Origin of the sequence: Methanomicrobium sp. W14 (assembly GCF_017875315.1) — an archaeon.
Lineage (GTDB): Archaea > Halobacteriota > Methanomicrobia > Methanomicrobiales > Methanomicrobiaceae > Methanomicrobium.
In genome coordinates this window covers 57,672-115,342 of sequence record NZ_JAGGMM010000003.1, presented here as the reverse complement: position 1 = coordinate 115,342, position 57,671 = coordinate 57,672, and the positions used below count along the sequence as shown (strand labels likewise).

Here is a 57,671-nt window from a genome sequence, read left to right as displayed (position 1 = left end):
CTAAGGAAGTGGGGTATTGTTCGATAAAGAGGCAGCCGAAAAATTCGACAGGATAGCAAAGACAGATTATGAAATGGTGTACCCTGTGATAGCCGGACAGATTGTGGAGAAAACAGGTCTGAATGAAGGGCTTTGCGTTGACCTCGGAAGCGGTCCGGGTTCTCTTGCAATAGCAGTGGCCAGAAAAACATTTTTCTCTGTTTTAAGTTTTGATTTGTCTTCTTCTATGTCGGCTGTTGCAATGAAAAACATCATTGAGGCAGGTCTTTCAGACAGGGTCTTTGCTGTTACGGGCAATGTCGAGGTGATTCCGTTTCCTGACGACTCTTTTGACCTTGCAGTAAGCCGCGGGTCGATGTTCTTCTGGAAAGACAAAACAGCGGCCTTTTCCGAGATAAACAGAATTCTTCGTCCCGGGGGATGGGCATATATCGGCGGCGGGTTCGGGACTCCTGAACTTGCAGCGGCGGTTAAGTCAAAACCCGGTGAGATTAAAAGACGCCGTGAATTTAAGGGGAAAACTGAAGGGAGAAAATTTCCTCCTGGTGATCATAATCCTGAGAGTTACCATAAAGCCCTTGCCTGCGCAGGGATAAGTGATTACAGCCTGAAAAAAGACAGTTCGGGTTTCTGGATAACTTTCAGGAAAAATCCTGAATAGGAGGTTTTAACTTTAATTCATGATTTTTTTATGCTTTTTTTAAATTTGTCTGCCTGACTGCGGCAAAATTTTGAAAAATTTCTTTTGCGGGGCAATAATAAAATGACAATATTTAATAAATCTTATTGGTTAACATTTTTTAAATGTTAATATCAGTGGATCTACAAAAAACTGCTTTTGTTATATATGAGGCGTATTAAATGGGTGTTTTTGAGGCAATCTTTGTTATAATTGTAGTCTGTGCCGTAGTTCTTCTTTCCTTTAAAATTACGCGGCAGTATGAACGTGCTGTACTGTTCAGGCTTGGAAAGCTTATAGGAGAAAGAGGACCCGGGATGTTTCCGTTATTGTTTGTAACTGACAGGATTGTGCGGGTTGATCTGCGTGTAAGACAGCTTGACGTTCCGAAACAGACTATCATAACGAAGGACAACATCAGCGTGGACGTCGATGCAATTATCTATTACCATGTAACTGATGCATGCCAGGCCGTTGTTGAAGTTGAGGACTATGAAGCCGCAACCGCCCTTATTGCACAGACCACTCTGAGGGATGTTTTAGGGCAGAATGAGCTTGATACAATTCTTTCAGAGAGGGATTCGTTAAACCAGGAGATTCAGGAGGAGATAAAAAAAGTTACCGAACCCTGGGGAGTCAGCGTTGATATAGTCACAATTCGTGATGTGTCTGTCCCCGAAAATATGCTGCGTGCAATTGCACGCCAGGCAGAAGCCGAAAGGGAAAAAAGAGCACGCATCATTCTTGCTGAAGGTGAGTTCCAGGCGTCTGAAAGGATGTGCGAGGCGGCGGAGTTTTATGAAAAGACTCCTGCTGCAATGAAGCTGAGGGAGTTTCAGACTCTCACCGAAATTGCAAAAGAAAGAAACCTGATTGTCGTCACGACAGGCACGGAAAAAAGTGACTGCACTGCGGCAACGGCCGCAGGTCTTGTGAAAGCATTTGAAAGGTGAAGGGAGCAGTTATATGAGAAGACCTGTTCCCAAAAAGGCGTATTCAATAAAAAGAACCCGGACAGGAAAGATTAGCGAAGTCGAAAAAAAGCATTCTCTTTCGGTATGGAAAAAATTCATATTTTTGCTGGCTCTGCTTATCATCACCGCAATAGCTTCTGGTCTTATAATAACGATAGGACCTATGCCTATAACAATGACGGATGTGTATGCCGTTGTAATAAACGGGATCATACCCGGCATGTTTCCTACAACACTTTTAGCTGATCATATAGTCTGGCAGATCCGGCTTCCCCGTGTTGCAGGAGCAATACTCGCCGGTTTCGGGCTTGGCGTATGCGGCTGTGTTATGCAGTCGGTTCTTAAAAATCCTCTTGCAAGTCCGTTTACCCTCGGGATATCCTCAGGTGCGCAGTTTGGGGTGTCTCTGGCAGCTATTTTCGGGGTTGTACTCTTTGGAGGTCCGTATTTCCTTGTGGGAAACGCCTTTTTGTTTGCAGTCCTCTGTTCCGGTTTTATAATAGCTCTCTCATCTCTTAAGGGAGCGACATCCGAAATGCTGATACTTGCAGGAATTGCTGTGAACTACATGTTTCAGGCTTTAAACCAGATTTTCAACTATATTGCAAATGATGACCAGCTTGATATAATGTCATCATGGGGGATGGGTGGCCTGTCTGATCTCAACTGGAACAGCATAGCTTTTCTTGCCGCCATAACGGTCATCTGCACTCCTTTGATTTACGTCAAGGCATGGGACCTCAACCTGATGACTGTGGGGGACGAGAGTGCGAAGAGTATGGGTGTTGATGCAAATTTCACACGTATTTACATAATGATAGCTTCAAGTCTTTTTGTGGCCGCAATTGTCTCTTTTATCGGGACTATTGGATTCATCGGTCTTGTTGCACCGCATATGGGCCGCATGATCCTTGGAAGCGATCACAGGTACCTTGTTCCGGCAGCAGGTGGTCTGGGTGCGGTCATACTCCTGGTTGCTGATGCCATATCCGTAAATCTGCTTGGCTCGGTCGTGATTCCGACTGGAATTACCATGTCTGTCATCGGTGTTCCGTTCTTTTTGTATCTGATTCTTCGCGGCAGGAGAAAGGAGTACTGGACTTGATAATAAAACTTGCCGTTAAAAATCTTTCCTTCAGCTACGGGAGCACCGAAATTCTGAAGGATTTTTCGATGAGTGTAGGATATGGAAAGGTTGTAAGCATTCTCGGGCCTAACGGTTCCGGGAAATCCACACTTATCAAATGCATCGACAAGATTCTTGAACCGAAATCAGGTAAGGTGCTTGTCGACAGGCAGGACACTTCCGGTATGAGAAGAATGGAGCTTGCAAAGTCGATATCCTATGTTCCCCAGAATTCGGTAAGGTCTTTTCCCAACAGTGTTTTTGATGTTGTCTTAATGGGAAGAAGGCCGTATCTTGGCTGGCACGAGGAGAAATCTGACGAGGACGAGGTGTGGGAGGTCTTAAACCTTCTCGGGATGCAGGAGCTTGCACTTTCAGGTTTTAATGAACTGTCCGGAGGTCAGCAGCAGAAGATCCTTATAGCACGTGCTCTTGTGCAGCAGACCGGACTTATTCTTCTGGATGAACCGACAAGCAGCCTTGACCTCTGGCACCAGATAGACGTGATGGAGGTGATAGGGATGCTCGTGAAAAAAAAGAAGATTACGGCGGTTATTGCAATTCATGACCTGAACATGGCGGCGAAGTACTCGGATGCCGTCATTATGATGAAGAAAGGGAGAATCGTTGCGGCAGGAGAGCCGGAGGATGTTATAAATTCTGAAAATCTGGAGAAAGTCTACGGGATTCGTGCTAATGTAAGACTTTACGAAGGGATTCCGTATATAATCCCTGTTTCAAGGATAATCGCAAAAAAGGCGTGAATACGATTAATGTATCTGTAAATTGATATTTTTAACGTTTCAAAATCGGCTGGTCAATAAAAATTACGATAATCTCATGGTGAAAAAATGGATAATAATGAAAATATAAAAAACTGGATGGAATGCTGCAGGCCTGCGGATGAAAAATCCGAAAGACTTAGTGAACTCGGCAGCGTCGAGCTGTGGAACAGACGTGCAGACGGGTTTGCAAAAAAACTGAAACCTGCAAACCGCAGGGAACGTATGCAGATAATATTTGAGATGCTGGACGAAGTCGGTTTTAACGCTGACGGTGCAAAAGTGCTTGACATCGGGTGTGGTCCGGGAGCTATCTCCATTCCCCTTGCAAAAGCAGGAGCGGATGTGACGGCAGTAGACATTTCACCAAAAATTCTCGGATATATTGCATCAAACGCAAAAGAAGAGGGAGTCTCCATGAAAACTGTTGAGTGTTCATGGTGGACGGCGGATATAGACGAACTTGGGTTTAGGAATAATTTCGATCTTGTTATCAACTCAATGACACCTGCCGTGAAGGACTTTGAAACTTTTGACCGTATGGTCGCCTGTTCCAGAAAATACTGTTTTTACGGTCACTTTATAAGGAGAGGAGCAGGCGGTATCCCTGACGAAATATACCGTGATATTCTGAAAACCGAACCTCCCAAACGTTCGGGTGAGGCGATGTCGCCTTTTATCAACAATTTCATGTACCTGTACCTGAAGGGTATAAGGCCTGTAGTAAGAATAAGCAGCCGGAGCAGAAAAAAAGATTTTGACAAATCCGGGGCTGCAGAAATGGTCATCAACGCTTTGGAAATGAAAAAAAGCTGTTCCTTTGTTATAAAAGAACAGATTCGTGATTATTTCAAAAATACGTCTGAGGAAAAATATTCAATGAGTTCCGGTGTAAGCACAGGTATGATGGTATGGAATATAAACCGTCTTTAGAAAACCGGTTCCTAAAAAGTCCGTTGAATTTTATAATTTATCCTGCGCTTTTCTTTTTTTATTACGATAAGTCGTATTTTTCAGGAATAGTTTCATTCATATTTTTTGCACACTTTATAGTCCGTTTTTGTTTAAAATAATAAAAATTTCTTCTTTATTGTTTATTTGTTCTAAGTGATTTTATCTGGCATTTTATCTGTGTCAAGTAAATCTGTTAATTTGATTAAGTTAATGAATACCTATTTACAAACCGATAATGTTAAATGTCAATTGGAGATACGTTTTTACTAAGCATGGTGGTTTGATCCCATGAAATTGATCCACTACTGCATTTTTGATTTAATTTTAGACCCGAGGAATCTGGTTGTTATGAAGGTTTTGAAAGAATTGAAGGTTAATGCCGGGGATGAAGGAGTGTCTCCGGTAGTCGGCGTCATGCTGATGCTTGTCGTAACAATTATTATTGCGGCGGTCGTCAGCGGTTTTGCCGGCGGTCTTGTTGATACTTCACAGAATGCCCCTACGGCAACTGTTGAGATCAGCATAAAGAACGGAGGAGACTCATCGAATTCCTACTTTTCATTAAAAGTGCTTGGAGTGAGTGAGCCCATAAATACAAAAGACCTGAAGCTTGTAACGTCATGGGTTGCAACCAGCAGGGGAACTGGTGAGACTATAAGCGGCGGAAAGAGTATAGTTGCCGGCACCGGAGGTAACGCAAGTATTGGTGAATCCGGTCTGAATATAGCATCATATTACGTTCCGACAGGCTACGGGGCGGGAGTAAAGGGCTGGGCGAACAGCACGTATCATCCCCCGGCGTCTCAGTGGGGCAATTACACGCTTATGGCCGGAACCACAATGCAGGACAGTCCGTCGGATGACTATTCTGATTATGGATATAACCATGTTTCCAACAGAAATGATGCCATGCAGGCAATACTGGGCAGTGACTGGTATAACCTGAAGGCCGGAGACACCGTAAATGTCCGCATTATCCATGTTGCATCAGGAAAAGCTATAGTCAGCCAGCAGGTGTCGGTGGAGGAATGATCATGGTACAGAAAAATTTCATTTCCGAATCAGGAGTATCTCCGGTAGTCGGAATAATGCTGATGCTTGTTGTGACTCTGGTTATTGCAGCAGTAGTTTCAGGGTTTGCAGGAGGTCTTGTAAGTTCAAATTCAAAAGCACCTTCGGCGAGTGTTTCAGGAACATACAGCATTTCGCAGGGAATGACTATCTCCCACAACGGCGGAGATGCTATTCCTCTTGTTACGACAAAGATCTACGTAAGCCCGACCAAATCGTTCGGCGGGGATGCAGACAAGTATTCCTGGGAGATAAACAAAAGCCACGTGTTTACTACAGGCGATAATGCAAAAGCCTGGGCTGAAAACGGGGAGTACAATGTCAGCAAAGCATTTATTGCAGGTGATTCTGTCAGGATTTCCGCTGAAGATCTTAAATATGTCCAGGAACGTCCCGACGGGACTGTAACCGATTATCTGGACTCCGATTACGGATTTGCCAACACCGACAACATTGGTCTTTCTTTTACTCTGGAATTCCAGGACTCGAGCGGTACGACTATTGCGGAATCCACGGTGACTATTTCCGGATAAGGTGATTTACATGATTTGGACAAATTCAAAAATAAATGAAGATTCGGCTGTTTCCCCTGTTGTCGGTGTTATGCTGATGCTTGTCGTGACAATCATTGTTGCAGCTGTTGTCAGCGGTTTTACAGGAAATATGGTCTCCGGCACTTCAAAGGCTCCCCAGCTTTCAATGGATGCCGAAGTTATAAACTCGGGCTACTGGCAGTCAAGCTATTTCAAGGCGGAGGTTACAGGTGTTGATGAAGCTATTGACACGGCTGACCTTAAATTAGTTACATCATGGTCAAAAAAACTTTTAAACGGTTCTGCACTTGAAGGTGGAGCAACAGTTGTACCTGGTGAAACCAATTTCAATGTTTATTACAAGGTATGTGGCTGGAGTACGACAGATACGTGGAAGAGTGTATGTCCTCAGGGATACGGTCCCGGTGTTGGTCAGAACTTTACGGAAGTTTCAAATTTCTGGCCTTATGAATTGCTTGATACCTCACCACATTATCCAACACCCTGGGAACATGTCCCCAATCCTCGTAGAGCAACAATGGAGGATGTATGGAACGGCAGTCTGGGCAATTATTCCTGGTTTGGAAACTATAAGATGCAGGCAGGTACTGAACTGTTCGCAAGGCCTTTCGGCGGAAGCTATGGAGGCCAGGCTACAGGAATGTCCGGGTACTCGGTCGGCTATGGAATGGAGGCTGATACGGATGCTGGCAACACCGGAGGTGGCAGGTATTATTATTCATACGGTGATGATTCTTCAGGTCATGCAACTTTTGATAAATACCCTGACAGTATAGACCAGATGCAGGCGATATTCGGCAATAACTGGAATGAACTGCGTGCAGGTGATACAATAAACATGAAGGTTGTCCATACCCCGAGCGGGAAGGTAATCTGGCAGAAGGACATTGTTGTGGAGGGATAAGATTATGGAAGATATATTCAAAACTGAATCCGCTGTATCTCCTGTTGTCGGAGTTATGCTGATGCTTGTCGTGACAATCGTTATTGCTGCCGTTGTCAGCGGCTTTGCAGGAAGTCTTGTCAGTTCTGATTCCTCCTCACCCCAGGCGACAATTCAGGGGTCATACAGTTATTCAAACAACGTTTTCCAGTTGTATCATGCCGGAGGCGACGAACTTTCGACGCAGAAGATAATTGTAAAGATACAGCAGAACGATGAGGACTTTGGGGGCTATGGAAGTCTTTACTCGCAAAAAGGAAGTCATGGAATGGGTATGGAAATCGTGAACAAGTCCTGCGTCTGTACTAACCTTACCGGTGGTCAGTGCTGGCTTGATTCATCAAACGGTGTATACAACATACCTGTATTCCGCCCGGGAGACACTATGTATTACATAGATTCGGGTATCCAGAAGGGCCTGAGCGGTTATAAGGGTGCGGATGGCAATACGGATGTTGTCGGAAAGTCGCTTATACTAGAAGTTACGACAACAGACGGTCAGATGATCTCAAAGAGTAAGGTAATAATTGAACCATAATCTCTTATTTAATCTAAAAAACCACCCTTTTTTATTATATCAAATTCCTGAGAATTTTACGGCATCATAGAAGTGACAATATGACTGAATCCAGAGACCCTTTCTGGGGCACAAAGGAAAGAGCCCGGGAATACGACAGTTTTGCAAAGAACGATTTTTCGGATGTTTATCCCCTGGTGGCAGAACAGATCTTAAAAAGAACGAACATCACTAAGGGAAGGTGTCTTGACATCGGGTGCGGTCCGGCATCGCTTTCAGTTGCGGTTGCAAAACGGTCTGCTTTCCATATAACCTCACTGGATGTTTCTCCTGAGATGTACGAGATTGCGATTTCAAATATCAGAAATGAAGGTCTTTCTGACAGAATTACCCCGGTGACCGGAGATGTACACAGGATTCCTTTTTGTGATTCGACATTTGATCTTGTAATAAGCCGCGGTTCATATCATTTCTGGGATGATTTCACGCTTGCAGTGAGAGAAATCTGCCGTGTGCTAAAACCCGGTGCAAAGGCATACATCGGAGGGGGATACGGGAGTCCGGAAATCCGCGACAGGGTCGTTGCTTCAAGAAAAAAAAGAGGCATTGTCGATGATCCTAAAAGACCTGCAAGAAAGCGGTTTAAAAAATTCAGGGAAGGGGAGATTGAAGAGTCGTTTTGTTCAGCAGGAGTAAAAAATTACATTATTATAAACGACGATTCCGGTTTCTGGATGATATTTTCAAAAAACAAATGATTTTTTGCCGGCAGTTTTTCAGGTTAAACCGTAATTCTGCCAGATTGTATCGTTACCATGTCCGGACAACCTAAAATTAAATTATTCAGAAGCATCCGGTGTTGTATTTTCTCTGGTGTTTTCTCAACGCCATCTCCATGTCAGGGGCGTTTAAAACGTCGTGCTCAAACCTTTCCGGGTCGCTTATTGCAACAGACATAGCTATATTTACGTTGTTTTCAAAGAGGACGTCCGGGATAAGCTGGGCGCTTGACCCGTATATGGCTCTGATTCTTGCGTTCTTTGCATACCCGAAGACCTCGTCGAACGTGCCGTTTACAAGAGTGGACCCGGTAATAAGAGCGACGTCGGCGTTTTCAAGGACCTCTCTGTTTTCGTCCGCCGGGTGAACGGTAATCCCAAGAGGGCCTTTAATTATGCTGTCCCCGATAATTGTAGTCTGAAACGTTTCGGCAGGTCTTTGATCTGTAACATGAAGCTCTTTGCAGCGCCCGGCATAGCTTTTTACAAGGCCTCCGTATCCGACTATTACAAGGTTATCAGTTGGCTTTACCATCTCCTTTACCTCAAATCCTGTTTTGTAGCCTTTTGAGTTTAGCATCTCATCGGTTACAAAAGGCTGGGACAGGGCGTTTAGGGATGCAAGTGCTATCGAATGCCTGCTTAAAAGGTCGTCTTTCATCGTATCTTCTGCGACTTCAAAAAGCGACTTTCCTATATACGATTCCAGGAGACTTATGTCCTGTGCGGTTTCATCGTTTCCGTAAAGGGGGTTGTTGTCCTGAAAACTCATTGCAACACCGCAGCATTTTCTGGTTCCTATAACAGCGTTCCAGCCCGGATTTATGCCGAAATACTTTGCAACAGGGACTGGCACATTAATCCTTTCGTATTCTTCCTTAAGTTTTTTCAGGCCTTTTTTCAGTATTGCCTGCGAACCCGACTGACTCATTTTTATCTGGCACCTCTTTTATATTTTATACTGGATTATTCTGGTTAGTTTGATTATTGCCTGTTTTATACAAAACAATTGAACAATTTAAATTTGTTAAGTGGGATATATAACTAAATCCATTTTTGTTCATTTCCTGCCCAAAAAAAGCCGGAACGGCAGTAAAGGATTTTAAAGTAAAACAAGAAGGCCGTATGATGATTGATATATCAGATATAGACTGGAATTTTGCGTGGAATAATCCCGGACCCGGTCACAGTGGAAATATTACAAAGTGCACCGACCGCTGGACAGATATAAAAAGATGCAGGAGGTTTAACGAGTCCGCAAAAGAGGACAATTACAGAAAGTCTCAGGCACGGATAAATGCAATGGACGTTACGCGTGACTCAGTTATTCTTGACGTCGGTGCCGGACCGGGGACGCTTGCAGTGCCTCTCTCAAAAATTGCACGCAGGGTGACTGCTGTTGAACCGACTCCGGGGATGCTTGAATGCCTCAGGGAAAACATACGTGAGTCAGGTATAGACAATATAGACATAGTTGAAAAAAGGTGGGAGGACATAGACCCGAAAACCGACCTTATGCCGGAATATGACATTGTCGTCGCCTCTTATTCACTTGGATTTCCTGACCTTATGGAGGCACTCTTAAAGATGAACGAGGTCTCGCGAAAATACGTCTATATATTCTGGTTTGCCGATATGCAGTCCCCGTGGAGGAAAAATTATGCTGAAATTTGGGAGCCTCTGTTCGGGGTTCCTGCAAGAAAGAATAATCCCCCGAATATCGTATTCAACCTTTTGAACCAGGCTGGAATTTATGCAAATATTGAAGTTTCAAAAGAGGAGCAGATAACGAAATTTCGCTCACTGGATGATGCCGTAGGAGACCAGGGTGCAGGGCTTAAACTGAAAGACGACACCCAGTACGAAATTCTCAGAAATTATCTCCGGAAAAAGCTCTGCCGTGAAGACGGCGGTTATGCATTAAAAACCGTTTCCTACCAGAGCAAAATATGGTGGGATAAGGAAATTCAGGTTTAATGGCTTTTACAGGAACGCGTTGCTTATGGGGAATCAGATTTATACTGGTTGTCCGGAAAGATCTGGTTATGATGAAACTGTCGTTATAATCCTCATAATGAGTGGTTTTGAATCTGTACAATTGTGATATTATGGAATACGACTCATCAAAGGTTAAAATAACCCTTGCCGAAGAGGACCTGATTGAGGGCTTTATCAGGACGACAGGAGGTCAGGTCTGGTTTAAAATCACCGGAACAGATAAAGAAAAGACTTCTCTTCTTCTGCTTCACGGAGGTCCGGGTGCGTGCAGCGACTATTTTGAACCGCTGTCAAAACTCTCCAGGGAAAGACCGGTTATTTTTTATGATCAGCTTGGATGCGGAAATTCAGAAAAGCCTGGTGATATGTCACTTTATTCAGTTGAAAATTATGTCCGGGAGGTTGGTGAGGTAAGAGGTGCACTGGAGCTTTCTGAGGTGCACATTCTCGGCCAGTCCTGGGGAGGCGGTCTTGCAGCGGTTTATGCGGCTTCAGGAAAAGCGAACGGTATAAAAAGCCTTGTTCTTTCGTCTCCGCTTCTTGATACGAACCGGTGGATAGACGATCAGAAATCCTATCTTTCAGAACTTCCAGGGGACGTCAGGGAAAATATCCGCATTGCAGAAGAGACCAAAGATTATGATTCGAAAGGATACCGGGATGCAATGGATTTGTACTACTCTCTGCACTTATGCAGGCTTAATCCCTGGCCGGATATTCTTGTGAAGTCATTTGAAAAAACTTCGGCAGAAGTTTACATGTACATGTGGGGTCCGAGTGAGTTTACATGCACGGGAACCCTGAAGTCGTTTAACCTGAGCGAAGAATTAAAAAGGATTGAAATGCCTGTTCTTTTTATATGCGGCGAATATGACGAGGCAAAGCCTTCATCAATGGAGTATTTCAGAAAATTCGTAAAAAATTCAGAAATTGTCGTTATTAAAAATGCGTCGCATATGGCTCATCTGGAGAAAAAAGATGAATACCTGGGGGCATTAAGAAGGTTTACGGGGACTCTCTGATTTTTAAGGAACTGATAACCTGAATTATTATTAAAAATCAAATGTCTGCCTTATTTTTATAATTGCCCCCTGAAATCTATTAAAATGGAAACATTTATTCCATTTGATAGCGGACAGAATGATTAACTACTCGTATTTAACAGAATACGGCGTAAGGGGATTGAATTTTTTTATGGGGTATACAGGCGTTTATCCTGGCTTTCGGGCTGAATATTCCCGGGAGGAAGGGTATTGAAACTTTTGATGACAAGCGGCCGTACAATAAGGCAGGGAGAACAGCTGTATTACAAGGATCAGCCCTCATATGCGGCCCAGACTTCCCTGTGCTATATCAACCCGGTAGACCTGGCATTTATCGGTGTTGAAGAGGGGGACCTTGTGCGTATAAAAAGTGTCGAGGGGGAGACCGTTTTTAAGACTGTCTCGACGACAGATGTAAGGCGTGGAATGGTTTTTATTCCGTGCGGTCCTCATGCCAATTTTATTATTCACTCAAAGACGCACGGGACAGGTGCCCCTGACTACAAATGGCTTGACGTTGATGTAGTCCCGGCTGAAAACGGGGACAGAATTCTTTCGGCATGGGAAATTCTTGAGGCTGAAGGGGGTCTCAGATATAACAACACTGACCCCGGCTGCCCCACGAAGTCAGAGAATGGCGACTGCGTAATAAATGATGTCGTCTGCCCTTTATGCGGGTGCCTGTGCGATGATATCACGCTGACGATAAAAAACAACGAGATAACAGGCGTCGACAACGGATGTGCACTTTCAAGCGGGAAATTCCTTGCAAAGCACAGGCTGAAGCAGCCGATTATGAGGACCGGTTCAGGCTGGAAGAACATCACTTATGACGAGGCCATCCGTTACACTGCCGATATGCTTCTTGATGCCCAAAGGCCGCTTCTTTTCGGCTGGTCGGGGACCTACGGGGAAGCACAGTGCATGGGAATCTCAATTGCGGAGATGATAAGCGGAGTAATAGACAACTGCTCTTCCATATGCCACGGCCCTTCAATTATGGCTATACAGGAGGCCGGACACCCCGGATGCACACTCGGGCAGATAAAGAACAGGGCGGATCTTATCGTTTACTGGGGGTCAAACCCGATTGAGTCGCATCCCCGTCATATGAGCAGGTATTCCATGTATGCCGACGGGTATTTCCTGCACGACGCCTTCCGCGACAGAAAGATGATTGTCGTTGATATCAGGAAGACCGATGTAGCAAAGAACGCCGACGAATTCATCCAGATAAAGCCCGGTGGTGATTATGCCGTGTTTTCGGCACTTCGTGCTATAGTCCGGGGAAGAGCCGACGTAATCCCGGATATGGTGTCCGGCGTTACAAAAGAGAAGCTTGTACGTGTCGCCGATATGTGCATGAATGCAAAGTTCGGTGTGTTTTTTACCGGCATCGGTCTCACCGAGTCGCCGGGCAAGTACAAAAACGTCAAAAACGGAGTAGAACTTGTTGACGAGTTGTGCAGGCATACGAAATTCACACTGACTCCTATGAGGGGACACTGGAACGTCTACGGGACGAACCAGACTTTCACGTATATGGGGGGATACCCTTATGCAATCGATTTTTCAAGGGGAACGGCGTTTTACAACCCCGGGGAGACTTCGGCTGTAGACCTTCTTGTAAGAGGTGAAGTTGATGCATGCGTCATCATAGGAAGCGATCCGGGAGCACACCTGCCGAGAAAGTGCAACGAGAGGCTCTCGAAAATCCCGTGCGTTGTAATAGACCCTTTCCCAAGCATGTCGACTGCTACGGCTAACGTGCAGATACCTGTTGCGATGTGCGGCGTTGACTGCGGGGGGACTGCGTACAGGCTTGATGCAATACCCCTGTGGGTTAAAAAGGTCATGGATTCCCCGCAGCAAAACGACCTTGAGGTTTTGACTAAGATACGGGATATTATCGCGGAGGCGAAAGGGAAATGAGCGGAATAATACTGAAAAACGCCTTTGTCATCGACCCCCTGAACAACGTTCACGGGGAGGTTATGGATATCCCTGTCCTGGACGGAAAAATCGTTGAATCTGCCGGTCCCAATCCCGGTGTCATAGACCTCAAAGGCAGGCTTACGCTTCCGGGAGGCATCGATTCGCATACTCATATCTGCGGGACGAAGGTGAACTTCGGGAGGTACATGAGCCCGGAAGATATGAGGGCAGGAAGGGAGAAGGCCTGCCCGAATATGCATGCGGTCTCCGGGTACAGCGTTCCGACGGTATATGCGAACACCTATCGCTACAGTGCTATGGGGTATACCACCCTTCTTGAAGGTGCAATGGCCCCGATGGGTGCACGCCACACCCATGAAGAGTTCCGACGGATGACTCTTCAGGACACGATGGCAAACACTCTTTTCGACGGCAACTGGTCTGTGATGGAGGCGGTTCATGATAAGGACTTAAAAAAGGCTGCGGCAGTTGTCGCGTGGACAATCTCAGCCGCAAAAGGGTTCGGGCTGAAACTTACGAACCCGGGGGGGACCGAAGCCTGGGGCTTTGGCGGAAACGTATCCTGCATTCATGAAAAGGTCCCGCATTTCGACGTGACTCCGGCAGAGATTATCGACTACATGATACGTGCCAACGAACTTTTGAAAATGCCCCATTCGGTTCACCTCCACTGCAACAACCTAGGAAAACCTGGCAACTACAAGTGCACGCTTGAGACGATGAACAGGACTCCTGACCTCAACAAAAACCGCCAGACCCTCTATCTTACACATGTGCAGTTCCACTCCTACGGGGGTTCTTCATGGAAAGATTTCTGCTCAAAATCCGACGATATCGCATGGATGGTAAACCGTAAACCGCAGCTTGCAATAGACATGGGGCAGGTGATGTTCGGAAAAACCACGACGATGACTGCGGACGGGCCGATGGAGTTCAATCTCTACAGGCTGTATCACAACAAATGGAGCAATCATGACGTCGAGCTTGAGACAGGTTCTGGTGTAATCCCTGTATATTACAGCCGCAAAAACCTTGTGAATTCGATTATGTGGGCTATAGGACTTGAACTTGCACTCCAGGTCAAAAACCCGTTGCAGTGCATGCTTACAACCGACAACCCCAACGGTGCACCATTTGTAAAGTATCCCAAGATTATGGCACTTCTGATGAGCAAAAAGTACAGGGACTCTGAGTTCGCACGTGTCCATCCTGATACGGAGAAGCGTGTCCTTCTGCATACGCTTGACCGGGAGCTTGACTGGTACGAGATAGCCGTTATGACGCGTTCTGCGCAGGCGAAGGCTCTCGGGATAGTTCCGCTTGGGAAAGGTCACCTCGGCGTCGGTGCTGATGCGGACATTGCGGTATATCCTATAAAGGTTAATGAAACCGACCCGTCTGTTGAGTATGACAAGGTAATCAAAGCTTTTTCAAAGACTGATTATACGATAAAAAAAGGTCTTGTGGTTTCAAAGGAAGGCAAGTGCCTTGTGAACGGCAGGAATACTACTTTGTGGGTGAAGCCCGAGGTCCCGGACGAATACAACATAGAGCACGACCCGGAGTTTTTAAAGAAGTTCGAGCGGTATTATACGGTAAAGCTGAGCAACTACCCGGTCCGGGAAAGTTTTCTCCACGATAACTACTGCATAAAAACAAAACCGGATTTCTGAACCTTTATTTTCTCTCAGTAAAAAAACAGTTTATTTTTTGTTTTTTGTCTGTTATTCTGAATTATCGGGTTTTGGTTTCTCTATTTCCCTGATGTTTTTGAGCAGTGTTTTTGAAAGGTAAACAGCGTGGATGTCGTTTGAAAGGTATACACCCTCGAGGTTGTCTTCATTTTCAAAAACAAGGAGTGATTCGTGCCTGTCTGCATAGATTATGAGTTTTATTATTCCGTTGTCCGAAACTCCTTCTGGCAGGTCAAAGAATGAAGTTTTAATGTCCTTATCCCCTATGTAACATTTTCCGGGTGTAAGTTCTGCGAATTTTTCGTCGCTTACTATAGTGTACACCCTGATGCGTTTCTGTGTGCGTATTATGTCTTCAGAGCATCTTTCAAGGAATATAGGATCATTGCACAGGATTATCATCTCGCATTTTGCCCTCGCAAAAATCAGGCGGATCTGTTTTTCAATGGACCATTCGGTTCTCAGGTCATATGCCTTTAATACCATGTCGGGCCTTTCCTTCTCAAGGGTCTGAAGTCGCGAGCTTATACTGTCAAAAAACCCCCCAGTTTCGCGTTTGAGTCTGTCAAAAGTCTTAGTAAGGTCGATTGCACTGTAGCGTGCGGGGTTTCCGGGCGATGAGACAATAAACCTTTTTTCGGTCAGGGATGAGAGTGTTTCATAGACTCTTCCGCGCGGTATTTTTGTTATTTCATGAATTTCACGTGCGCTTGCCACCCTGAGTGCAATAAGAATAGTGTACGTCTTTGCCTCATACTCGCTCATACCGGTTTTTTTCAGGTCTTCTATCAGTGATTCGTCAAACACGGTCAGTATCCCACGTAAAAATTATTTTGAATATAGAATTTCTGTTTATATTATAAAATGGTGCTCCTGTTGTCAGGAGCAGTACATATTTATCAGAACAATTTTTAACAAATAACCATGCAGGTATCATTTATTCATTCAGTGTTCAGGCCGGCAAGATTTCAGCCTACCAAATGGACCCTTGCATTTTTAATGCTGTCATCAATGCTAATCCTTATGGGTGGTGCGGCAGTTGCGCCTTCTCTTCCGCTTATAAGCGACTCGTATCCTGAAGCTTCGGAATGGATGATCTCGATGATAATAACCCTTCCGTCTCTTTCGGTTGCGTTTTCAGGATTTATAATAGGAGTCCTTGCGGACAGGATAGGGAGGCTTCCGGTTCTTGTCAGTTCCCTCGCAATATTTACCCTTGCAGGAACGTCCGGGTTTTACCTTCATTCGCTTGAGGCAATACTTATAGGAAGATTTATCCTTGGTATAGGAATTGCAGGAATTGCAACAGGGACAACGGCTCTTATAACCGATTATTACAAGGGTATGACTAAGACCCGCGTTCTCGGATATCAGGGAGCTGCAATGGGAGTCGGAATCCTTGTACTTGAAACAAGCGGCGGTCTTCTTGCAGGTATTTCCTGGAGGATATCTTTTCTGATATACCTTATCGGGCTTTTCATAATGGCCGGAGTTCTTCTGACGATGAAAGAACCGGAAAGGGCACAGACACCTGTCTGCGACATTAATAAGGATAAGGCAGGTTCAAAGCATTCAGGTAACCCGGAGTGCGAGTTTATCCCGTACTCCACGATTATAATGATATATATGACCCTGTTTCTGACAATGCTGATGTTCTTTCTGATGCCGACGAAGTTCCCGTATTTTATGTCTGAACTTGCGGCAACAACAGGTCTTACGGAATCAGGCGGAATCTTTGCGAACGCTTCCCTTGTAAGCGGTCTGTTCCTTGGTCTTATGGGATGTGCCTCATCAATTATAGGCGTCATATACTGGAGAATCGCAGCGAAAATGCACAGGATGTCAATTCTTGTGTTATCGTATTTCATGTACGGCTCTGCCTTTATAATTCTCGGGTATTCCAGTTCGCTTGCTGTTGCGGGAATTGCAGTAATTCTTGCAGGTATAGGAAGCGGACTCGTCAATCCTACAATATTAAACTGGCTGACATTTGTGACCCCCCAGCATGTGATGGGCAAAATTATGGGAGGGTTCTCGGTGGCCCTGAACCTGGGGCAGTTTGTGTCTGCACTGATAGTAGTTCCTATTCTTGCTGCGGTAGGGACTTACGGCAACATGTTTATCGCATACAGCGGTCTGTCGATATTCCTCGGTGTCCTCTATCTTATAGGTTACCTGAAAATGAAGGTGGCAGTCAGGCTCTCTTCTGCCGATAAATGCAACTGAATTTTTTAAACTCAGTTTTATCCATAATTTTTTACAGTTTAGTCCTTTTGCCTCTTTTTTAAAAGCCTAAAAAGACGGTCTTTTTGCTAAGGCCTATTCCTGATTTTAAGTCCGTCAGTTCGAACTTTGTCAGAGAAATGGGATATATTCACAGGCAATATATTGCCTGATAAATTTTGCAGTCCATAAATCCCCCAAGTGAAAAGTTATGAAAAAATCAAAGTACAACCAATATTTTCCGGTATTTTTGCTGATTATAGCTTCAGTTTTAATTTCCGGGTGCACATCCGCTGACGGTAATACTCCTGCAACGGAAACACCAAATGTTGAGCCAACAGAAGAACAAGGTTATTCCGGTCATGCAGGAAATTCGTCTATGAAAGTTTTCTGGCCTCAGACAGAGAGTGAGGTTTCTTTACCTTCTTATAGTGATGAAGAAAAACAGTCACTTATTGAAGAGGCAAAAAAGGAAATATTAAGACTTTTTCCTTACGTTGCAGAGGAAAGTATTGACAGAGCTAACATTTCCTGGAAAACGCAGTCCTATAACAGCTACAGGTCACCTTCTATAATCTTTGAAGACATTTTTGAGTCTTATCCTGGAGAAAACAGATATGTTGAAGTCGATTATGACCCGGAAAGGAAGATGGTCAGCGCCTATCTGCCGCACAGGGGAATAGTTCTCCCGAATAGTAATGAATCTTTTGTTTCAGATGAAGAAGCAAAAGAGAGAGCACTGGATTTCTACAAAAAAGCCCTGGGAGACGAGTACAGGTACCATGAAAACGACTTTATCACCACAGACAAAGACGATCCGTGGGAAGGGATAATTCCTGATACATTGTATGTAAGAATTTCCACAAGGTACAAAGGAGTTGTTTATTCCCTGGACCAGACATGGGTGGATTATGATCTTAAGCATGACAAGGTTGAGACCTATGTCAACAGTCAGGGAAGCCATGACATCATGTCTCAGGTAACTACGCTGTCTCCCGAACCGGATATCACTATTGATGAAGCCAGACAGATTCTTGAAAATTACCTTAAGGACAAAAACGGCGGTGAAAATGTTTCTATTGAATACTGCCCGCGTTACGAGTATGAAGAGTTTCCCAACCTTCTCTGGGACGATGCTTTAGTAAAAGATATTGATGTTGAAGACGGGTATATGAGAAGTCCTTTTAAACTAGTATGGGAACTCCCTTTTATTACCCCGGATAACAACAGGATGCATTACATGACAATTGACGCACATACCGGTGAAATCATACTTTTTGAAAGTTTTTGAACAACCGCATCTGTAAGCGGATAAAATTACCAAAACACTATTTACTATTTTGTGGAAAAATTGTAAAAATGGGTTTACTTAGGCACTTTCGTTAGATAATCCCTTAATGTGCTTTTTTCCTGTCGGTGAAAAAAACGACCTGTTCGGGTGGACCTGGTTGTAGTCAATGCCATAGAACTTTTTAAAAAATTCAGAACTCTCTTTTTTCATGTCAAACGAAAATATTTCCGGGTGAAGTATATTTGCAATCTCCATTAAACCGAGGACCCACCTCGGACTTCCGAAGTCCCATCCCGGTGTAATCGTGTAAATTCTGTTTTCAAAAACTGCTTTCGCCTCAAGTCCGTTTTCACTGCACAGCCTGAGATAATCCTTCTGTGACGACGAGAAAAGGCCTGAGACAAGTATTATCCCGGGGCTGAGTTCTCTGAACTCTTCAGGTGTGATGTTTACTCCGGGCTTTCCCTCGCGTTCTATTGACCTGTTTACTCCGATTCCGCCTGCACATTCAACGAGGTCTATTTCAAACCTTCCGGCGTTGAGTGCAAAAAGAGGTGTTCCCATGCAGTAGTATACACGTTTTTTTGGGGCGTTTTTTGATTTTTCCGATATGAAGTCGGTTTTTTCCTTCAGGTAGTCCGTGAGAGCTCTTCCCTCGTCCTCTTTGCCCGCTCTTTCTGCGATATCGGCTATCAGGTCAAAGTAAGTGTCAATGCCGTTTATCTTTTCGTGAATACTGCCGATAAACTCCTGTTTTGTTACGTCCCTGAACAGCTGCTCTTTTTTGTCGTCGCTTAAGTCTCCGAGGCAGACAGCAATTGCATGCACCATCTCAAGTGCACGTGTGGGCCTGTAGCCGCCGAGCATCCCTGATTCCTCGAACATCTCTTCAGAAGTCTCTCCTTTTATTGAAATTGAAGCGCCGCAAAAACTGCATTTACCAGGGTTCTTCTGGTATGACAGCGTCTTTGCACCCATAGGACCGTGAAACTCACGCGAAAAGAGCACTTTGCCGCATCCGGGGCATTTTGTGTTCAGCCATTTCGTTCCGGGGGTATTGAAAAGGTAGACGTAGTCCAGTTTTTCGGAAAGTTTGGCGCACAAATCTTCAGCCTCGCTTATGGAGGGCTCCATTGATATGTCGCAGTCCCCGAACGGGATAAAACGCATCACCTGAAACGGGATTTCCCTGGAAATGGCAGCAACCCTTTCGGCGGCTTTGAAAACCTCGTCCTCAAAGCCCCTTATATACATTATGGAGGTCTCGCAGTGGACGCCTGAATTGTAGAAAGCCCCGAGATTTCTGAACGGGGGCACCGAGCCTTTAAGCGCCCTGCACTCTCTGTACCTTTCATCCGATGACCCTTTAAGCCCGAGATTTACGAAATCAAGGTACGGCAGGATTTCATTTGCTGATTCTTCAGTAAAGTAGCCGTTTGTCGAACAGCCCGCAAAAAGGCCTTTTTGTTTTGCAAGGACTGCCACCTTCTTAAACGACGGCAGGGAAACCGATGGCTCGTTTAGGCAGAACGAGATGCCTATGCAACCTTCATCGACAGCCTTTTGCACTATTTCTTCTGCTGACGCCTTTTTCATCGATACCGACAGGTCCTTTGTGTCCCTGCAGAAGATCTCGGATACGCAGCCTTCACATGAAAAGTTACACCCGATTGTGCTTATCTGGAGAATCTTCGAGCGCGGGTGCCAGTGAAGGATAGGCATGGTCTCGATTGATATAGGCATCATGTTCATCCACATGTCGGGAAAACGCTCTTTTATTTCGCCGCAAAAATTTGTGTACATTTTGCAGATCCCCGATTCTCCTTCGGGGATGCTGCACCTGTTCTCACAAAATGCGCATTGCGTCATTGTTTTCCGCCTTCACCTGAACTGTAGGGGACGCCCAGCATGAGAGTCCGGAGTTCGTCGTCGGAGAGGTCGTAATGTAGAAACTCCGAGTAGAACCCGCGTGTCAGTGATTCAAGGTCCACATCACTGAAAAGGTCAGGGTACAAAACTTTCGCAGTCCAGGGGATTCCCAGGATAGTGCTTGCGCCAGGCGGTCTGTCAAACCAGCAGAAAGGTCCTCTCGGGTTGTAGTATACACGTCCGTTTTTGACTGCGTCAAGCTGGCCCCAGACCGAATCGTTTAATATTTCGTCATAGCAGTTTTTCTGGTTGCATATTATGACGTCAGGGTTCCAGCTTAAGACCTGCTCCATTGAAACTTCTGTCTGGCCCATCTGTCCGCCCTGCTGGGTTATGTTGGCCACGTTTATTCCGTTGCACAATGAAATCAGCCTGGCGTGGTCGGTTCCGGCAGTATCTGTTGAAAGACCTGACGGGGTCTCAGCGTAGTATACTTTTGTGCGGTTCTCTCCTGAGATGTTCTGAATGCGTGATTTTACGAGTTCTTCCATTTCATCGTGGAATTTTATAAGTTCCTCAGCCTTTTCTCCGGTTCCCAAAAGGTTGCCGACTTTTGTTATCGTGTCGTCAAGTACTGACAGGTTTCCGGAATCGTAGATTCCTACGACAGGCACGCTGCCGAAGTTTGCCTGCTTTTCTTCAAGACTGGTTGTATCGGACTTGTCGGTCGTGTCATACGTTGTCTCGTAGATTACAAGGTCCGGGTTTGCCGCAAGCATGGTCTCGTAGTTTCCGCTCCAAAGCCCGAACCATCCACCGATAACCGGGAGTTTTGCATATTTTTCCGGCATATTGGTAGTATCCGGTTTATTGTTCCACCCCAGGAGCCTGTCAGGGGCAAGCATATACACAAGTGTCGTTGTCGTCGGGCAGGTTGAGATTACTCTCTGGGGGTCTGCCGGGACTTCAAGTGTCCTTCCGAATTCGTCAGTGTAGGATACTGTCTTTGAATCGTTGTAACCTGTGTTTTCCGATGATGTGCAGGCTGCCGAGGTAATCAGCAGAAATAAAACGAAAAAAACGCACAATACGGAACAAATCATGTTTTTTCTGGTCATTAATTAATCCTCTCCCAAATACCTGCCGGATTTTAAGGAACAGCGGAAGGTGTAACAGAAATAATCTGAAAATCAAAAAAAATGCCTTCTGTCGTTTTCCCGTTAAATCCGGTTGAAGCCACTTAAAAAGCCGAAAGCCTAAAAATGCAAAAATTCTGCCGGTTATCACCATAAAGGCACTTTGCATCGCTTTTTATTATTTCAGGCTTTTAAAAGGCTTCTAAATTACCGGTAATCCAGTGATAATTTACATTTAAATCTTTATTTTCCTGAATGTATAATGATTATCATTTATGCGCCGACTGGATAAAGTAAATATTATTAACTTAACCTAAAACACCGGAGACTCAAAATCATACGCATAATACTCCGGATATCCTGCATGCTTATATACTTAAATCAGAAAGAGTCTTTCATGGAGATGATTGAGCTTTTAAAGGATTTTAAGCCTGCAAAACAGTTCAGGTTGTATAACGGGATATTGACATGCTTTTATATTTTTGTCATATGGCTTTGTTTTGCATGGATTGTATTCATAGACGAGTTTATGTTCCTGAATGTGTTTATTGCGGGTCTGCTTGTCATATTGCTTGTTATAGGGATAGTCTGGAATATTCTTTATTATGATTCCATAGTCTATCACCTGAATAAAACCGAAATGACATGGAGGAGGGGTGTCTGGTTTAAACAGACAGGTATTGTCCCGTACACCAGAATAACCAACGTGGATATCGTGCAGGGCCCTCTTATGAGAATGTTTGAAATTTCGAACCTGAGAATCCAGACTGCCGGATATTCTGCGCAGAAGGTTGCGGAAATAAGCATCAAAGGGATGGAAGAGCCTGAACCGCTGCGTGAGATGATAATGGACTTTGTCAGGGATGACGTCTCTTTATCTGCGGCAACAGGCGGAGGGGATGCGTCTGCAAAGAAAAGACTTCAGGGATCAGATCAGGAAATCACGGAAGAACTCAAAAAAATCAGGCAGATTCTTGAAAAAATCGCAGAAAAATAACTTTTTACTTTTTTTTATTGTGTTCACATAATCACGTAAACTCTAATTTATTGTAAATTAATAATGATATATGAACTCGGAGTACAAAGAGAAGATCTCGGGGATATTCAGTTGCGAGGGGATAGGCTCTGTAATAACATGTACACAGGCTCTTTCAATATCCGGAAAATACGGGATTCCTGAAGAGGATATAGGTAAATTCTGCAACACGAACGGTATCAAGATTCGCGGCTGCAAGCTTGGATGTTTTAAGTAAATAGAATAATAGCCCGTTTTTTGAGAGTTGGTCCATGTCTAAAGATTTTTTGAATCTGATAAGCGTAGAGGAGGCGGTGAAGATTGCAAAAAGCATTGTCCCCGTTATCGGGTCGGAGCCGGTTGCTCTTGAGGATGCCGTGGGAAGAGTCCTTTCTGAAGATGTGCATTCGGATATAAACATACCCGGTTTTGACAGGTCATGGAAGGACGGCTATGCCGTATCTGCCGCCGAAACGGTGAACGCGACTGTCAGTATGCCTTCAATGCTTAAGCTTACGGGACGTATCCCGATGGGAGCAGGGGAGAGGATGACAATGGGTGCGGGCGAATGCCTGAATATTCCAACCGGCGGCCAGATGCCAAAAGGTGCTGATGCCGTCGTAATGGTCGAGTACACGGACGAGGTAGAAGGTGACGTCCTCATAAAAAGGCCGGTTGCACCGGGGGAAAACGTTGTTTTGGAAGGTGAAGACTTCTCAGAAGGTGAGCTTGTCTTTGCAGAGGGCCGCGTGCTTTCCGCTTCCGATATAGGAGGCCTTGCAGCAGTCGGTGCATCCAGGGTATCTGTCCGAAAAAAACCTGTAGTTGGAATAATATCGACAGGAATAGAAATTATTCCGGTTGATGAAAAACCCAAAGCCGGTGAGGTAAGGGACGTAAATACATATCTTTGCTCTGCATTTGCAAAAAAGCACGGCTGTATCCCAAAACACCTCGGAATTGTCAGGGATGATGAAAAGGCCATGAGGGACATTTTAAGAAATGCTCCTGCTGAATGTGACTTAATCCTGGTATCCGGAGGAAGTTCAAAGGACATAAAGGACGTTACGGCAAGAGCGGTTTATTCCGAAGGAGAAGTCCTTGCTCACGGCGTCATGCTTGCGCCGGGAAAACCGACGATAATCGGAAAAATTAAGGATACACCTTTAATAGGAATCCCCGGTCATCCTGCGGCGACATATATGGTCCTTTCTGTAATTGTGAGGCATCTTTTAAGAGAAATGACGGGAATTTTGAAGGAGAACGAATCCGTTGTAAAGGTTAAGCTTGCGGAAAGCCTCCCCTCGGAGAAGGGAAGGGAGGAGTATGTCCGTGTCAGGATAACGGATGAAAACCTTGCCGAGCCTTTGTTCGGAAAATCCGGTATACTGAACACTCTGGTTAAAAGCGACGGCGTCATCCGGGTTCCGGGAGGAAGGGAAGGATATGAGGCAGGCGATGAAGTGGAGGTATTTTTGTGGTGAAAAGATACCTCTCGCAGGTAAGTCTCGATGATGCAGTGTCAAAGGTTCTCTCGTCCTTTGACGAGCCAAAGTCCCGCGAAACGGTTTCACTTAAGAATTCCTGCGGCCGTGTTCTCCGTGAACCTGTTTATGCCGGTTATCCTGTCCCGTGTGTAAATACTTCAGCAATGGACGGGATTGCGGTCAAAAGCGCTGAGACCGTAGGTGCATCGGAGCAGAACCCTGTAGCACTCGGAAAAACTCTGCGTGTCAATACCGGTAATTTCGTTCCGCCCGAATTCGACTCTGTCGTGATGATAGAGGATACCTGGGAGAAGAACGGCGTTTACTCGGTCAGGAAAGCCGCAAGGCCCTGGCAGAATGTACGTCCGGCAGGAGAGGACATAAAGAAAGGCGAACTTATTGCACCTGCGGGCCACAGGATGAGAGCTTTTGATACCGGAGCGTTCGGGACCTACGGCATAAAGGAGCTTTGTGTAAGAAAACTTTCGGCCGGCCTTGTCCCGACCGGAAGCGAGCTTGTAGAGATTGGAAATGTCCCAGGGCCCGGCCAGGTCGTTGAGAGTAACATTCCTATGGCTTCTGTATGGTTTTCCGAAAGAAAGGTTGACGCACGTTGCTACCCGATAACACCTGACGACCCTGAAATGATAAAAAAAGCTGTTGAAAAAGCCGCAGTGGAAAACGATATTGTAATTGTCTCTGCCGGGTCCTCCGCGGGGACCAAGGACTTTACGGCGGGTGCGATATCGGAACTTGGTGAGCTTATTTTTCACGGCATCGCGATAATGCCCGGAAAACCCATGATCCTCGGCAAAGTTATGGGAAAACCTGTAATCGGCCTTCCGGGTTATCCGATATCTGCGCAGGTCGTATTAAGGGAGATTGTGGGGCCTCTTCTTGACAAATGGGGTTTTACAGGTCCCCTGTCCGGGAAGATTGACGTTGAGCTTTCTTCTGATATTACATCAAATGTAGGCTATGATGAGTTTGTGCTTCTCTCGGTTGCGGAAAAGGACGGCAGGTACCTTGCAGCCCAGCAGTCAAGAGGTGCGGGCGTCCAGATGGCTTCAGTCAGGTCCAATGCATTTCTCCGTGTGCCGTCGCGGCTTGAAGGGTACCCGGCCGGTGAAACGGTGAGCGTTACTCTTACCCAGGGAAAAAGCTATGCTGACGGGTCACTTCTTGTTACAGGAATGGCAGACCCTGCACTTGGCGTTCTTTCGGGGATTTTAAGAAAGTCGGGTGTTGTGCTCCACATTGGAAGTTCGGGGAACATGGGGGGTGTCATTGCGCTTAAAAAGGACGTCTGCCACTGTGCACCAATGCATATTCCTTCACCGGACGGTGAGTACAATATAGAGCAGGTGAAACGCTACCTTCCGGAAACGAAGGTGAGCCTCTTGTGCATAGCCGGGATAAGCTACGGGATAGCATCCAGAAACAACCTGTCATTAAAGGATGTCGCAAAACATTCGTTTGTAAACCAGCCCCCCGGTTCAGAGCCCCGGATACTTTTTGACAGGGCAATATCGGAAGAAAAGATATCATCCGAATTGGTTGAAGGCTATGACAAAGTCCTCAACAGCGAGACTGCCGTTGCAATGTCAGTCCTGAACGGCGACTGCGATGCAGCTTTTGTATCTTACCAGTCCGCAAAGGTCTATGGCCTTGATTTTTCTCCGGTGTCCTATGCAAGGTATGAGTTTGCAGTACGCGACTCCGGGCTTTCTGATGAAAGAATAAAAAAGCTTGTTGAAGCCGTTTCATCGGATGAGTTTAAAAGTGCACTTAAAAATTCCGGCGGCTATGATGTATCGGTATCAGGAAAAATGAGGTCTGTATAATGTGTATATGAACGACTGTCTGTAAAATACCCGGATTCATTAAATATATCTTTTTCCTCTTTTATTGCATATTTTTTTTTGCAGCCGTCTATTTTTCAATTGTCTATTTTCAGTTTGGTTTATTTATCTGTAAGATCTATTTACTCATATAGAAGGAGTTTTTCTTATATTTATAAAGGGTTTGATAATTTTGCCAGAAGAAAACACAACCATAATTTCGGGCAAGAATCAGAGTTTATACGTTAAAATAAGGAAAATTGCCTGCTCTTGAAGAGTTACATCCAATAAAACAAGGATTGAAACTACAAGCGGCAAGGAAGATTCTTGAAAGAGAAAAAATCTTGAAGAGTTACATCCAATAAAACAAGGATTGAAACGGCATAGGCATGTTTGTCTTTTTCATGATCTTTTCTTCTTGAAGAGTTACATCCAATAAAACAAGGATTGAAACATACTATTGCAATTACTAAAAAAGCTTTTGAATCAGGCTTGAAGAGTTACATCCAATAAAACAAGGATTGAAACACCGAGGCAGCTATAAGAAGAGCAGCACAAAAAAGATCTTGAAGAGTTACATCCAATAAAACAAGGATTGAAACTCCATATTTGAGGACAAAGAACAATACGCAACTACTATCTTGAAGAGTTACATCCAATAAAACAAGGATTGAAACATGACTGGTGCAGATATCATATGAAAACCGCCGTCCCTTGAAGAGTTACATCCAATAAAACAAGGATTGAAACTTTCGTGGAGCAAAGCGTATGAAATCTATGGTATTGACCTTGAAGAGTTACATCCAATAAAACAAGGATTGAAACGAAGGTTTAAATGCGCTTGCGTCATTTGGATGTATAGCTTGAAGAGTTACATCCAATAAAACAAGGATTGAAACTCATGCCCGATCCGGCGAATGCTACATACGAGTATGTCTTGAAGAGTTACATCCAATAAAACAAGGATTGAAACATTCTATGCTTCTCTTGAATTCTCTTATGTTTGTCTTGAAGAGTTACATCCAATAAAACAAGGATTGAAACTAATCTTCTTTCATTTTAATTCTCCTTTATATCTATTACTTGAAGAGTTACATCCAATAAAACAAGGATTGAAACTGCGTTGCTCTTGAAGGCTTTTCAGAGATGAATTTCCTTGAAGAGTTACATCCAATAAAACAAGGATTGAAACTTCTTATCCATAAATAATAATTCCTGTTCATTGCAACTTGAAGAGTTACATCCAATAAAACAAGGATTGAAACTCGATTCCGACGATATGCATAATCTCTCTTCTGGCTTGAAGAGTTACATCCAATAAAACAAGGATTGAAACGTCAACGCGAGTATAAACATATATCTTTGGAGAATCTTGAAGAGTTACATCCAATAAAACAAGGATTGAAACCCCGTCCGGAAACATTCATATTTAATTCGCGTGGGCCTTGAAGAGTTACATCCAATAAAACAAGGATTGAAACTAGAGATAAATCTAGACGACCAGAGCATTTCAGGAAAACTTGAAGAGTTACATCCAATAAAACAAGGATTGAAACTTCTTTCTTCAAGTTCGTTTAGTTTCTTCCATACTCTTGAAGAGTTACATCCAATAAAACAAGGATTGAAACACTGCGATTCCCGCAAGTTTGCAAACCTCGACACTTTCTTGAAGAGTTACATCCAATAAAACAAGGATTGAAACTTAGCTGTTTCATTGTTACGGCTGTATTTGCTGATAACTTGAAGAGTTACATCCAATAAAACAAGGATTGAAACATATACACCACTATGGTGTATCTAAAGAAGGTGAACTTGAAGAGTTACATCCAATAAAACAAGGATTGAAACTACAGCGCATAGAGATCGCTCTGTATCACGCTTTCCTTGAAGAGTTACATCCAATAAAACAAGGATTGAAACCTGCTTCATCTGCCTCTTCTTTTGCCTTACTGATATCCTTGAAGAGTTACATCCAATAAAACAAGGATTGAAACTTGGAACTCGTAGCACGAGAGGGGGCCGGGCGGAACTTGAAGAGTTACATCCAATAAAACAAGGATTGAAACGAAACAAAATCAATTATCTGTGGGTCAGATGACGGTCTTGAAGAGTTACATCCAATAAAACAAGGATTGAAACACGGTTTGTCCTGGGACTACAAAGGCACTTACCCGACCTTGAAGAGTTACATCCAATAAAACAAGGATTGAAACTAGACAAGTTCTGCAGCCTCAGCAGGAGCCGCAGGCTTGAAGAGTTACATCCAATAAAACAAGGATTGAAACTAGAGCGAGCGTAATTTAGTATTATGGTGAACCAGCTTGAAGAGTTACATCCAATAAAACAAGGATTGAAACTAATTTCTTTCCCGGTTTTCATTTCCGCAACTGCATTCTTGAAGAGTTACATCCAATAAAACAAGGATTGAAACCGAACAGTAAAAACTCTTTGGTGAAGGTTAAGCCTACTTGAAGAGTTACATCCAATAAAACAAGGATTGAAAATCATGATGATAACTCCTTTGCCCTTTTTTTATTCCTGCCCTTGTGAATTTTTTTCATGACAGATTTCAATTTTCAGTATTTCCAATTCTTTTTCCATAATTTTTATAATACTGTTGCAATTCTGCAACAGAGAGAAGGGTTAAAAAATGAGTGAGTGATCACTCATTTATACTATGAAATACGAGATTATTTTATGTTCCTGTTGTGGGGAGGTTTGTTTTGAGCAAAAGATTGTCTGAAAAAAAATATGAAGACCTGATGAGAGCTGCGGTTGAACTTTTTTCCAGACAGGGTTTTCATGCTACTCCTGCGCAGCAGATTTCAGACCTTGCAGGTGTATCAGTAGGAACGTTGTTCAAATATTTCGGGACCAAGGAGAATCTGATTGACACTTTATACTTCTCTATTCACCAGACATTGTCAGAAGTTGTAGAAGAGGCAGTTAGTTCAGCAGATTCCGTTGAAGAGAAGATAAAAAACGCCAAACGGCAGGTATTAATCTGGATGTTTAAAAACCCGGAAAAAACTCTTTTCTTTGAAAATTTCTCTTCTTCATCAAGTATTACTAAAAAAGCAAAAGAAGAGGCACTGGACAAGTTTTCAGTCCTTGATGACCTGTATCAAAAAGCAGTTTCCCGTGGAATTATAGTTAAAACCGATAAAGAGGTTTTTCTGGCAAATTTCTGGTACCCGAATTTTATGCTTATAAACCTGTACACAATAGGCAGGCTTAGGAGTAATATTGAAGAGATTATAGAACAGTCAACCTCATCGATGTGGTCCGGAATCGGGCGAAATTTATGAAAAACGCTCTCAATTCAAAAATATATGATTATTATAAAATAATCTGCGTCATGAAATCAATCAGATTTTATCCGGTTTTAATAGATTGTTTCAGATTTACTTAATGTAACGGTGATAGATCTGATTTCAATAATTATACCTGCTTTAAACGAAGAAAACAGGATTACTGCCTGTCTTAAATCACTTTCTGACCAGAGTCTGCCCAGAGATGAATATGAAATTATTATTGTAGACGGTTTTTCCTCAGATAAAACGTGTAAAAAAGCTGAATATTTTGCGGATAAGGTGATTTTCCAGAAAAGGAAGGGTATCGGAGGTGCACGGCGTGACGGGGTTGAGGCTGCATCCGGAGATATACTGGTTTTTACCGATGCAGATACACTATATTCGCACAGATGGCTGGAAAGAATTAAAAAAAATCTGATGTACGGGGGATATGATGTGTGTACAGGTCCGGTAAGGTTCTATGACGGGAATATTTGCTCATTAATTATACAGGTCTGGAGAAAATATTATCATTTATTGCATTTATTTGGATTTTACTGGTTAATCGGGTCCAATGTCGCGGTAAAAAAAGATATTTACATAGAAGCAGGAGGTCACAGGAGCATATCTGTTTTAGAGGATTATGATCTTTCCCTGCGTCTGTTTTCAGCCGGTGCTTCCTATGTATATGACAGGCAGGCGGAAGTATACACATCGGCACGGAGGATAAAAGGAATTTTTGCATATATGCTGACTTACATAGCAGGATTCTACAATTATCACATCACTAAAGATGATGGCAGGTTACTTAGATATTCATGTGCGGGCCTGGTTAAACCATCCTGTTTCCCTAAAAAAAGGACTTTAAATTCAATTCTGCAAAAAATTAGTATGAACAGGAAAAAATGGGTCTGAAAAAGATATATTGGATTAAATAAAACTTAAATAAATAATAAGTTTGGTTTGAAAAGATCTAGTTTGTGCTGACGGGGTGGACCGGAAACGGGTTCTCTCCGGATTCCATCTCATCTATAACCTCATCTATATGCATAATTTCGTTGTAATCAGGCCCTGTAAGGCAGTAGTCGTTTTTGTCCATTGCCCAGGCAGGATATTTGCGGGCGACCTCGGGCATCTCGACCGTCGGGAGTTTCCTGAAGTTTAAAAGGTCGTGCGGGTTTCTTCCCAGTTTTCCTGCAAGCTCCTTGAGTTCGTTTATCCACCTTTTAAGCTCCCTGACATCAGCTTTGTTCCACCTTAAAATCTGGTTAATTTTCATGTATGTGTCCCTTTCCAGGAGAACAATTCCTACGGAGTTCTTGTCCTTTAAGTAAAACTCCAGGAAGTCATGCACATCCTTTAAACGTGACGAAAGAGCTTCTACAGTGCCGTGAACCGAATCTATGCCCTTTTGGAGTTCGTCACCCGAAAGGTCGGAAAGTTTTTCCGTATCTTCTTTTATTTCTTCGAGAATGTCCCTGATGCTTCCTATTTCAGTCACGTTGTCCATATATTTCTGGTGCAGTTCAGAGAGAAAGAATGCGGCCAGATATTCTTCGTCTGCCATTGTGATTAGAATATGGACTATGCCCGATATAATATTTGGCACTCTCATCTCCGGTTAAAAAAATCTGATTAAATGAATTTTCAAAACCGTTTTTATGATTTGAAGGTAAGTTCATTTTTTTAAGCACCAAAAGTCTCTTTAACAGGTTTGTGGGAGTTCAGGCAGACAGAACAAAATCTTAAAAGGCAGTGCGGTTCAAAGGTAAGTTTATAAGAATCCGAAATTATGTCTGTGTTTAATATCCCTTTTTAATATGATTATTCAACGGGGGATTTTTCACTTTCAGGGAGGAAATTCCGGTAATATGAGAACCGTTACACTTACTGTAAAAAAAAGAGAGAAACCTGACATTTCTGTAGAGGCAGAGGGGATTGTTCCTGCAAATTTTGTCGATGAAAGTTATGCAGACCTTACGGTGTGGGAGGGAAACAAAGAATGGAAACTTACGGATTTCTTTGACATCTCCTGCACAGGAAAAGCTGAAAAACCATCGGATGTCGGGATTGTTCTATCAGGGGATACTACCCGTACCGTCAAAAGAATCGGCGAATACATGGAGGATGGGAAAATAACCGTTAGAGGCGACATCGGGATGCACTGCGGGAATTTCATGAAGGGTGGTACAATAGAGATATTCGGCAATGCCGACGGCTGGCTCGGCCGTGAGATGGAGGGTGGAAAAATAATCTGTCACGGTGACGCTTCCCATTACTGCGGTGCAGGTTACAGGGGGGTTACAGAAGGCATGAAAGGCGGTCTTATAGAGGTCTTCGGTAACGCCGGCGACTACTGCTGCGAGTGTCTTTTTGGAGGGAAGGTAATTGTCCACGGGTCATGCGGGGATATGGCAGGTGTAGATATGAAAGGAGGTGAGCTCTTCATATCAAAGGACTGCCACAGGCCGTGCGGAAATATGAAAGGGGGAACTGTTACTGTTTGCGGGACAGCCTACGCGATGCCGCCTGCGTTTTCAAAGGAAGGCGAGGAAACTTTGGATTCAAAAATATTTACAGTTTTTAAAGGTGATATTGCAAACCGCGGCAACGGAACCCTTAAAGTGGCATCCTTTGAATATTACTGAAAAACCTAAAAGAAAGGGCCCTTTAAAATCCGGAAAACAGAATAAAAAAAATCCGGGACTAAATCAAAAATATCCCTGTTTTTATTAATCCCTTTAGTTATAAAATTATATTTAGATTCTGAATATTTTTTTGTTGTCACTACAGCAAATTATATTTGGTGATAATGCGATAAATAGTAATTGCTGACATAGGGTACAAATCAACACTATTTGTTAAACTCTGACTGAGTCGGCATGATGTCTTACGCATCGGCAAAAAACGGAAAAATACCTCTTAATGCGGGTTATATGAGGTATCCGGAAGAAAGATGTGTCCAATTAAAATTTATCTGCCAATGAGAGGTTCAGAAAAGACCGTATTTTAAAGCACTGTCTGATTTTATTCACTCTCACCTTTTTTAGGGGCGCTTCAGACAAATGTGCCCTTCAGAGAAATTATTTCCTGATTAATGATATCAGCCGGATTTTTAATGCGCTTTTTTGCTGTGATTTTCAAAGATAACTATATTCCGGCAATAAAATAAAAAAATTAAAAAAATACTCCCTCTTTAATACCAAAATTAATGCCAAAACCTGCTGTATGAATGATTTGAAAACGGACTTCCGTCACCCTAAAAATACTGGTTAAATAATTTTTGCGGGCGGGTCGGATAATTAACATGTTTAAAGGGCCTTAAAATGCTCCCGGTATCTGAAAATCTGCAGTCCTGAAAAATTCTAAAAGAAGGCTTAAAAAAAAATTACCTTTAGAATGACCTTAATTTTACAGGGGGCAGTAAAGGCGCACAGCCCGGTATCCCTGTACTCACTATTTTTGTCATAAAGAGTAATACTTTAAATTATGCATGGTAACACATAACATAAAAAAACTAAATAATCGTATTTTATATTTGAAATTAATCCTTATTCACGAACTATTTTTATCCAATTATATTGTTTCATATTAGGAACGCTTATATTCTGATTCCATTATAATGTACGATTGTCCCATGCGGGGACGTGCAGTAGTGATTACCATAGTGTTCGTCAGCATCTGCTGTCCAGTGTTCAGTAAACGAAAGGCATTGCACATAATGGGTATAGGAGGAAAAATATGGCAAAATATTCCGACACAATCGATCTTTATTCAGACGACGGAAAAGTTCTGAAAAGCAACGTTTCTCTCGAGAAGGTAAGCCCGCTTGTCAACCCGGCAACACTTAAGCTTATCGACCTTACAAAGAGAAGCGTCGCAGTAAACCTTGGCGGTATTGAAGCAAATCTCAAATCCGGCAAACTTGGTAAAAACGGTGTAATCATGGGCCGTGAGCTTGACCTTCCGATAATGCAGAACAAGGATGCAATTATCGCAAAGATCAAGGAAATGGTCGACGTAATGGGCGGCGAAACTGTCGTCAACGAGTACAAGGGCGGACAGCTTCTTCTGGTTGAAGTGCCTGAAGCACGTATCAAGGCAGCTTCCACATATGATGCGGCAATTACAGCAGTTGCGGCTGCGACAACATACGCAATCGTTGACCAGTTCGACATTGACATGTTCAATGCATCAACTGTCAAAGCGACAACCTTCGGCGGCTACCCGCACACGATGGACATGGAAGGCGCACTTGTAACATCCATTCTCTCGAACCCACAGAACAACGAGGGTCTCGGATACGCTCTGCGTAACATCGGTGTAAACCACTATGTCATGATGACAGGAAGGAATGCAATGCAGGGTGCAGCCCTTGCAGCAACACTTGAGACAGCCGGTGAGTTTGAGATGGGCGGTGCAATCGGCCCGTTCGAGCGCCACCTGCTTCTCCAGTACGCATACCAGGGTCTCAACGCAAACAACCTTGTATATGATCTTGTAAAGGCAAACGGCCAGACAGGAACAGTAGGTACAGTACTCCAGTCCCTTGTTGAGAGGGCAATTGAGGACAAGGTAATAGTCCCCGGAAAGAAGGGCGGCTACTTCCAGTTCTACGACACAAAGGACCCGATGATGTGGAACGCATATGCGGCAGCAGGAACAATGGCTGCAACCATGGTCAACTGTGGTGCAGGACGTTTCGCACAGGCTGTATCATCAACACTTCTTTACTTCAACGATCTTCTTGAGCACGAGACAGGTCTTCCGTCAACAGACTTCGGTCGTGTGATGGGAACAGCTGTCGGTTTCTCATTCTTCAGCCACTCAATCTACGGTGGCGGCGGTCCAGGTATCTTCAACGGTAACCACGTAGTAACACGCCACGCAAACGGCTGTGCTATTCCGTGTGTAGTTGCAGCATGTGCACTGGATGCAGGAACACAGATGTTTACTCCGGAAGGCACATCAGCAGTAATGGGCCAGACCTACGGTCAGATCCCTGAGTTCAACAAGCCAATTCAGCATATTGCAAAGAGCGTCTGAATAAGATAAATACAGATTGGAATGACACAAAGCCAGTACCCCCAGTGCAGGGCAGTCCCGCTACGCATGCTGTCTCCGGAGACTGCTGAAAAATATCTCAACGAGGTAGTAAAGGTGCCGGGAATACGCAGGATGATGATCAACGGACCATCACTACCTGCTGTGGTGCCTTACGGCCCGGCAAGAGGGAAACCTAACCCCAATTCCAACAGGAAGGCTATATCTGTAGGCACTTCCGAAGTTGATTTGCGGGTTCAGGTCGGAATGGTAATATTCGAAGTTGAAGACAAGACCGTCATTGAAGAAATTCGTGGAGTAAGCACGGATTTTTTTAAAGACCATAACATACTGTGCCAGGTTCAGGAAGGAAAGTTCATGAAGACTTCCCCGACACTTGTAGATTACTGCAAGTACGGGCCTGAAGCCGACGAATCAGTAATCGGCCTTGTCGATCCGAGAAAAAAAGATGGTCCGGTAATAATACAGGGTAGAAAATAAAATGCCGCTTGGTCGAGTAACCCAGGTTGTAGACTGCCGTGAAAGCATGGGCATGGGAAAAGGCGGCGGCCTCGCCCAGCGTGGCACAATATCAGAGTGTCGCCATCCCGATGTCATAGTTGTAGGCATGTCTCCAGGGAGACGACATGTGACAAAACCTGTATGCGATATCACTTCAGGGCTTCGGAGAGAAGGAATAGAGTTCTCCGTAAGTACTCTTGTTCTGAACGCTGGAAGCGGTGTTCCAGACGATGCGCCAAAGATAGCCGGTTCCGTTCTCGGAGCCTACTTTGGCTTAAGCGACAAGGAAAGAGCACAGATCGAGCAGCATAAAGTGGCTATTCTTCATCACGGGAACGTACGTTCCCATGTTGTTGAAAAAGTCCGCAAGATACTTTCTGTCTGCGACATTGATGCAATAGTGGTATCGCAGGCCCCAATAGACTATGAAGACCTTGCAAAGGTTGGCGTAAAGACCGCCTTTGTTCTTCCTGCAGAAGAGAATATACGCACGAAGGGAAGAGTCGTCGCCATAATAAGCGGGGTTACCCGCGGGCAGACACCCCCGAGAGACAAACTGGCAGAAGTTATTTCGGCTGTAATGAAGGTTATGAAACAATAATTAAGGTGAAATGAAAATGGCATACAAACCACAGTATGGGCCAGGAACATCTATTGTCGCCGAAAACAGGCGTAAACAGATGGACCCGGCGCATCAGCTTGAAAAAGTTCGTGATGTAACAGACGAAGATGTTGTGCTTATACTCGGCCACCGTGCACCGGGTTCAGCATACCCGACAGCACACCCGCCCCTTGCAGAACAGCAGGAGCCCGACTGTCCAATCAGAAAAATTGTAAAGCCAACAGAAGGAGCAAAGGCAGGAGACCGTGTCCGCTACATTCAGTTCGCAGATTCGATGTTCAACGCACCATCCCAGCCATACCAGCGTACATACGCTGAGATGTACCGCTTCCGCGGTATTGACCCCGGTACACTTTCCGGACGTCAGATTGTAGAGTGCCGTGAGCGTGACCTTGAGCAGTACGCAAAGCTTCTCATTGAAACCGAGATGTTTGACCCTGCTCTCGTATCCTGCCGTGGTGCAACAGTGCACGGGCACTCACTCCGTCTTGCAGAAGACGGTATGATGTTTGATATGCTCCAGCGCTGTATTCTCGGAAAAGACGGTGTTGTAAGGTACGTCAAGGACCAGATCGGAGAGCCGCTCGACCGTGAGGTTGAAGTAGGAAAACCGATGGACGAGGAATGGGTAAAGGCACACTCGACAATCTTCCACTCACTTGTAGGTGTACCCTACCGTGATGACGCAGAGTACGTCGAATACATCCAGCGCATTCATTCGCTCAGGACAAAATACGGCTTTATGCCAAAGGAGGAGTGATTTAAATGGGAAAAATAGAGAGATCACAGAAGCTTTTCCTCAATGCACTTAAGGAGAAGTTCCAGGGAGAAGACCCCGAATCAGTAAAGACCACATTCTACCACTTCAATGGTGTCCGCCAGTCCCCCCGTAAGCGTGAATTCATGGCGGCAACAAAAGGCATTGAGATGAAGCGTGGTATTTCCATGTATGATCCTGAGCACTGCCACCTCGGTGGTATCCCAATGGGTCAGAGACAGCTCATGACCTACGAAGTATCGGGAACCGACGTCTTCGTCGAGGGTGATGACTTACACTTCGTAAACAATGCTGCAATGCAGCAGTTCTGGGATGACATAAGAAGGACTGTCATCGTGGGAATGGACCTTGCACACGCAACACTCCAGAAGCGTCTCGGAAAGGAAGTTACTCCTGAGACAATCAACGAGTACCTCCACATATTAAACCACGCAATGCCAGGTGCAGCTGTAGTCCAGGAGCACATGGTTGAGACACACCCGGGTCTTGTCGATGACTGTTACGTCAAAGTATTCACAGGCGATGACGAGATGGCAGACGACATCGAGCCGCAGTTCCTGCTCAACATCGACAAGCTCTTCCCTGAAGAACAGGCAGAAGTCCTTAAAAAGCAGGTCGGAAAGTCGATGTACCAGGCAATCCACATACCGACAATTGTCTCAAGGACATGCGACGGAGGTACAACCTCAAGATGGTCAGCTATGCAGATAGGAATGTCCTTTATCGCCGCATACAGGATGTGCGCCGGTGAAGCAGCAGTAGCAGACCTTTCATTTGCAGCAAAGCACGCCGGTGTTATCCAGATGGCATCCCACCTTCCTGCACGTCGTGCACGTGGACCAAATGAGCCAGGTGGAATTAAATTCGGTCTCTTCTCGGATATCATACAGGCAAACCGCAAGTACCCGAAGGACCCGGCAAAGGCATCCCTTGAGGTTGTCGGTGCAGGTACAATGCTCTTCGATCAGATCTGGCTTGGTTCGTACATGTCAGGTGGTGTCGGATTTACCCAGTATGCAACAGCAGCATATACTGATAACATCCTCGATGAATTCACATACTACGGTATGGACTACATAAAAGACAAATATGGTGTAGACTACACTCACCCGTCCCCCGCAAAGCTTGTCAAACCGACACAGGAAGTTGTCAACGACATCGCAACCGAGGTCAACCTCAATGCAATGGAGCAGTATGAACAGTACCCGACAATGATGGAGGACCACTTCGGAGGTTCACAGCGTGCCGGTGTCATGGCTGCAGCATGTGGTCTTTCAGTGTCCATTGCAACAGGAAACTCAAATGCAGGTCTTAACGGATGGTACCTTTCGATGCTTATGCACAAGGAAGGATGGTCACGTCTCGGATTCTTTGGATACGACCTCCAGGACCAGTGTGGTTCAGCAAACTCCCTGTCAATGGAGCCTGACCGCGGTCTGATGGGAGAACTCCGTGGACCTAACTACCCGAACTACGCAATGAACGTAGGACACCAGGGAGAATATGCAGCTATCGTCGGTGCAGCCCACTACGGCCGCGGCGATGCATTCTGCTTCAACCCGCTCGTCAAGATAACCTTCGCAGATCCGTCACTTAAATTCGACTTTGCAGAGCCACGCCGTGAGTTTGCAAAGGGAGCAATCCGCGAATTTATGCCTGCCGGAGAGCGCTCGCTGATCATACCTGCAAGGTAAGATCTATACAATATTTTTTTTCTTATCTCAAAATAATGCGGGTAAATATGATTAATTTCCATTTGGGGCAGTTTATCCGTTTTTTTTCAAGACAATCCTTTCGAAAGCTTTAATAAACTACTAAACGACTTAATTTTGAATCCAAAAAGGGTTTCGTGTAAACGTGTATCTCTGGTGCATGTAGCACACAGGAGGATGCCTTAATGGAAGAGTTACTATTTGGCATCGGTATAAGCGCTGTTGCGGGCGCTCTTGCCACTGTGTCCGGTGCTGCGGAGGATACTGAATCTGATATAGGATCACAGGGTGACCCGAATTCACAGGTTCAGCTGGCCCCGCAAATGGGATATATTCACCGTATTTACAGCAAAGCTATATCCGGTGAACCCCCAGCATACGGACTATGGTGTGCGTTAGGAGCAGGTCTTGCATGGGCGCTGATGGCGATTAACTACAATCCGGTTCTTGCTATAGTCTTAGGTTCGGCTATCGCTGTGTTTGTACAGGGTATTTATGCAACCACAGCTTATCTGGGCAGGACTGCAAGTCTGGCTAAATTCGGACAGCCGGTCTATATCGATTTAATCAAATCGGTTACGACTGTGACCATGGCACATGCGTTTATTGCGATATTCACATGTGTGTCAATGTGTTTCCTTATGGTAAACGCACTCAGACATCCTTTCCCGCTCCCCCTTCTGGGTCTGGTATGGGGTATTGCTCTCGGAGCAGCAGGTTCTGCAACAGGCAACCCGTTCTATGGAAAGGAGCGCCAGTACCAGTCGCAGAAGTTCGGTGCTGGTGTACCTATCTCGGCATCCGGTAACATCGTCCGGTATGCAGAGGCAGGTCAGCGCAGTTCACTTGACAACGGATGGTTCACATCAAAGATGGGTGGACCCGCATCAGGTGTCTGTTTCGGTCTTATTGTATTCCTTGAACTGTGGCGTACAATCTTCTTCGAAGGTTTCGCAGCAGGCTGGGGTGCAGTAATCGCCGGTATTGTACTGATTCTTATCTTCATGATAATTGACAGAATGGTAGAGAAATGGGCACGCAGAACATACGGCCCGTACACTGAAGAGAAGAAAGAGGAGGTATCATCATGACCGCTCTCGGATCAGGCTCAGGCGGAGGACAGGGGATGAAACCTGTAGCAGTTGTTGTGGGTCTTGTTATTCTTGTTGTCGCTCTTGCGGCGGTGTACTTCCTTGCTCCGGGCATGGCTTTCATGGCGCTTATCGGCGTTATTATAGGCGGTGTCCTGATAGGATTCGGTGTTCACTTTGTTCCTGTCGGAGGAGCTCCGGCAGCTATGGGACAGTCACCCGGTATTGCTACAGGTGTTACAATGCTTGCAGCGGGTGCAGGTCTTGCCGGTCTCTTCGGCGGAGCCTGGGCGGCAGAGCTCGGCTTTGGCGTCGCTCTCGCAGGAGGAGCAATCGGCGGTGCACTCATGATGGCAATCACCTGTCTTATGGTAAATGTTGTATACGTTTATGCAATGGGTATTCCGGCAGCATCCGGAAAGGTTGCAAAAGATCCTATTACAGGCGATACATTTGAAGCGTACAAGTCACAGGGTACAGAAGGACACGGTCTTCCGTTTGTCTCATATGTCGGCGGTGTAATAGGCGGTCTTCTCGGCGGTCTTGGAGGAACTCTCATTTACCTTGAGCTTCTCGGAGTTTACGAGGCTTCACTTCCGCAGTTAATGGGCGGCTCTATTGACCAGATTGTTCCTCTTGCGGTAGGACTTGCAGGCATTTTTGCAGTAGGTCTTTTCCTTGTCAACGCTGTTATTGCAGCATACAATATTACAGGAACTATCGAAGGTCCGCACGACCCGAAGTTTAAGAGATTCCCTAGGGCAGTAATCGGCTGTGCAATTGCATCCGCTGTATGCGGTCTGCTTGCCGTTATGCTGGTGGTGTGAGGTGTTTTAGATATGACAGTACAAATTACAGCTTCTGAAGGCGGGATGTCGCACAACAAAGTGCTGGCAATAGGCCTCGTTGGTGCAGTAGTCTGCATGTATCTTACGTACCTGAACGCATTAACCGGCACCGAGGTATTCTCGTTCTTTGGTGGTCTTGCAGCGGTATTCGCCCTGTGGTGGGGTACTGATACAATCAAACACCTGTGCAGCTATGGTCTTGGTACAGGTGTTCCGTCGGCAGGTATGATTGCACTTGGTTCAGGTCTCGTTGCAATGATCTTTGCGACAAAGCTCAGCTCAATGGGAATTATATCCTCAGCGCTTGTAATCCCTATAGGCTGTGTGGTAATTGCAGGGATTCTCGGGGCGATTCTCGGATACATTGCAAATAATATAGTAAACATGAGCATTCCGGTAATGGTCTCATCGATTGCAGAGCTCTGTATCGTAGGAGCAGTCACAATTCTCGGTCTCTCCGCGATGGCTACAGGAAGCTTTGTTTTTGCAGACCTTGCATCCGGTCAGGTGGCATTCTTCGGTATAACAGTTGCAAACTACCAGGCGTCCCTTCTGGGCGGCGGTGTTATAGCAGCTATTTTCATGCTTGGAGCAATTGGTGTCCAGCACGCTTTCAATGCATGTCTCGGACCTAACGAATCCCAGGACAGGACACTTATGCTTGCAGCAGAGTGCGGATTTTTGAGCATGATTACAGTTTCAATCATATCATTTGCATTCATTGGTATGGGCTCGGCAATCGTTTCGTTTGCTGTTTCTGTAATCGGATGGGTCTACACTTACTACAAATACCTTGAGATGTCAAAGCGTGATGCATACATGTGGCTTGATGCCAAGCCTATTCTTGAGAAGGAGGAGGCCTGATTATGGGATACATTCAAGTGCTTCCGGAATTCGGTCTTGTTGCAGACCCGATGGTCGGTGTTGTCACAACAGCCGGAGTTTCGCTGGCTCCCGTTATCGATCAGGTCGGAGAGCTTGAGAATATAACCGATGATATCGTCGGAATGCTCTCGGGCGAAGGAAGCTTCCTTTCATCGTTTCCGCACAGGGAGAAGTCCCTTGTATATGCGGGAAGCGTCACTGCAATGTGGTATGGTATAGCTGTCGGATTAATCGTCGCGGGGTTGATAGCCTTTGCGCTGCTTTGAGGTGTTGTAAATGGCAGATAAAAAATCTCCGGCCTCAGGATGGCCAAAAATACAGGGTGACTACCACGCGGGCGATGCCAACAGTCCTGTTGTCGTTGTAACAATGGGTTCACACCTTGACGAACAGGCAGTCTGTGATGCAGGCGCTGCAATGTGCGGTTCCTGTAAGACTGAAAACCTGGGTCTTGAAAAAATAGTCGCAAACGTTGTTGCAAACCCGAACATCCGTTTTCTTGTCACATGCGGAACGGAGGTAAAGGGTCACCTCTCCGGTCAGTGCTTAAAAGCCCTTCATGCAAACGGTGTTGAGGGCGGAAAGATTGTCGGAGCAACTGGTGCAATTCCGTTCATCGAAAATCTTACACCTGAAGTAATCAAGCGTTTCCAGGACCAGATCGAAATGGTCGACATTATGGAGACCGAGGATCTGGGCACAATCAAAGCCAAAATCGATGAGCTCACAGCCCGCGATCCGGGTGCGTTTGAGGGCGACGCCATGGTTGTCGAGGTTAAGGAAGGCGGCGACGATGCCGGCGAGTCGGAAGGCGAGGAAGTGCCGATGTCAGCTGAACTTGCTCTTATCCACGCAAGGATGAAGACAATTCAGATGATGATTACAGATATCGGCTACCGTGACCGCTTCTCGGCAGGTGTATACTCAGGAAAAGTTGAAGGACTCATGATCGGTCTGATCGTGTCTTTTGTCATACTTGGCTTCATGCTAATGGGGTGATATAAATGTCAGATGAAGAGAAATCAGGTCCGGCAATTATCAGGATGGCAGCAATTGATGACATGATCGAGGATATGCGCTACAAGGGTCAGATTATGGCCAGGACAAACAAGCTTGAGTCCGGCATAATGGGAGCAGGCATTACAGGATTTGCTATAGGTCTTATACTGTCGCTTCTTCTGGTTCTTGTACCGGTGTTTCTGATGGGAGGCGTCTGAAGATGGCCGACAAGAAATCACCGGCGTCCGGATGGCCAAAAATACAGGGTGACTACCACACGGGTGATACCAACAGTTCTGTTGTTGTCGTTACGATGGGTTCACACCTTGACGAACAGGCCGTTTGTGATGCGGGCGCTGCCATGTGCGGCTCCTGCAAAACAGAAAACCTCGGTCTGGAGAAAATTGTTGCAAATGTTATCGCAAACCCGAACATCCGTTTCCTTGTCACATGCGGAACGGAGGTAAAGGGTCACCTCTCCGGTCAGTGCTTAAAGGCCCTTCACACAGGTGGTGTTGAGGGCGGAAAGATTGTCGGGGCACAGGGTGCAATTCCATTCATTGAGAATCTTACAGCAGATGCAATCGGGCGTTTCCAGGATCAGGTTGAAGTGGTTGATATCATGGAAACCGAGGATCTTGGTACAATCAAAGCCAAAATCGATGAACTCTCGGCCCGTGATCCCGGAGCCTTTGACGCTGAACCGATGATAGTTGAGGTCAAAGAGTCCGGAGATGCAGACGGAGGCGCCGTTGTTGCAACCGCAAATCCGCAGTTCCTTGAGATTGAGGCACGCCTCAACGAAATCGAAAAGAAGCTTGAATTTGCAGATGCTGAAATTGCCCAGCGTGCAGGACGTAAAATTGGCCGTGATATCGGTATTCTTTACGGTCTTACAGCAGGCATTATTGTATTCATGATGTTGCTGGTATTACTCCCGAAACTTATGGCAATGATTTAAGGAGGAGTGACAAATATGTTCAAATTTGAAAAAGAGCAAACGGTACATGATTTCAACGGTACCAAGATTGGTGGGCAGCCCGGGGAATACCCGAGGGTGCTTAGCGCTTCAATCTTCTACAACAAGCATGAGACTGTTATAGATGATGAGAAGGGCGTAATTGACAAGGACAGAGCAGAGGCGCTCTGGAACAGGTGTCTTGAACTTTCAGACATTACTGGAAATCCACACTTTTGCCAGATCATCTCTGAGACAGGTGAAGCGTTTGAGAGCTACTTCCAGTGGTTTGACTCTATAGACAACAAGTCAGCGTTCCTTATGGATTCCTCGAACCCTGCCGCACTTGTACATGCGTGTGAGTATGTTACCGAGGTAGGTCTTGCGGATCGTGCAATCTACAATTCTATTAATGGCTCTATTCTGCCCGAAAACATTGAGGCATTAAAGAAGAGTGATGTTGATGCGGCTATTGTTCTCGCATTCAACCCGGGTGACCCTACGGTTCGCGGAAGAGAGCAGGTATTGACTGAGGGTGGCGTTGCTGGACAGGAAAAATCGATGATCTCAATTGCAGAGGATTGTGGAATCAATCGTATTATTCTGGATACGGCAGCAACACCTCTTGGTCTTGGTTCAGGCGGTGCATACCGTGAGATCCTTGCATGCAAAGCAATTCACGGTCTGCCAACAGGCGGTGCATACCACAACATGACCGTTTCATGGCCATGGCTCAAGCGCTGGAGAAAGAAGACACTCTACGAGCAGTATGAAGGCAAGGACCTTCTCCTTGAACAGATGTCCCACCACTACTTCGGCGGAATTGAAGGTATCAGGCAGGCTGCATGGTCTTCACCTGATATCGGATGCAACATCATGGCGGCAACTCTTGGTGCCGACCTGATTATGTACGGACCTATCGAGAACTGTGAGGCGGCAGCGACTGCTATTGCATTCTCTGATATCGTTCTTGCTGAAGCCGGAAAGGAGTTCGGTCTCGAACCCCAGGTGGATACCCATCCGCTCCTGCACCTTGTATAAAGAAAAAACCCTAAAATATTTTTTTTATTTCGTCTCCGGTTTCTGGTTCTGTTTTGAAATAGCCAGTCCTGTATCCGGTATTTAGAAGAGTAGTCCCGTATTTTTATCTGGATTTTTACTGTGGCATGATAATTTTTCGGGTTTTTTCAGTTCTTTTGTGATGCCAAACAATTATGTTTAAATCCTTTTCCTGTAAATATAATCTGGCACTTTTCTGCTGATATAGTGTAGCCGGCCAATCATGCAGGACTCTCACTCCTGCGACTGGGGTTCGAATCCCCATATCAGCATCAATACGCAAGGTTCAAAGCTCTTTTACAAAATAATTAGTAATTTATTGTTATTTTAATTACATTGTGGATTCTAATCAGCATAAATTTAATCATGTCATAGAATCTGTGATTAAATATTGGGAATTCTGATGGCGCGTTATTCCTGCGACATTATTGAATTTTTTGACACTCAAAAACAAGATTTTCTATTTTCTCTTTGAGTATTCTTTTTGCCTGTTCATCTTTGGGAGACCATGACGCCATATTCGCTCTAGACGGATGAGGAAGATGATACAGGTGAATGCTTTTGTTTTCAAGAATACTATTACCACTCTTCTCAAACCATCGCTCTACATCTTTTCCAAGCGTTATGATAAACCGAATGTTATCAGAAGCAGCCGATTCAATCTCTGAATGTAGCCACCAGTCTGCACAGTATCCTGCGTTTTTCGGATTAAATTTAGGTGATACCTTTGCAAGTTTCTCTGTACAGCATTTATGGAGGTGTGTCCAGTAAACGGACTGAAAAAGGGCCTTCCTAAAATTCGCCAGTTCATCATTTGAGAGTAAATTTTCCATATATTTCCTGTTGAAATATTCAATACGCATATATATCCAATCAGGGATGGCATTTGAATTAAAAAGATCCTCCCTCCACGATAAGAAGCTCTTTGATTTTGCATCATTGTAGTATGGAATAAACGCTGTGGTTGGATCTCTGGATATTATCATTCCAATAAAAGGGTTATTCTGTGGCGGAGGAACCCAGACTGCAGGGATGGCAGAGAGCCTTTTGAATTCACATTCATCCGGGCATGCATTAGATTTATTCATTTTAGATATTGTTTTAAAATAATTATCAAAGCTCATTGTTTTAGGGATTGGTGTGTTATGGGATGAATTTTTCCTGTTGGTTTGTTATCATTAATGAAGGAATTTAATATTAATCAGAAGAAAAAGCATTTTAAAGATTATTTCAGGGATTTCTTTAATAATTCCTGTCCATTCTCACTTGAGAGGACTTTAAGCAATAGATTTTCAAGTACAATCTTATCAATATCAATTGAAATCTTATCACTTAATTTTGTAGTTTTTTCCGACTGATTTACCTGATAATCTTCTTTTTGTGGTTTTTTACTTTTACAAAGTTTTGATAAATCAAAAAAGAATTGTGAGATATCATCATCATGAAACCTGCTAACAATTTCCCTACTGTTATATTTCAAATTTTTATTTTCAGTTAGATTTATGTAATCTGTTTGTATTTGCCTATATCCCGAATTACATGCACTACAATTGCAAAAACCTAGATACTTATCTCCATTAACAAATTGAATAATTAATGCCAGAAATAACGGAAGCGTCAGCTCATGAAAAGTCATAGCTGAATAAATTTGACACCATTTTATAATTTTATCCTGTTGATTATTCTCCTGATCATCTACTTTCTCTTTCTTTGGAGGACTTGTTTTTTTCTTTTGAGTCGTAGATTTAGGAGATTCATCATTTTCCCTTAGATCAACTCCGCATCCGCCACAAAAACAGGCATCTTCCAGGTTTTTAAATCCGCAGATATCACAGACTTTTTCCATGATAAGGGTATTGTTGTGAATATTTATGGATTTCACTGCAGGTTATTTATTAGAGATTCACATAATCTACTATGTACTGGCAATTATGTTTCAATACATAATTTTTATAGTTGATTTTGATTAGATGGTGAATTTATTTATGAAAAATAAAATTATTCAGGAAATTGAAAGGTCCAGAACCCAATATAACCGATTAATACTGATAATAGGACCATCTGATAGTGGAAAAACAGATCTTTTAAGAAAAATCGGCCAGGAAACAGGTTCATCAATTCTTAATGTTAATTTGGAATTATCAAAACTTCTTCTTGATATGTCAAAACGGCAGAGAATGCTAAATGCATCAAAAACTCTCTATGACATTATAAAACAAAACTGTGAGTCAGAAGATGTTATTCTTCTGGACAATTCTGAAATTCTTTTTGATACAGAATTAAAAATAGATCCGCTTAAGCTTCTTCAGGAGTTGGCAAGAAATTATTGTATAGTTGCAACCTGGAATGGCATCATTGAAGACAACTCATTAATCTATGGTAAGTCCGGACATCCTGAATACCGGAAATATAATGCAGACGGTTTGATCAAATTTACTATGGATAAGAATTAAAAGGTAAATTATATTATTTTGGGGAATATGGGAATGAAGTATAAGGATTTAATTAATTTTCAACCAATCGAGTCAGTAATAAAACTTGTTGATTCTGAAAAAAAATCTACCGCAATTCAGTTAGTCAGAGATTATGTTATCTCTGGTGAGATGTCTGAAAGATTAACATCTCTTGTTTTTCCACAGGTTCAGTTTGGTTCTCCCTGTGACAATAAAGGTATTTTTATTGTTGGAAATTATGGTACAGGTAAGTCTCACCTGATGTCTGTTATTTCATCAATAGCCGAGGATGAAACATTACTTGAAGAATTGTCAAACAAGGATATTTCAGAGTCCGCAAAAAGTATTGCAGGAAAATTCATTGCAATCAGAAGTGAAATAGGGGCATCTGAAATGTCACTTCGTGACATAATTACGGGCGAACTTGAAGAGAAATTAAGAAATTATGGTATAAATTATTCATTCCCCCCTGCAAATACAATTCCAAATCATATCAGTTCTTTTGAAGAGATGATGTCTCTTTTCCACCAGAAGTATCCTGATAAAGGTCTGCTGCTTGTTGTGGATGAATTGCTCGATTATCTGCGAACAAGAAAAGAACAGGCACTTATTCTGGATCTAAATTTTTTACGTGAGATAGGTGAAATAACAAAGTCACTCAGGTTCAGGTTTATTGCAGGACTGCAAGAGGCTATTTTTGATAATGATCGCTTCTCTTTTGTTGCGAACAGTCTTTTAAGAGTAAAAGATCGCTTTGAACAGGTCCATATTGCCAGAAATGATGTAAAATATGTTGTATCCAATCGTCTTTTAAAGAAAAATGCCGATCAGATGCAGAAAATCAGGGAATATCTCTCTCCTTTTGCTATGTATTATAGTGATATGAATGAAAGGATGGATGATTTTGTTAGCCTTTTTCCTGTTCACCCGGATTATATCAATACATTTGAACATGTGACTATTGTAGAAAAAAGAGAGGTATTAAAGACTCTGTCATTGAGTATGCGAAATATTCTTGAAGATTCTCTACCTGATGACAGGCCAGGTCTTATTGCATATGATTCTTACTGGAAAGTTCTTACGGATAATTCATCAATAAGAACAATTCCTGAAGTAAGAGAAGTTATTGACTGTAGTGATGTCCTTAAAACGAGGATTGAACAGGCATTTACTAAACCCCTATATAAGCCAATTGCCCTTCGGATTATAGCCGGACTTTCTGTCCACAGACTTACAACGGGTGATATTTATGCAAAAGTTGGGGCAACTCCCGAAGAGTTAAGGGACAGTCTTTGCCTTTATGATAGTAATATAGCACAACTTGGAGGAGATCCCGCCGATGATCTTTTATCACACGTTGAAACTGTTTTAAGAGAGATTCATAAGACCGTAAACGGTCAGTTTATCTCTTCAAATCCAGATAACCGGCAATTTTATCTGGATTTAAAAAAGACCGAAGATTATGATGCCATAATTGAAAAGAAAGCTGAGACTCTTGATGACAATATTCTTGACAGGTATTACGCTTCTGCATTAAGTCAGCTGATGGAATGTTCAACCCAGACTTATCGTACCGGTTTTAATATATGGGAATATGAGCTTGAATGGCATGAAAAACGTGCATCAAGAATGGGATATCTTTTCTTTGGTGTTCCAAATGAGCGTTCAACAACAGTTCCGGAACGTGATTTTTATCTTTATTTCATCCAACCTTATGATCCTCCTAAATTTAAGGATGAAAAGAAATCAGATGAGGTATTTTTCAGGCTGAAAAATCCTGATACTGAATTTCTGTTAGCTTTAAAAAAATACGCAGGTGCAGGTGAACTTGCAGGAACATCCTCAGGATCAGCTAAATCAACATATCATTCAAAAGCAGAAGAGAATCTGCGAAAACTAGTTAGCTGGCTTTCAAAAAATCTGTACTCAGCTTATGAAATAACATATCAGGGTGAAACAAAATCGCTGGTTGAATGGAAATCCAACAGGTCACTAAAGGATTTCTCCACAGGAGGTTCAGAGAAAATTGTCAATTTCCGCGACCTGATTAATACTGTAGCAGGAACATGTCTTGAACCGCATTTTTCAGATATAGCTCCTGACTACCCTGTCTTTTCAGTAATGGTCCGCAATGACAGTAGAAAACAGGCTGCAAAAGATGCCTTGCGGCTTATTGCAAACCAGTCCAGGACCAAGCAAGCTATTGCAGTTTCAGACGCACTTGAACTTCTTGATGGTGAAAGACTTGCTCCTGAAAGATCCCGATATGTACAATTTATTCTTAATCTGATGAGAGAGAAAGGAGCCGGACAGGTATTAAACCGCAATGAAATTCTAAATGATGATTTGGGTCTTGAGTATATGGACCCTGAAGGGGCAAGGCTTGAACCAGAATGGGTTGTTGTTCTGCTCTCTGCAATTGTCTATTCAGGTGACGGAGTTTTGGCAATTCCCGGCCAGAAATTTGATTCAACTTCGGTTGATAAGCTGGCCTCGGTTTCTGTTGAGGATCTCATCAACTTTAAACATATTGAACCTCCAAAAGAATGGAATCTGCCTGTATTAAAATCACTTTGTGAACTTTTCGACCTGCCTTCGGGAAAGGGACAGCTTTTATCACAGGGCAAAGATGATGTAGTTGCAGATATTCAGGTTAAAGCTTCTGAAAGGATAAAGGAGATACTTGAAATCAAGCAGAATACTTCAATGGGAATTACTCTATGGGGTGAAGATTTAATATCAAAAACAATCCTTGAAGAGAAGATTGCTGCTCTAGATGCGGCAAAGAATTTCTTTGAATCTGTACAAAACTACAAGACTCCAGGCTCTTTTAAGAATTTTAAGTACAGTGTCTCCGATATATCTGATATAAGCAGTAAATACAGAGTTGTTTCTGAATTAAAGAATTATATTGATTATATCAGTAAATTCGGGCAGATCTGCGGATGGTTAACTACAGCAAAAGAAATTCTGCCTTACGATAATACATGGATAGAAACTGCTGATTCCGTTAAATCACGGGTTATTAATGATATTCGCAGTATGAAACCGGAAGAGTTGAAAAGATATGCTTCGGAGTTATCATCTGAGCTTAATAAATTAAAGGAAAATTACATCAATATCTACATAAAGCTGCATTCAAGTGCCAGGCTTGGAATGAATGAGGATGGAAGAAAGAATGCACTGATAAATGACAGCAGATTAAAAACTGCAGATGCCCTTTCTGTTATATCTCTAATTCCAAAAAAGGAGATTAAGGATTTCAGGGATAAGCTTGGCAGTCTTAATACATGCTATGAGTTATTAAAAGAAGATCTGGATAAAAATCCGGTATGCCCTCACTGTGGTTTCAGGCCGTCTGTTGAAGCAAAATCTGAATTTGGAAATATCTCCTCAGGAATTATTCTGGATAGTCTTGATGAGGACTTAGATAATATCCTAGAACAGTGGACAGCAATTCTTCATACAAACCTTAAAGATCCAATGTCACTGAAGGCTGTAAAATTGTTAAATGCCGATGAAGCAGAAGCAGTTGAAGACTTTATTTCAACAGGCATTCTTCCAAATCACGTTGACAGTGAATTTACAGGGACAGTTGACAGAATTTTATCAGGTCTTAAGGGAATTAACATAACATCTAATGAAGTATTTAGTGCTCTTAAAAAATCAGGCGGCGCTGCAACTCCTGATGAGTTAAAGAAAGTCTTTAATGATTTTATTGATGACAAAATCAAGGGGCAGGACAGGTCAAAGGTCAGGTTTGTTCTGGAGTGAATTAATGGAGAGAGATAATATTATTGCACTGCTTGGCAAGCATGAATGGAATGATCTTGAATTCAAAAAAGGGCAAAGGGGAGTGCCGGCTGAGACATATAAAACAGTTTCAGCTTTTGCAAATACAAAAGGCGGATGGATAATATTTGGGATTAAGGACGAAAATGGCAGTCTTGAGCCTGTCGGAGTTTTGGATGTAGATTCTGTTCAGAATGATTTTTTAGGTGTGCTGAGATCCAGGACGAAATTCAATCATGTTATCACATGTGAAGAGGAGCTGTTTTCTTTTGAGGATAAGGATATTCTGGCATTTTTTATTCCGGAATCGCCACGCAATAAAAAACCTGTTTTTCTAAATGGGAACTGGAGTGAGTGTTATATCCGAAGTGGCGGCTGCAGTCAGAAATGCACTGAGGAAGAAGTTAAACGGTTTGTCCGTGATTCTTCAGATACTAAATATGACAATGAACCTCTTTTTGATATTGATTCTAATATTTTCTATGATGAGGGATCTGTTCAGTATTACAGAAATCTCTATAATTATAAAAATCCTGGCAGATCTGAAACTTTAAATGATGTGGATTTTCTTTCTGAATTTGGTTTTCTTGTTGAGAAGGATGGCAAACTTGCTCCCACACGTGCAGGTGTGTTGATTTTTGGTAAGGATAAGTATGTCCGCCTGATTCTTAATAACCGGATTGTTGTAGATTATCAGAGAATTGATCTTGATTTTGATGACTGGTCATCTGAAGTCCGATGGCATGACAGGGTTGCAATTGAAAGCAACCTTATTCAGGCATGGATAATTCTGGCTGAGAAATATCACAGGATGGCTGACAGGCCGTTTTCGGTAGATAAAATTTCTCTTCGCAGAAATGATGAACCGGCTGATTATATCTCATTTCGTGAAGCTACAATGAATCTTTTGATTCATCAGGATTATGGCGATCATGGAAGGAAGGCTTCGATTAAATTTTATAAGAACAGGACTGTTTTCTGGAATCCCGGTGATTCTTATACAGATGAGAAGGAACTTTTGGAAACGACTGAAAAGGAGGTTCGAAATCCATCTATTGTAAGTGCATTCAGGAGAATCGGGATGTCCGAGCAGGCCGGCAGCGGTGTGCCGTCAATTTTCAATAACTGGCGCGAACTTGGAAATGTTCCTCCTGTTATCAACAATTACAAGGATAAGAAGGCATTTGAGCTGATTCTTCTTAAGGACAAGCTTTTTTTTGATGACATAAAAACTTTCCAGAAGGAAACCGGATTTAACCTTTCAGACGATGAAGCACGTGTTTTTGTTCTGGCTGTGAAGAGAGGCAGTATATCACTTGTTGATGTAAGGGCAGTAACAGGAAAGAAATGGCGTGAATGTCAGGAGATTACTGAGAAGCTTGTTAAAGAAGATCTGATAGTTGCCGGTAATGACAACAGATTCCAGCTATCTTTGCGTATAATTAATTCAATAATTTATGAGAGAATCAAAAAAGGAATTGCAGAAGATATAAAAAATATTAGTCAGGATGATAATATTTTAAATGTGAAAGCAGGAGAGGAAGCCATAATAAAAAACAATGAAATTTTGACAGAAACCGAATATAAAGTACTTTTAGCCTGTCAGATTCCACGCTCTCTTAAAGAAATCCTTGAAATTGTAGATATTAAAAGCAGATCATATCTAAGGGAAAAGGTTATACTATCTTTAATTGAACAGGGTTTGATTAAAATGATGAATCCCCAAAAACCAAATTCCCCAAAGCAAAAGTATGCTGCAACAGAAAAAGGTATGGGATATATCGCTACCAAAAAGCAATAATCTGAATATAATCTATTTTTTTTGTTCGAATTTTAAGCATGACCACTACTTGACCACTACTTGACCACTACTTGACCACTACTTGATCTATATTTCTCTATTTCCTGTATCCTGCTTGTAAAGTGCTTAGATTTAATTTTACATGAAAGTTACTTCGTAACTTACATGAAACCGGTGCATGAAATATAATTTCACGGACGTTTTTATAACAAAAATTTTACATTATGGTAAAAAATCAGGATATATAGTCTTTTAATCTAACTAATTTTCTTAAAATAAAAATCTAAAAACTCTGTGAATATTTATTTTCGATAACAAAACCCAAACAATTTATCTTTGACAATGATAAGATCTAAATCAGGTAAGTTCATGGGAAAACAGACTACAATACACAATAATTCTGATACCAAAACCAGGGGGGATACAATAACCTGTCTCGGTCAGACTTTTTCATCCGAAAAAGAGAGGCGCGAATATTTTACTAAAATTTTAAGGGAAAAATTAAAGGATCCTGATTTTAGGGCAATTGAGGGATTTCCTCTTGCAGAAGATGAGGATATTTTAACACTCTCAGATCCGCCATATTATACTGCCTGCCCTAACCCATGGATAAATGATTTCATTTCTGAATGGGAGAGTGAAAAACCAAAGAAATCAGAGGAAGAACCATACCACCGTGAACCTTTTGCAGCAGATGTCTCCGAAGGCAAAAATGATCCAATTTATAATGCACATTCATATCACACCAAAGTTCCGCACAAAGCAATTATGCGGTACATTCTCCATTACACAGAACCGGGTGACATAGTCTTTGACGGATTCTGCGGAACGGGGATGACAGGTGTTGCAGCGCAAATGTGCGGTGATCGTTCTGTTGTCGAATCGCTTGGCTACCGTGTTGAATCCGATGGAACAATTCTTAAAAAGGAATATTCAAAAGAGGAAGATAAAGAGATATGGATTCCTTTTTCAAAGCTTGGAGCACGAAAAGCGGTTTTAAACGATTTATCTCCGGCTGCGACATTTATAGCTTACAACTACAACACGCCGGTTGATGTAAAAGAGTTTGAGAAGGAAGCCAACCGGATACTTGCAGAGGTTGAGGAGGAATGTGGATGGATGTACACAACTCTTCACAATCCTTCGGAAGATACGCTAAATACCTGGACCGATGCGGCAAAATCGGGTTCGGTTGAAAAAATAAAGAGTCTGATTTCAGGGAAAGATAGCTCAAAAGATTTCCAATCGGACAAAAATGAAATAGGAAGGATAAACTATACTGTCTGGTCCGATGTATTCGTCTGCCAGGAATGTGCAGAGGAGATAGTATTCTGGAAAGAGGCCGTTGACAAGGAAGAAGGAAAAGTCAGGGACGAATTCCCATGCCCCCACTGTTCATCTCTGCTCACAAAAAGAAATCTGGAACGGTCATGGATTACACGGTATGACGATGCCATTGGTGAGACCATCCGGCAGGCAAAACAGGTCCCTGTTCTGATCAATTACACAACCGGAAAAAAGAGACATGAAAAAGAACCTGATGAATTTGATTTGTCATTAATTGAGATGATTGATTCTTTTAAGATTCCTTTCTGGTTCCCAACAAATAAAATAATTGATGGTAAAGAAATTGGAAGATTAAATAATTTAGAAATGGCATATATTCATCAAATTCTTCCTTTTCGCTCAAATCTAATTCTCTCAAAATATTTATCTTTAGTGGAAAACCAAAGATTAAATTTAGTTGTCACCTCAACATTATTAAATCTTAGTTGGATGTATAGATGGAGAACAAATGCTAAAGGTGGTACAACTTCTGGAACATATTACATTTGCTCAACACCTCAAGAAAACAATGCAATTAAACAATTGAATTCAAAATTAATTGATTTGATCACTGCAATAAATACTGCAAGTAATATCCTGTCAGTACAAAGCTGTACAAATATTGTAATCCCAAAAGAAAGTACAGATTATATCTTTCTTGATCCTCCTTTTGGTTCAAATTTAATGTATTCTGAATTAAACTTCCTTTGGGAGTCATGGTTAAAAATTTTTACGAATAATAAACAGGAAGCCATAGAAAATTCTGTTCAGAAAAAAGGCAGAGAAGAATACCGGCAACTTATGACTCAATGCTTCAAAGAGGCATACAGAATTTTAAAACCCGGACACTGGATGACTGTTGAATTTTCCAATACAAGTTCTGTAGTATGGAACAGTATTCAAACAGCACTTTCTGATGCTGGATTTATTGTAGCAAATGTATCGGCACTTGATAAAAAACAGGGAAGTTTCAAGGCTGTTACAACAACAACAGCAGTTAAGCAGGATCTCGTAATTTCGGCATACAAACCAAACGGTGGTTTTGAGGAAAGATTTGTCGGGGAAGCACAGACCGATGAAGGTGTCTGGGACTTTGTGAAGACACACCTGAAGTATCTCCCAGTCATAAAAACGCAGGGCAAAGAGCTTGTAAATATACCTGAAAGAGATCCAAGAATTCTTTTCGATCAGATGGTTGCGTATTATGTAAGACGTGGATATCTTGTGCCTATTTCTACTCAGGAATTTCAGGAAGGGCTTCACCAGAGATTCCCTGAGCGTGACGGGATGTATTTCCTGTCAAAGCAGGTCTCTGAATATGATAAGAAGAAGCTTTCCGGTGCATCTGTTGCACAAACCACACTCTTTGTAACCGATGAGGCATCCGCAATTCAGTGGTTAAGACTTCATTTAAAAGAGAGGCCAAAGACATTTCAGGAGATCCATCCGGAATTTATACAGGAGACGCAGATGGGATGGAGTAAAAATGAGAAAGGACTTGAGTTGTCAGTTCTTCTCGAGCAGAATTTCCTGAAATTTGATGGTAAAGGAGATATTCCAAGATCGATTATCAGTTACTTAAGGGCTAACTGGAAGGATTTCAAGGGACTTCCAGATGATCACATTTCACTTAAAAAGAAGGCTGCAGACAGGTGGTATGTACCTGATCCAAACCGTGCGTCAGATCTTGAAAAGTTAAGGGAACGTGCACTTTTAAAGGAATTTGAAGATTATAAGAAGGATACTAAAAAACTTAAAATCTTCAGAATTGAGTCAGTCAGAGCCGGTTTTAAAAAGGCATGGCAGGAGAAGGAATATCAGACAATTATTGATATTGCAAAGAGGATTCCGACGAATGTTCTTGAAGAAGATCCAAAGCTTTTGATGTGGTACGATCAGGCTGTGACGAGGGTTGGGGAGTAAAGATGGTAGCAGAGATCATAAGTTCAATATTGATATCCCTTGGTCTCACGATTGCCAAAAAATCTGGAGATATAATCTTTCATAATCAAAACATGGAAGAATTATTTACTAATTCTGATTTTAAAGAAAAACTTGAAACTGAAATATTTTATGAAGCAATTCCTGAAACAGACACAGATAAATTAAGCCTTTTTTTTAGATCAGAACCTGTAAAAACAATAGTCGAAGAGATAGTCAATCCAAATGATCAACAATTAAATGATTTGGAAGAAGATTTTGAAAATATTTTATCCGGTTATAATTTTGAAGAAATTACTTTAGATCCTGAATTAGGGCACAAATTATTCATCAGTTTAATCAGAATTGCTAAATTTTGTTTCCAAGAGGAGATCAGGTTAAATAACAATCTACTTGCAAAAGATGCCTTAGATGAGATACGTCGAAAAGAGGACAAATGGATTAAAAACCCTAAATTTGTAAGTTATGACAAATATTTTCCAGTCTACGAAACAGATTTATTAAATTCCAGAGAGACATTTTCATCGAATAGAATAAAAAATTATATTGAGATAATTAATCAGTTTTTAGAGAATGAATCAAAAAATATATTCATATTCAATTCTCCCGGTGGTTATGGTAAATCTCATATTATGAAAGCCATTGCAACTACGATTGACAAGGAAGAATCAAAATACTCGGTTCGATTAATCAAACCTACTTTTCGGGATATGGAAGATGCTTTATTATCCGAATTAAAGGAAAATCAAAAATATACTTTATTATTTGATGACTCTGATCGTTATTTTGAGGAATTACCAGCCTTGTTTTCTTATGCTAAAAATAATCCTTCGACTATTAAATTGATCCTAACAGCAAGAACAGCCGGAATTTACCAAATTGATAAATTATTGATTGAAGGAAGATACGATGAAATTGTAGAGGAATGTACAATAAAAGAATGGGATAGTGATGAATTAAAGAATTTATTAAGAACTGTTATTGGAAAAGAACCCTACAAGCATGAAGATCAAATTGTTAGTCATTATAATAATCCATATCTCATAGTGACTATAGGAAAAATAATTAAACAAGAGCCCAACATCAAATTAGAAAATATTTGGCAAAAAATATCTTCTGAACTTGAGTATGATGTAATCAGAGTAATATCACCAGAAATTGGAGACTCTAAGTCTAGACTTTTTCTAGCTGATTTAGCATTATTAGCCCCATTAAGAGAAAATGAAAAATCAATATTACAGGAATTTGCAAATAAATATGATATATCAGAAGATGATATAAAACGTATAATTAATAATTTAATTGAAACGGGGATACTCCGTAAACCCGGGTATTCAATAAGATTTAATCCTGATATGAAAGGTGATCTTTATCTTGCTTATACAATTGATAAACTTCACAGTACGTGTGAGTTGAAATCCTGGATTGAATCCATTAAAGAAGTTAATAGAAATAAATCATTTATCAATTTGCAGGCCGTTTCTCATTATACTGAAAAAAATTACATTACAGAAATCTATAATGACTGGGTTGTTGGATTAATAGAAACTGCAAAAAATACTCCTGCATATGAAAGAATGCATGCCTTAGAAGAACTCAATAGATTCTGTTACTTAATTCCCGAAGAATCCCTCAATCTAATATATACATATATAAATACACCCCTTCCTGCTTTAGATCCACAACTACCGGAATATTTTATGAATTTCTCCCTCTCTATGGATAATTATGGGCCAATAATTGAAAAGTTAATAGATCTTGATTTGCCACTCGAAGATATTTATAATCTAATTAAAAAGGTAAATTCAGATGTTCCTGATGGGCGTTATAATAATTATAAAATTGAATCATTGATTGGAGAAATGGTATCACCATTAAAAAAATCATTTGATATTATTCAGAGCTCACTAATATTTCTAAATGATAAATTGGATGAAAACGATCAATTCTCTATAGATGCACTTGGTGCAGCAATATCAAAAAGTTTGGAAATCCAACATCATAAAACATATATGTCATCTGGAATGACTTTTACAAATGAGAGAATTCAATTATCAAATACACCTTCTGTAATAAAAACACGTGGACTTGCAATTTCAATTATTGAAAAAATGATTATAAGCGATTCCTTAATAATCAAAAGAAAAGGAATTGGCCTCTGTTATAATATCAATCAACCTTTTTATAAATCTGATTTCTCATTGATGAGCGAAATAGCAAAAGAAGTAGAAAAAATCCTAACTGTAATCGCTGAAATTTTAACTAATGAAACTAATTATAGCATATTAAGTGATATTGAGAAATTACTTTTTGAATGGTGGTGGAGAGAGATAAAGGGTTCAGAGCAATCTGAAAATTTACTTATAAAATTCCCAAGAACTGATGAATATATCTTCCATAGATATCTGTTTCATTCTGGTATTGAACTCCTAAAATTTGATCCAAATGAAGTTCCAATCGAAAAAGAGAAAAGAAATGAATGGTATTTTCAGAAATTACACTCCAATTTTAATCCAAAGAACAATAAATATCCAGAATTAATCGTTGAATCTTACTTAAATTCTAAATATCACGATTTAGATACACTTGTCACTTTCCTAAAAGAAATTCAAGCAT

48 protein-coding genes, 1 tRNA gene and 1 CRISPR repeat array (1 of these 50 only partly in view) are annotated in these 57,671 nt (G+C 42.7%); of the genes, 42 read left to right on the top strand and 7 right to left on the bottom strand.

Annotated features, from left to right (window positions below):
- The first annotated feature begins 16 nt into the window (after positions 1–16).
- From J2128_RS09825 to J2128_RS09780, 10 genes are all read left to right on the top strand, one after another.
- Entirely contained in the window at positions 17–661 is a 645-nt protein-coding gene (locus J2128_RS09825; RefSeq protein ID WP_209691086.1) for a class I SAM-dependent methyltransferase, read from the top strand.
- Positions 662–861: 200 nt separating this feature from the next.
- Positions 862–1,632: a slipin family protein gene (locus J2128_RS09820; RefSeq protein ID WP_209691085.1), complete on the top strand. Its 771-nt coding sequence runs from the start codon at positions 862–864 to the stop codon at positions 1,630–1,632.
- A 13-nt stretch (positions 1,633–1,645) separates the two neighbouring features.
- Complete coding sequence (locus J2128_RS09815) at positions 1,646–2,758, top strand: iron ABC transporter permease (protein ID WP_209691084.1); 1,113 nt, start codon at positions 1,646–1,648, stop codon at positions 2,756–2,758.
- A complete protein-coding gene (locus J2128_RS09810) occupies positions 2,755–3,543 on the top strand; it encodes an ABC transporter ATP-binding protein (protein WP_209691082.1) in 789 nt (262 codons plus the stop codon). Before J2128_RS09815 ends, J2128_RS09810 begins: the two co-directional genes overlap by 4 nt.
- A gap of 87 nt (positions 3,544–3,630) precedes the next feature.
- A complete protein-coding gene (locus tag J2128_RS09805) occupies positions 3,631–4,494 on the top strand; it encodes a class I SAM-dependent methyltransferase (protein WP_209691080.1) in 864 nt (287 codons plus the stop codon).
- Between the two features lie 369 nt (positions 4,495–4,863).
- Positions 4,864–5,547: a type IV pilin N-terminal domain-containing protein gene (locus tag J2128_RS09800; protein WP_209691078.1), complete on the top strand. Its 684-nt coding sequence runs from the start codon at positions 4,864–4,866 to the stop codon at positions 5,545–5,547.
- 2 nt (positions 5,548–5,549) lie between these two features.
- Entirely contained in the window at positions 5,550–6,119 is a 570-nt protein-coding gene (locus tag J2128_RS12895; RefSeq protein ID WP_281069301.1) for a type IV pilin N-terminal domain-containing protein, read from the top strand.
- Positions 6,120–6,129: 10 nt separating this feature from the next.
- Positions 6,130–7,044, top strand: coding sequence for a type IV pilin (locus tag J2128_RS09790; RefSeq protein WP_209691073.1), 915 nt, complete (start codon positions 6,130–6,132; stop codon positions 7,042–7,044).
- Between the two features lie 4 nt (positions 7,045–7,048).
- Positions 7,049–7,621, top strand: coding sequence for a type IV pilin (locus tag J2128_RS09785; protein ID WP_245323601.1), 573 nt, complete (start codon positions 7,049–7,051; stop codon positions 7,619–7,621).
- An 80-nt stretch (positions 7,622–7,701) separates the two neighbouring features.
- A complete protein-coding gene (locus J2128_RS09780) occupies positions 7,702–8,358 on the top strand; it encodes a class I SAM-dependent methyltransferase (protein WP_209691071.1) in 657 nt (218 codons plus the stop codon).
- Between the two features lie 85 nt (positions 8,359–8,443).
- Here the strand turns inward: J2128_RS09780 and J2128_RS09775 are convergent, their stop codons facing one another.
- On the bottom strand, positions 8,444–9,310 hold the full coding sequence (locus tag J2128_RS09775; protein WP_209691069.1) for a Rossmann-like domain-containing protein: 867 nt from the start codon (positions 9,308–9,310) through the stop codon (positions 8,444–8,446).
- Positions 9,311–9,504: 194 nt separating this feature from the next.
- On the opposite strand from J2128_RS09775, the gene J2128_RS09770 reads away from it, so the two are divergent.
- From J2128_RS09770 to J2128_RS09755, 4 genes are all read left to right on the top strand, one after another.
- Complete coding sequence (locus J2128_RS09770; protein ID WP_209691067.1) at positions 9,505–10,356, top strand: class I SAM-dependent methyltransferase; 852 nt, start codon at positions 9,505–9,507, stop codon at positions 10,354–10,356.
- A gap of 131 nt (positions 10,357–10,487) precedes the next feature.
- Positions 10,488–11,399: a proline iminopeptidase-family hydrolase gene (locus tag J2128_RS09765; RefSeq protein WP_209691065.1), complete on the top strand. Its 912-nt coding sequence runs from the start codon at positions 10,488–10,490 to the stop codon at positions 11,397–11,399.
- A gap of 231 nt (positions 11,400–11,630) precedes the next feature.
- On the top strand, positions 11,631–13,352 hold the full coding sequence (locus tag J2128_RS09760) for a formylmethanofuran dehydrogenase subunit B (protein WP_281069300.1): 1,722 nt from the start codon (positions 11,631–11,633) through the stop codon (positions 13,350–13,352).
- Positions 13,349–15,049, top strand: a complete 1,701-nt coding sequence (locus J2128_RS09755; protein WP_209691063.1) for a formylmethanofuran dehydrogenase subunit A — start codon at positions 13,349–13,351, stop codon at positions 15,047–15,049. The genes J2128_RS09760 and J2128_RS09755 overlap by 4 nt, the downstream gene beginning before the upstream one ends.
- A 51-nt stretch (positions 15,050–15,100) precedes the next feature.
- On the opposite strand, the gene J2128_RS09750 is transcribed toward J2128_RS09755, so the two are convergent.
- Positions 15,101–15,877 (bottom strand): TrmB family transcriptional regulator, encoded by a 777-nt coding sequence (locus J2128_RS09750; protein ID WP_209691061.1) that lies wholly within the window; start codon positions 15,875–15,877, stop codon positions 15,101–15,103.
- Between the two features lie 192 nt (positions 15,878–16,069).
- Here J2128_RS09750 and J2128_RS09745 point away from each other — a divergent pair, with 192 nt between their 5' ends.
- Together J2128_RS09745 and J2128_RS09740 are read left to right on the top strand one after the other, a co-directional pair.
- A complete protein-coding gene (locus J2128_RS09745) occupies positions 16,070–17,296 on the top strand; it encodes an MFS transporter (RefSeq protein ID WP_245323600.1) in 1,227 nt (408 codons plus the stop codon).
- A gap of 208 nt (positions 17,297–17,504) precedes the next feature.
- On the top strand, positions 17,505–18,584 hold the full coding sequence (locus J2128_RS09740) for a PepSY domain-containing protein (protein WP_209691057.1): 1,080 nt from the start codon (positions 17,505–17,507) through the stop codon (positions 18,582–18,584).
- A 78-nt stretch (positions 18,585–18,662) separates the two neighbouring features.
- Here J2128_RS09740 and J2128_RS09735 read toward each other — a convergent pair whose 3' ends face one another.
- Together J2128_RS09735 and J2128_RS09730 are read right to left on the bottom strand one after the other, a co-directional pair.
- Positions 18,663–20,453 carry a radical SAM protein gene (locus tag J2128_RS09735; protein ID WP_209691055.1) on the bottom strand — a complete coding sequence of 597 codons (1,791 nt, stop codon included), beginning with the start codon at positions 20,451–20,453 and terminating at the stop codon, positions 18,663–18,665.
- On the bottom strand, positions 20,450–21,571 hold the full coding sequence (locus J2128_RS09730; protein ID WP_209691053.1) for an ABC transporter substrate-binding protein: 1,122 nt from the start codon (positions 21,569–21,571) through the stop codon (positions 20,450–20,452). The genes J2128_RS09735 and J2128_RS09730 overlap by 4 nt, the downstream gene beginning before the upstream one ends.
- 382 nt (positions 21,572–21,953) lie before the next feature.
- Between J2128_RS09730 and J2128_RS09725 the strand changes: the two genes are divergently transcribed.
- The 6 genes from J2128_RS09725 to J2128_RS09700 all read left to right on the top strand — a co-directional run bounded on the left by J2128_RS09725 (position 21,954) and on the right by J2128_RS09700 (position 30,140).
- The gene (locus J2128_RS09725; RefSeq protein ID WP_245323597.1) at positions 21,954–22,586 is read left to right on the top strand and encodes a PH domain-containing protein; all 633 of its coding nucleotides are present in this window, start codon (positions 21,954–21,956) and stop codon (positions 22,584–22,586) included.
- A gap of 70 nt (positions 22,587–22,656) precedes the next feature.
- A complete protein-coding gene (locus J2128_RS09720) occupies positions 22,657–22,842 on the top strand; it encodes a hypothetical protein (RefSeq protein WP_209691051.1) in 186 nt (61 codons plus the stop codon).
- A gap of 34 nt (positions 22,843–22,876) precedes the next feature.
- Positions 22,877–24,088, top strand: a complete 1,212-nt coding sequence (glp, locus tag J2128_RS09715) for a gephyrin-like molybdotransferase Glp (protein ID WP_209691049.1) — start codon at positions 22,877–22,879, stop codon at positions 24,086–24,088.
- On the top strand, positions 24,082–25,935 hold the full coding sequence (locus J2128_RS09710; RefSeq protein WP_209691047.1) for a molybdopterin biosynthesis protein: 1,854 nt from the start codon (positions 24,082–24,084) through the stop codon (positions 25,933–25,935). The genes glp and J2128_RS09710 overlap by 7 nt, the downstream gene beginning before the upstream one ends.
- A gap of 266 nt (positions 25,936–26,201) precedes the next feature.
- A CRISPR array of direct repeats spans positions 26,202–28,436; the repeat unit is 37 nt; unit sequence CTTGAAGAGTTACATCCAATAAAACAAGGATTGAAAC.
- A 219-nt stretch (positions 28,437–28,655) separates the two neighbouring features.
- A complete protein-coding gene (locus tag J2128_RS09705; RefSeq protein WP_209691045.1) occupies positions 28,656–29,240 on the top strand; it encodes a TetR/AcrR family transcriptional regulator in 585 nt (194 codons plus the stop codon).
- 111 nt (positions 29,241–29,351) lie between these two features.
- A complete protein-coding gene (locus tag J2128_RS09700) occupies positions 29,352–30,140 on the top strand; it encodes a glycosyltransferase (protein WP_209691043.1) in 789 nt (262 codons plus the stop codon).
- Between the two features lie 58 nt (positions 30,141–30,198).
- On the opposite strand, the gene J2128_RS09695 is transcribed toward J2128_RS09700, so the two are convergent.
- The gene (locus tag J2128_RS09695) at positions 30,199–30,840 is read right to left on the bottom strand and encodes a hypothetical protein (protein ID WP_209691041.1); all 642 of its coding nucleotides are present in this window, start codon (positions 30,838–30,840) and stop codon (positions 30,199–30,201) included.
- Between the two features lie 256 nt (positions 30,841–31,096).
- On the opposite strand from J2128_RS09695, the gene J2128_RS09690 reads away from it, so the two are divergent.
- The 15 genes from J2128_RS09690 (at position 31,097) to J2128_RS09620 (ending at position 44,014) form a co-directional block, all read left to right on the top strand.
- Positions 31,097–31,873, top strand: a complete 777-nt coding sequence (locus J2128_RS09690; RefSeq protein WP_209691039.1) for a formylmethanofuran dehydrogenase subunit C — start codon at positions 31,097–31,099, stop codon at positions 31,871–31,873.
- A gap of 1,093 nt (positions 31,874–32,966) precedes the next feature.
- Positions 32,967–34,271: a coenzyme-B sulfoethylthiotransferase subunit beta gene (gene mcrB / locus J2128_RS09685; RefSeq protein ID WP_209691038.1), complete on the top strand. Its 1,305-nt coding sequence runs from the start codon at positions 32,967–32,969 to the stop codon at positions 34,269–34,271.
- Between the two features lie 21 nt (positions 34,272–34,292).
- Complete coding sequence (mcrD, locus tag J2128_RS09680; RefSeq protein WP_209691036.1) at positions 34,293–34,769, top strand: methyl-coenzyme M reductase operon protein D; 477 nt, start codon at positions 34,293–34,295, stop codon at positions 34,767–34,769.
- Between the two features lies 1 nt (position 34,770).
- Positions 34,771–35,391, top strand: a complete 621-nt coding sequence (gene mcrC / locus J2128_RS09675) for a methyl-coenzyme M reductase I operon protein C (RefSeq protein WP_209691033.1) — start codon at positions 34,771–34,773, stop codon at positions 35,389–35,391.
- Between the two features lie 16 nt (positions 35,392–35,407).
- A complete protein-coding gene (gene mcrG, locus J2128_RS09670) occupies positions 35,408–36,172 on the top strand; it encodes a coenzyme-B sulfoethylthiotransferase subunit gamma (RefSeq protein WP_209691031.1) in 765 nt (254 codons plus the stop codon).
- A gap of 5 nt (positions 36,173–36,177) precedes the next feature.
- A complete protein-coding gene (gene mcrA / locus J2128_RS09665) occupies positions 36,178–37,884 on the top strand; it encodes a coenzyme-B sulfoethylthiotransferase subunit alpha (protein ID WP_209691029.1) in 1,707 nt (568 codons plus the stop codon).
- Between the two features lie 203 nt (positions 37,885–38,087).
- Positions 38,088–38,993 carry a tetrahydromethanopterin S-methyltransferase subunit E gene (gene mtrE, locus J2128_RS09660; RefSeq protein ID WP_209691026.1) on the top strand — a complete coding sequence of 302 codons (906 nt, stop codon included), beginning with the start codon at positions 38,088–38,090 and terminating at the stop codon, positions 38,991–38,993.
- Positions 38,990–39,820, top strand: coding sequence for a tetrahydromethanopterin S-methyltransferase subunit D (mtrD, locus tag J2128_RS09655; RefSeq protein ID WP_209691024.1), 831 nt, complete (start codon positions 38,990–38,992; stop codon positions 39,818–39,820). Before mtrE ends, mtrD begins: the two co-directional genes overlap by 4 nt.
- A gap of 12 nt (positions 39,821–39,832) precedes the next feature.
- Positions 39,833–40,705 (top strand): tetrahydromethanopterin S-methyltransferase subunit MtrC, encoded by an 873-nt coding sequence (mtrC, locus tag J2128_RS09650; RefSeq protein ID WP_209691022.1) that lies wholly within the window; start codon positions 39,833–39,835, stop codon positions 40,703–40,705.
- A gap of 2 nt (positions 40,706–40,707) precedes the next feature.
- Positions 40,708–40,992, top strand: a complete 285-nt coding sequence (gene mtrB / locus J2128_RS09645; protein ID WP_209691020.1) for a tetrahydromethanopterin S-methyltransferase subunit MtrB — start codon at positions 40,708–40,710, stop codon at positions 40,990–40,992.
- A gap of 10 nt (positions 40,993–41,002) precedes the next feature.
- Entirely contained in the window at positions 41,003–41,725 is a 723-nt protein-coding gene (mtrA, locus tag J2128_RS09640) for a tetrahydromethanopterin S-methyltransferase subunit A (protein ID WP_209691018.1), read from the top strand.
- A 5-nt stretch (positions 41,726–41,730) separates the two neighbouring features.
- Positions 41,731–41,943 carry a tetrahydromethanopterin S-methyltransferase subunit F gene (locus J2128_RS09635; protein ID WP_209691017.1) on the top strand — a complete coding sequence of 71 codons (213 nt, stop codon included), beginning with the start codon at positions 41,731–41,733 and terminating at the stop codon, positions 41,941–41,943.
- 2 nt (positions 41,944–41,945) lie between these two features.
- On the top strand, positions 41,946–42,686 hold the full coding sequence (gene mtrA / locus J2128_RS09630; RefSeq protein WP_209691015.1) for a tetrahydromethanopterin S-methyltransferase subunit A: 741 nt from the start codon (positions 41,946–41,948) through the stop codon (positions 42,684–42,686).
- Positions 42,687–42,701: 15 nt separating this feature from the next.
- Positions 42,702–43,724: a tetrahydromethanopterin S-methyltransferase subunit H gene (mtrH, locus tag J2128_RS09625; protein ID WP_209691013.1), complete on the top strand. Its 1,023-nt coding sequence runs from the start codon at positions 42,702–42,704 to the stop codon at positions 43,722–43,724.
- 216 nt (positions 43,725–43,940) lie between these two features.
- A tRNA-Glu gene (locus J2128_RS09620) sits at positions 43,941–44,014 on the top strand.
- Between the two features lie 153 nt (positions 44,015–44,167).
- On the opposite strand, the gene J2128_RS09615 is transcribed toward J2128_RS09620, so the two are convergent.
- The gene (locus J2128_RS09615; RefSeq protein ID WP_209691011.1) at positions 44,168–44,866 is read right to left on the bottom strand and encodes a uracil-DNA glycosylase family protein; all 699 of its coding nucleotides are present in this window, start codon (positions 44,864–44,866) and stop codon (positions 44,168–44,170) included.
- 101 nt (positions 44,867–44,967) lie between these two features.
- Positions 44,968–45,624, bottom strand: a complete 657-nt coding sequence (locus tag J2128_RS09610; protein ID WP_209691010.1) for a hypothetical protein — start codon at positions 45,622–45,624, stop codon at positions 44,968–44,970.
- Positions 45,625–45,727: 103 nt separating this feature from the next.
- On the opposite strand from J2128_RS09610, the gene brxF reads away from it, so the two are divergent.
- The 5 genes from brxF to J2128_RS09585 form a co-directional block, all read left to right on the top strand.
- The gene (gene brxF / locus J2128_RS09605; RefSeq protein ID WP_209691008.1) at positions 45,728–46,195 is read left to right on the top strand and encodes a BREX-3 system P-loop-containing protein BrxF; all 468 of its coding nucleotides are present in this window, start codon (positions 45,728–45,730) and stop codon (positions 46,193–46,195) included.
- Positions 46,196–46,228: 33 nt separating this feature from the next.
- Positions 46,229–49,969 (top strand): DUF6079 family protein, encoded by a 3,741-nt coding sequence (locus J2128_RS09600; RefSeq protein WP_209691006.1) that lies wholly within the window; start codon positions 46,229–46,231, stop codon positions 49,967–49,969.
- 4 nt (positions 49,970–49,973) lie between these two features.
- Positions 49,974–51,788, top strand: a complete 1,815-nt coding sequence (locus J2128_RS09595; protein WP_209691004.1) for an RNA-binding domain-containing protein — start codon at positions 49,974–49,976, stop codon at positions 51,786–51,788.
- A gap of 369 nt (positions 51,789–52,157) precedes the next feature.
- Positions 52,158–55,037: a DNA methyltransferase gene (locus J2128_RS09590; protein WP_209691002.1), complete on the top strand. Its 2,880-nt coding sequence runs from the start codon at positions 52,158–52,160 to the stop codon at positions 55,035–55,037.
- A 2-nt stretch (positions 55,038–55,039) separates the two neighbouring features.
- Positions 55,040–57,671: the 5' portion of a hypothetical protein gene (locus J2128_RS09585; RefSeq protein WP_209691001.1), read on the top strand. It continues 1,250 nt past the right edge of the window; the window shows 2,632 of its 3,882 coding nt (coding positions 1–2,632); it begins with the start codon at positions 55,040–55,042; the stop codon falls past the right edge of the window.

Excerpts from the sequence above, each read along its gene's own strand:
- J2128_RS09820 (WP_209691085.1), top strand. The coding sequence starts at position 862 with ATGGGTGTTTTTGAGGCAATCTTTGTTATAATTGTAGTCTGTGCCGTA.
- J2128_RS09815 (WP_209691084.1), top strand. The coding sequence starts at position 1,646 with ATGAGAAGACCTGTTCCCAAAAAGGCGTATTCAATAAAAAGAACCCGG.
- J2128_RS09805 (WP_209691080.1), top strand. The coding sequence starts at position 3,631 with ATGGATAATAATGAAAATATAAAAAACTGGATGGAATGCTGCAGGCCT.
- J2128_RS09800 (WP_209691078.1), top strand. The coding sequence starts at position 4,864 with ATGAAGGTTTTGAAAGAATTGAAGGTTAATGCCGGGGATGAAGGAGTG.
- J2128_RS12895 (WP_281069301.1), top strand. The coding sequence starts at position 5,550 with ATGGTACAGAAAAATTTCATTTCCGAATCAGGAGTATCTCCGGTAGTC.
- J2128_RS09790 (WP_209691073.1), top strand. The coding sequence starts at position 6,130 with ATGATTTGGACAAATTCAAAAATAAATGAAGATTCGGCTGTTTCCCCT.
- J2128_RS09785 (WP_245323601.1), top strand. The coding sequence starts at position 7,049 with ATGGAAGATATATTCAAAACTGAATCCGCTGTATCTCCTGTTGTCGGA.
- J2128_RS09780 (WP_209691071.1), top strand. The coding sequence starts at position 7,702 with ATGACTGAATCCAGAGACCCTTTCTGGGGCACAAAGGAAAGAGCCCGG.
- J2128_RS09775 (WP_209691069.1), bottom strand. The coding sequence starts at position 9,310 with ATGAGTCAGTCGGGTTCGCAGGCAATACTGAAAAAAGGCCTGAAAAAA.
- J2128_RS09770 (WP_209691067.1), top strand. The coding sequence starts at position 9,505 with ATGATGATTGATATATCAGATATAGACTGGAATTTTGCGTGGAATAAT.
- J2128_RS09765 (WP_209691065.1), top strand. The coding sequence starts at position 10,488 with ATGGAATACGACTCATCAAAGGTTAAAATAACCCTTGCCGAAGAGGAC.
- J2128_RS09755 (WP_209691063.1), top strand. The coding sequence starts at position 13,349 with ATGAGCGGAATAATACTGAAAAACGCCTTTGTCATCGACCCCCTGAAC.
- J2128_RS09745 (WP_245323600.1), top strand. The coding sequence starts at position 16,070 with ATGCTGTCATCAATGCTAATCCTTATGGGTGGTGCGGCAGTTGCGCCT.
- J2128_RS09740 (WP_209691057.1), top strand. The coding sequence starts at position 17,505 with ATGAAAAAATCAAAGTACAACCAATATTTTCCGGTATTTTTGCTGATT.
- J2128_RS09735 (WP_209691055.1), bottom strand. The coding sequence starts at position 20,453 with ATGACGCAATGCGCATTTTGTGAGAACAGGTGCAGCATCCCCGAAGGA.
- J2128_RS09730 (WP_209691053.1), bottom strand. The coding sequence starts at position 21,571 with ATGACCAGAAAAAACATGATTTGTTCCGTATTGTGCGTTTTTTTCGTT.
- J2128_RS09725 (WP_245323597.1), top strand. The coding sequence starts at position 21,954 with ATGCTTATATACTTAAATCAGAAAGAGTCTTTCATGGAGATGATTGAG.
- J2128_RS09720 (WP_209691051.1), top strand. The coding sequence starts at position 22,657 with ATGAACTCGGAGTACAAAGAGAAGATCTCGGGGATATTCAGTTGCGAG.
- glp (WP_209691049.1), top strand. The coding sequence starts at position 22,877 with ATGTCTAAAGATTTTTTGAATCTGATAAGCGTAGAGGAGGCGGTGAAG.
- J2128_RS09695 (WP_209691041.1), bottom strand. The coding sequence starts at position 30,840 with ATGAGAGTGCCAAATATTATATCGGGCATAGTCCATATTCTAATCACA.
- J2128_RS09690 (WP_209691039.1), top strand. The coding sequence starts at position 31,097 with ATGAGAACCGTTACACTTACTGTAAAAAAAAGAGAGAAACCTGACATT.
- mcrB (WP_209691038.1), top strand. The coding sequence starts at position 32,967 with ATGGCAAAATATTCCGACACAATCGATCTTTATTCAGACGACGGAAAA.
- mcrD (WP_209691036.1), top strand. The coding sequence starts at position 34,293 with ATGACACAAAGCCAGTACCCCCAGTGCAGGGCAGTCCCGCTACGCATG.
- mcrC (WP_209691033.1), top strand. The coding sequence starts at position 34,771 with ATGCCGCTTGGTCGAGTAACCCAGGTTGTAGACTGCCGTGAAAGCATG.
- mcrG (WP_209691031.1), top strand. The coding sequence starts at position 35,408 with ATGGCATACAAACCACAGTATGGGCCAGGAACATCTATTGTCGCCGAA.
- mcrA (WP_209691029.1), top strand. The coding sequence starts at position 36,178 with ATGGGAAAAATAGAGAGATCACAGAAGCTTTTCCTCAATGCACTTAAG.
- mtrE (WP_209691026.1), top strand. The coding sequence starts at position 38,088 with ATGGAAGAGTTACTATTTGGCATCGGTATAAGCGCTGTTGCGGGCGCT.
- mtrD (WP_209691024.1), top strand. The coding sequence starts at position 38,990 with ATGACCGCTCTCGGATCAGGCTCAGGCGGAGGACAGGGGATGAAACCT.
- mtrC (WP_209691022.1), top strand. The coding sequence starts at position 39,833 with ATGACAGTACAAATTACAGCTTCTGAAGGCGGGATGTCGCACAACAAA.
- mtrB (WP_209691020.1), top strand. The coding sequence starts at position 40,708 with ATGGGATACATTCAAGTGCTTCCGGAATTCGGTCTTGTTGCAGACCCG.
- mtrA (WP_209691018.1), top strand. The coding sequence starts at position 41,003 with ATGGCAGATAAAAAATCTCCGGCCTCAGGATGGCCAAAAATACAGGGT.
- J2128_RS09635 (WP_209691017.1), top strand. The coding sequence starts at position 41,731 with ATGTCAGATGAAGAGAAATCAGGTCCGGCAATTATCAGGATGGCAGCA.
- mtrA (WP_209691015.1), top strand. The coding sequence starts at position 41,946 with ATGGCCGACAAGAAATCACCGGCGTCCGGATGGCCAAAAATACAGGGT.
- mtrH (WP_209691013.1), top strand. The coding sequence starts at position 42,702 with ATGTTCAAATTTGAAAAAGAGCAAACGGTACATGATTTCAACGGTACC.
- J2128_RS09615 (WP_209691011.1), bottom strand. The coding sequence starts at position 44,866 with ATGAGCTTTGATAATTATTTTAAAACAATATCTAAAATGAATAAATCT.
- brxF (WP_209691008.1), top strand. The coding sequence starts at position 45,728 with ATGAAAAATAAAATTATTCAGGAAATTGAAAGGTCCAGAACCCAATAT.
- J2128_RS09600 (WP_209691006.1), top strand. The coding sequence starts at position 46,229 with ATGAAGTATAAGGATTTAATTAATTTTCAACCAATCGAGTCAGTAATA.
- J2128_RS09595 (WP_209691004.1), top strand. The coding sequence starts at position 49,974 with ATGGAGAGAGATAATATTATTGCACTGCTTGGCAAGCATGAATGGAAT.
- J2128_RS09590 (WP_209691002.1), top strand. The coding sequence starts at position 52,158 with ATGGGAAAACAGACTACAATACACAATAATTCTGATACCAAAACCAGG.